Origin of the sequence: Pseudooceanicola marinus, assembly GCF_002786295.1 — a bacterium.
GTDB lineage: Bacteria > Pseudomonadota > Alphaproteobacteria > Rhodobacterales > Rhodobacteraceae > Pseudooceanicola > Pseudooceanicola marinus.
On sequence record NZ_PGTC01000009.1, the window covers coordinates 618,853 to 671,437 of the forward strand.

54 protein-coding genes, 2 tRNA genes and 1 pseudogene (1 of these 57 cut by a window edge) are annotated in these 52,585 nt (G+C 68.2%); 34 read left to right on the plus strand and 23 right to left on the minus strand.

Annotated features, from left to right (window positions below):
• Nucleotides 1-420, minus strand: partial view of a valine--tRNA ligase gene (locus CVM50_RS04010; RefSeq protein ID WP_085886002.1) — the 5' end (the start) only. 2,706 nt of this gene lie to the left of the window's left edge; the window shows 420 of its 3,126 coding nt (coding positions 1-420); the start codon lies at nt 418-420; the stop codon falls past the left edge of the window.
• Nucleotides 421-715: 295 nt separating this feature from the next.
• On the opposite strand from CVM50_RS04010, the gene CVM50_RS04015 reads away from it, so the two are divergent.
• Nucleotides 716-3,022 carry a xanthine dehydrogenase family protein molybdopterin-binding subunit gene (locus CVM50_RS04015; RefSeq protein ID WP_085886001.1) on the plus strand — a complete coding sequence of 769 codons (2,307 nt, stop codon included), beginning with the start codon at nt 716-718 and terminating at the stop codon, nt 3,020-3,022.
• Entirely contained in the window at nt 3,006-4,076 is a 1,071-nt protein-coding gene (locus tag CVM50_RS04020; protein WP_085886000.1) for a DUF2235 domain-containing protein, read from the plus strand. The genes CVM50_RS04015 and CVM50_RS04020 overlap by 17 nt, the downstream gene beginning before the upstream one ends.
• A gap of 231 nt (nt 4,077-4,307) precedes the next feature.
• On the opposite strand, the gene CVM50_RS04025 is transcribed toward CVM50_RS04020, so the two are convergent.
• Both CVM50_RS04025 and metF read right to left on the minus strand, forming a co-directional pair.
• Nucleotides 4,308-4,781: a PaaI family thioesterase gene (locus tag CVM50_RS04025; RefSeq protein WP_085885999.1), complete on the minus strand. Its 474-nt coding sequence runs from the start codon at nt 4,779-4,781 to the stop codon at nt 4,308-4,310.
• A 142-nt stretch (nt 4,782-4,923) separates the two neighbouring features.
• On the minus strand, nt 4,924-5,790 hold the full coding sequence (gene metF / locus CVM50_RS04030; protein WP_085885998.1) for a methylenetetrahydrofolate reductase [NAD(P)H]: 867 nt from the start codon (nt 5,788-5,790) through the stop codon (nt 4,924-4,926).
• Between the two features lie 93 nt (nt 5,791-5,883).
• Here metF and CVM50_RS04035 point away from each other — a divergent pair, with 93 nt between their 5' ends.
• Both CVM50_RS04035 and CVM50_RS04040 read left to right on the plus strand, forming a co-directional pair.
• Complete coding sequence (locus CVM50_RS04035; protein ID WP_085885997.1) at nt 5,884-6,840, plus strand: LysR family transcriptional regulator; 957 nt, start codon at nt 5,884-5,886, stop codon at nt 6,838-6,840.
• Between the two features lie 79 nt (nt 6,841-6,919).
• Nucleotides 6,920-7,708 (plus strand): inositol monophosphatase family protein, encoded by a 789-nt coding sequence (locus tag CVM50_RS04040; RefSeq protein WP_085885996.1) that lies wholly within the window; start codon nt 6,920-6,922, stop codon nt 7,706-7,708.
• Nucleotides 7,709-8,005: 297 nt separating this feature from the next.
• Here CVM50_RS04040 and CVM50_RS04045 read toward each other — a convergent pair whose 3' ends face one another.
• Nucleotides 8,006-8,860, minus strand: a complete 855-nt coding sequence (locus CVM50_RS04045) for a rhomboid family intramembrane serine protease (protein ID WP_085885995.1) — start codon at nt 8,858-8,860, stop codon at nt 8,006-8,008.
• Between the two features lie 157 nt (nt 8,861-9,017).
• Here CVM50_RS04045 and CVM50_RS04050 point away from each other — a divergent pair.
• Nucleotides 9,018-9,103, plus strand: a tRNA-Leu gene (locus tag CVM50_RS04050).
• Nucleotides 9,104-9,142: 39 nt separating this feature from the next.
• Here the strand turns inward: CVM50_RS04050 and CVM50_RS04055 are convergent.
• Nucleotides 9,143-9,358: a MarR family transcriptional regulator gene (locus tag CVM50_RS04055; protein WP_157792125.1), complete on the minus strand. Its 216-nt coding sequence runs from the start codon at nt 9,356-9,358 to the stop codon at nt 9,143-9,145.
• A 353-nt stretch (nt 9,359-9,711) separates the two neighbouring features.
• Here CVM50_RS04055 and CVM50_RS04060 point away from each other — a divergent pair, with 353 nt between their 5' ends.
• The 5 genes from CVM50_RS04060 to CVM50_RS04080 all read left to right on the plus strand — a co-directional run bounded on the left by CVM50_RS04060 (nt 9,712) and on the right by CVM50_RS04080 (nt 16,117).
• Nucleotides 9,712-10,641 (plus strand): L-lactate dehydrogenase, encoded by a 930-nt coding sequence (locus CVM50_RS04060; RefSeq protein ID WP_085885993.1) that lies wholly within the window; start codon nt 9,712-9,714, stop codon nt 10,639-10,641.
• Nucleotides 10,642-10,772: 131 nt separating this feature from the next.
• Nucleotides 10,773-11,246 carry an NUDIX hydrolase gene (locus CVM50_RS04065; protein ID WP_085886605.1) on the plus strand — a complete coding sequence of 158 codons (474 nt, stop codon included), beginning with the start codon at nt 10,773-10,775 and terminating at the stop codon, nt 11,244-11,246.
• The gene (locus CVM50_RS04070) at nt 11,243-12,766 is read left to right on the plus strand and encodes an inorganic phosphate transporter (RefSeq protein ID WP_232618144.1); all 1,524 of its coding nucleotides are present in this window, start codon (nt 11,243-11,245) and stop codon (nt 12,764-12,766) included. The genes CVM50_RS04065 and CVM50_RS04070 overlap by 4 nt, the downstream gene beginning before the upstream one ends.
• A 140-nt stretch (nt 12,767-12,906) precedes the next feature.
• Nucleotides 12,907-13,488 carry a hypothetical protein gene (locus CVM50_RS04075; RefSeq protein ID WP_085885992.1) on the plus strand — a complete coding sequence of 194 codons (582 nt, stop codon included), beginning with the start codon at nt 12,907-12,909 and terminating at the stop codon, nt 13,486-13,488.
• A gap of 34 nt (nt 13,489-13,522) precedes the next feature.
• The gene (locus tag CVM50_RS04080) at nt 13,523-16,117 is read left to right on the plus strand and encodes a methyl-accepting chemotaxis protein (RefSeq protein WP_085885991.1); all 2,595 of its coding nucleotides are present in this window, start codon (nt 13,523-13,525) and stop codon (nt 16,115-16,117) included.
• A gap of 466 nt (nt 16,118-16,583) precedes the next feature.
• On the opposite strand, the gene metG is transcribed toward CVM50_RS04080, so the two are convergent.
• The 3 genes from metG to CVM50_RS04095 form a co-directional block, all read right to left on the minus strand.
• On the minus strand, nt 16,584-18,296 hold the full coding sequence (gene metG / locus CVM50_RS04085; RefSeq protein ID WP_085885990.1) for a methionine--tRNA ligase: 1,713 nt from the start codon (nt 18,294-18,296) through the stop codon (nt 16,584-16,586).
• Nucleotides 18,297-18,479: 183 nt separating this feature from the next.
• Nucleotides 18,480-19,235: an SDR family NAD(P)-dependent oxidoreductase gene (locus CVM50_RS04090; protein ID WP_085885989.1), complete on the minus strand. Its 756-nt coding sequence runs from the start codon at nt 19,233-19,235 to the stop codon at nt 18,480-18,482.
• A 394-nt stretch (nt 19,236-19,629) separates the two neighbouring features.
• Nucleotides 19,630-20,850 carry an MFS transporter gene (locus CVM50_RS04095; RefSeq protein WP_085885988.1) on the minus strand — a complete coding sequence of 407 codons (1,221 nt, stop codon included), beginning with the start codon at nt 20,848-20,850 and terminating at the stop codon, nt 19,630-19,632.
• Nucleotides 20,851-21,035: 185 nt separating this feature from the next.
• Here CVM50_RS04095 and CVM50_RS04100 point away from each other — a divergent pair, with 185 nt between their 5' ends.
• Nucleotides 21,036-22,082: an aldo/keto reductase gene (locus CVM50_RS04100; RefSeq protein WP_085885987.1), complete on the plus strand. Its 1,047-nt coding sequence runs from the start codon at nt 21,036-21,038 to the stop codon at nt 22,080-22,082.
• A 113-nt stretch (nt 22,083-22,195) separates the two neighbouring features.
• Here CVM50_RS04100 and CVM50_RS04105 read toward each other — a convergent pair whose 3' ends face one another.
• Nucleotides 22,196-23,050: a helix-turn-helix domain-containing protein gene (locus CVM50_RS04105; RefSeq protein ID WP_085885986.1), complete on the minus strand. Its 855-nt coding sequence runs from the start codon at nt 23,048-23,050 to the stop codon at nt 22,196-22,198.
• A gap of 101 nt (nt 23,051-23,151) precedes the next feature.
• Here CVM50_RS04105 and CVM50_RS04110 point away from each other — a divergent pair, with 101 nt between their 5' ends.
• From CVM50_RS04110 to CVM50_RS04115, 3 genes are read left to right on the plus strand one after another with little or no spacing between them, the layout of a single operon-like run.
• A complete protein-coding gene (locus CVM50_RS04110; protein WP_085885985.1) occupies nt 23,152-23,358 on the plus strand; it encodes a DUF2061 domain-containing protein in 207 nt (68 codons plus the stop codon).
• 52 nt (nt 23,359-23,410) lie between these two features.
• Nucleotides 23,411-23,650, plus strand: coding sequence for a fatty acid desaturase family protein (locus tag CVM50_RS21265; protein WP_332835656.1), 240 nt, complete (start codon nt 23,411-23,413; stop codon nt 23,648-23,650).
• Between the two features lie 15 nt (nt 23,651-23,665).
• Complete coding sequence (locus tag CVM50_RS04115) at nt 23,666-24,550, plus strand: DMT family transporter (RefSeq protein ID WP_085885984.1); 885 nt, start codon at nt 23,666-23,668, stop codon at nt 24,548-24,550.
• On the opposite strand, the gene CVM50_RS04120 is transcribed toward CVM50_RS04115, so the two are convergent.
• Both CVM50_RS04120 and CVM50_RS04125 read right to left on the minus strand, forming a co-directional pair.
• A complete protein-coding gene (locus CVM50_RS04120) occupies nt 24,543-25,274 on the minus strand; it encodes an NUDIX hydrolase (RefSeq protein ID WP_085885983.1) in 732 nt (243 codons plus the stop codon). The genes CVM50_RS04115 and CVM50_RS04120 overlap by 8 nt on opposite strands.
• 41 nt (nt 25,275-25,315) lie before the next feature.
• Nucleotides 25,316-25,672 carry a DUF983 domain-containing protein gene (locus tag CVM50_RS04125; RefSeq protein ID WP_100148431.1) on the minus strand — a complete coding sequence of 119 codons (357 nt, stop codon included), beginning with the start codon at nt 25,670-25,672 and terminating at the stop codon, nt 25,316-25,318.
• A gap of 566 nt (nt 25,673-26,238) precedes the next feature.
• Here CVM50_RS04125 and CVM50_RS04130 point away from each other — a divergent pair.
• From CVM50_RS04130 to CVM50_RS04145, 4 genes are all read left to right on the plus strand, one after another.
• Nucleotides 26,239-26,979, plus strand: coding sequence for an EF-hand domain-containing protein (locus CVM50_RS04130; protein ID WP_085885981.1), 741 nt, complete (start codon nt 26,239-26,241; stop codon nt 26,977-26,979).
• A gap of 174 nt (nt 26,980-27,153) precedes the next feature.
• A complete protein-coding gene (locus CVM50_RS04135) occupies nt 27,154-27,744 on the plus strand; it encodes an RNA polymerase sigma factor (RefSeq protein ID WP_085885980.1) in 591 nt (196 codons plus the stop codon).
• Nucleotides 27,741-28,289 (plus strand): hypothetical protein, encoded by a 549-nt coding sequence (locus CVM50_RS04140; protein ID WP_085885979.1) that lies wholly within the window; start codon nt 27,741-27,743, stop codon nt 28,287-28,289. The genes CVM50_RS04135 and CVM50_RS04140 overlap by 4 nt, the downstream gene beginning before the upstream one ends.
• A 4-nt stretch (nt 28,290-28,293) precedes the next feature.
• On the plus strand, nt 28,294-28,881 hold the full coding sequence (locus CVM50_RS04145) for a periplasmic heavy metal sensor (RefSeq protein ID WP_085885978.1): 588 nt from the start codon (nt 28,294-28,296) through the stop codon (nt 28,879-28,881).
• Nucleotides 28,882-28,939: 58 nt separating this feature from the next.
• Here CVM50_RS04145 and CVM50_RS04150 read toward each other — a convergent pair whose 3' ends face one another.
• Entirely contained in the window at nt 28,940-30,388 is a 1,449-nt protein-coding gene (locus tag CVM50_RS04150; RefSeq protein ID WP_100148425.1) for a GGDEF domain-containing response regulator, read from the minus strand.
• A gap of 154 nt (nt 30,389-30,542) precedes the next feature.
• Between CVM50_RS04150 and CVM50_RS04155 the strand changes: the two genes are divergently transcribed.
• Nucleotides 30,543-30,827 carry a DUF3572 domain-containing protein gene (locus CVM50_RS04155; protein ID WP_085885976.1) on the plus strand — a complete coding sequence of 95 codons (285 nt, stop codon included), beginning with the start codon at nt 30,543-30,545 and terminating at the stop codon, nt 30,825-30,827.
• A gap of 124 nt (nt 30,828-30,951) precedes the next feature.
• Here CVM50_RS04155 and CVM50_RS04160 read toward each other — a convergent pair whose 3' ends face one another.
• The gene (locus CVM50_RS04160; RefSeq protein ID WP_085885975.1) at nt 30,952-31,410 is read right to left on the minus strand and encodes a MarR family winged helix-turn-helix transcriptional regulator; all 459 of its coding nucleotides are present in this window, start codon (nt 31,408-31,410) and stop codon (nt 30,952-30,954) included.
• Between the two features lie 169 nt (nt 31,411-31,579).
• Between CVM50_RS04160 and CVM50_RS04165 the strand changes: the two genes are divergently transcribed.
• Nucleotides 31,580-32,275: an HAD family hydrolase gene (locus CVM50_RS04165; RefSeq protein ID WP_085885974.1), complete on the plus strand. Its 696-nt coding sequence runs from the start codon at nt 31,580-31,582 to the stop codon at nt 32,273-32,275.
• A 113-nt stretch (nt 32,276-32,388) separates the two neighbouring features.
• A pseudogene (locus tag CVM50_RS21270) lies at nt 32,389-32,487 on the plus strand (hypothetical protein); the annotation flags it as partial.
• On the opposite strand, the gene CVM50_RS04170 reads toward CVM50_RS21270, so the two are convergent.
• Together CVM50_RS04170 and CVM50_RS04175 are read right to left on the minus strand one after the other, a co-directional pair.
• Nucleotides 32,484-32,960: a CHAP domain-containing protein gene (locus tag CVM50_RS04170; protein ID WP_085886603.1), complete on the minus strand. Its 477-nt coding sequence runs from the start codon at nt 32,958-32,960 to the stop codon at nt 32,484-32,486. The pseudogene CVM50_RS21270 and the gene CVM50_RS04170 overlap by 4 nt on opposite strands.
• A gap of 280 nt (nt 32,961-33,240) precedes the next feature.
• Nucleotides 33,241-34,029, minus strand: coding sequence for an NYN domain-containing protein (locus CVM50_RS04175; protein ID WP_085885973.1), 789 nt, complete (start codon nt 34,027-34,029; stop codon nt 33,241-33,243).
• A 150-nt stretch (nt 34,030-34,179) separates the two neighbouring features.
• Here CVM50_RS04175 and CVM50_RS04180 point away from each other — a divergent pair, with 150 nt between their 5' ends.
• From CVM50_RS04180 to ribD, 4 genes are all read left to right on the plus strand, one after another.
• Complete coding sequence (locus tag CVM50_RS04180; RefSeq protein WP_085885972.1) at nt 34,180-34,767, plus strand: heme NO-binding domain-containing protein; 588 nt, start codon at nt 34,180-34,182, stop codon at nt 34,765-34,767.
• 191 nt (nt 34,768-34,958) lie between these two features.
• Nucleotides 34,959-35,939, plus strand: a complete 981-nt coding sequence (locus CVM50_RS04185) for a GGDEF domain-containing protein (RefSeq protein WP_085886602.1) — start codon at nt 34,959-34,961, stop codon at nt 35,937-35,939.
• Between the two features lie 209 nt (nt 35,940-36,148).
• Entirely contained in the window at nt 36,149-36,616 is a 468-nt protein-coding gene (nrdR, locus tag CVM50_RS04190; RefSeq protein ID WP_085885971.1) for a transcriptional regulator NrdR, read from the plus strand.
• Nucleotides 36,616-37,722 carry a bifunctional diaminohydroxyphosphoribosylaminopyrimidine deaminase/5-amino-6-(5-phosphoribosylamino)uracil reductase RibD gene (gene ribD / locus CVM50_RS04195; RefSeq protein WP_085885970.1) on the plus strand — a complete coding sequence of 369 codons (1,107 nt, stop codon included), beginning with the start codon at nt 36,616-36,618 and terminating at the stop codon, nt 37,720-37,722. Before nrdR ends, ribD begins: the two co-directional genes overlap by 1 nt.
• Before the next feature lie 7 nt (nt 37,723-37,729).
• On the opposite strand, the gene CVM50_RS04200 is transcribed toward ribD, so the two are convergent.
• The 3 genes from CVM50_RS04200 to CVM50_RS04210 form a co-directional block, all read right to left on the minus strand.
• Nucleotides 37,730-39,757 carry a capsular polysaccharide biosynthesis protein gene (locus tag CVM50_RS04200; protein WP_085885969.1) on the minus strand — a complete coding sequence of 676 codons (2,028 nt, stop codon included), beginning with the start codon at nt 39,755-39,757 and terminating at the stop codon, nt 37,730-37,732.
• A gap of 91 nt (nt 39,758-39,848) precedes the next feature.
• Complete coding sequence (locus CVM50_RS04205) at nt 39,849-40,946, minus strand: polysaccharide biosynthesis/export family protein (protein ID WP_085885968.1); 1,098 nt, start codon at nt 40,944-40,946, stop codon at nt 39,849-39,851.
• Between the two features lie 206 nt (nt 40,947-41,152).
• Complete coding sequence (locus CVM50_RS04210) at nt 41,153-42,445, minus strand: capsule biosynthesis protein (protein ID WP_085885967.1); 1,293 nt, start codon at nt 42,443-42,445, stop codon at nt 41,153-41,155.
• A 317-nt stretch (nt 42,446-42,762) separates the two neighbouring features.
• Between CVM50_RS04210 and CVM50_RS04215 the strand changes: the two genes are divergently transcribed.
• The 7 genes from CVM50_RS04215 (at nt 42,763) to CVM50_RS04245 (ending at nt 47,230) form a co-directional block, all read left to right on the plus strand.
• On the plus strand, nt 42,763-43,353 hold the full coding sequence (locus CVM50_RS04215) for a riboflavin synthase (protein ID WP_085885966.1): 591 nt from the start codon (nt 42,763-42,765) through the stop codon (nt 43,351-43,353).
• Nucleotides 43,354-43,403: 50 nt separating this feature from the next.
• Entirely contained in the window at nt 43,404-43,925 is a 522-nt protein-coding gene (locus tag CVM50_RS04220) for a hypothetical protein (protein ID WP_085885965.1), read from the plus strand.
• Nucleotides 43,926-44,124: 199 nt separating this feature from the next.
• Nucleotides 44,125-45,255, plus strand: coding sequence for a 3,4-dihydroxy-2-butanone-4-phosphate synthase (ribB, locus tag CVM50_RS04225; RefSeq protein ID WP_085885964.1), 1,131 nt, complete (start codon nt 44,125-44,127; stop codon nt 45,253-45,255).
• Nucleotides 45,256-45,259: 4 nt separating this feature from the next.
• The gene (locus CVM50_RS04230) at nt 45,260-45,787 is read left to right on the plus strand and encodes a 6,7-dimethyl-8-ribityllumazine synthase (RefSeq protein WP_085885963.1); all 528 of its coding nucleotides are present in this window, start codon (nt 45,260-45,262) and stop codon (nt 45,785-45,787) included.
• A gap of 39 nt (nt 45,788-45,826) precedes the next feature.
• Entirely contained in the window at nt 45,827-46,321 is a 495-nt protein-coding gene (gene nusB, locus CVM50_RS04235) for a transcription antitermination factor NusB (RefSeq protein WP_085885962.1), read from the plus strand.
• 1 nt (nt 46,322) lies between these two features.
• Nucleotides 46,323-46,829: a GNAT family N-acetyltransferase gene (locus CVM50_RS04240; RefSeq protein WP_085885961.1), complete on the plus strand. Its 507-nt coding sequence runs from the start codon at nt 46,323-46,325 to the stop codon at nt 46,827-46,829.
• A 95-nt stretch (nt 46,830-46,924) separates the two neighbouring features.
• Nucleotides 46,925-47,230, plus strand: a complete 306-nt coding sequence (locus CVM50_RS04245; protein WP_085885960.1) for a hypothetical protein — start codon at nt 46,925-46,927, stop codon at nt 47,228-47,230.
• A 281-nt stretch (nt 47,231-47,511) separates the two neighbouring features.
• Here CVM50_RS04245 and CVM50_RS04250 read toward each other — a convergent pair whose 3' ends face one another.
• Both CVM50_RS04250 and CVM50_RS04255 read right to left on the minus strand, forming a co-directional pair.
• Nucleotides 47,512-48,261, minus strand: a complete 750-nt coding sequence (locus CVM50_RS04250) for a COG3904 family protein (RefSeq protein ID WP_085885959.1) — start codon at nt 48,259-48,261, stop codon at nt 47,512-47,514.
• Entirely contained in the window at nt 48,258-49,517 is a 1,260-nt protein-coding gene (locus CVM50_RS04255; protein ID WP_085885958.1) for a hypothetical protein, read from the minus strand. The genes CVM50_RS04250 and CVM50_RS04255 overlap by 4 nt, the downstream gene beginning before the upstream one ends.
• Before the next feature lie 172 nt (nt 49,518-49,689).
• Here CVM50_RS04255 and CVM50_RS04260 point away from each other — a divergent pair, with 172 nt between their 5' ends.
• Nucleotides 49,690-50,145, plus strand: coding sequence for an MmcB family DNA repair protein (locus CVM50_RS04260; RefSeq protein WP_085885957.1), 456 nt, complete (start codon nt 49,690-49,692; stop codon nt 50,143-50,145).
• A 37-nt stretch (nt 50,146-50,182) separates the two neighbouring features.
• Here CVM50_RS04260 and CVM50_RS04265 read toward each other — a convergent pair whose 3' ends face one another.
• Nucleotides 50,183-50,383, minus strand: a complete 201-nt coding sequence (locus CVM50_RS04265; RefSeq protein WP_085885956.1) for a DUF6324 family protein — start codon at nt 50,381-50,383, stop codon at nt 50,183-50,185.
• Nucleotides 50,384-50,821: 438 nt separating this feature from the next.
• On the opposite strand from CVM50_RS04265, the gene CVM50_RS04270 reads away from it, so the two are divergent.
• Nucleotides 50,822-50,898, plus strand: a tRNA-His gene (locus CVM50_RS04270).
• Nucleotides 50,899-50,961: 63 nt separating this feature from the next.
• Here the strand turns inward: CVM50_RS04270 and CVM50_RS04275 are convergent.
• Both CVM50_RS04275 and CVM50_RS04280 read right to left on the minus strand, forming a co-directional pair.
• Nucleotides 50,962-52,209: a site-specific integrase gene (locus CVM50_RS04275; RefSeq protein ID WP_143515539.1), complete on the minus strand. Its 1,248-nt coding sequence runs from the start codon at nt 52,207-52,209 to the stop codon at nt 50,962-50,964.
• Between the two features lie 34 nt (nt 52,210-52,243).
• Entirely contained in the window at nt 52,244-52,504 is a 261-nt protein-coding gene (locus CVM50_RS04280) for a hypothetical protein (RefSeq protein WP_085885954.1), read from the minus strand.
• Between the last annotated feature and the right edge of the window lie 81 nt (nt 52,505-52,585).

Genomic DNA, 52,585 nt, shown 5'->3' on the forward strand with positions numbered 1-52,585 from the left:
ACAGCTGTTGCCCAGGCGCTTCATCTGGCTGACGATGGTCGAGCCGTACTGGCCCTTCCATTCCCAGACCTTTTCCAGGAACTTCTCGCGGCCCAACTCGCGCCGGGTCTTATTGCCCTGGGCGGCCAGCATCTTCTCCACCTGCAGCTGGGTGGCGATGCCGGCGTGGTCCTGGCCGGGCTGCCACAGCACGTCGAAACCGCGCATGCGGTGCCAGCGGGTCAGGATGTCCTGCAGGGTGTTGTTGAAGGCATGGCCCACGTGCAGCGCGCCGGTCACGTTGGGCGGCGGGATCATCACGCAGAAACTGTCAGCGCCGGGTTTCGCATTGGCACCGGCCTTGAAGGCGCCGGCCTCTTCCCAGGCGGCGGCGATGCGCGGTTCCGCGGCGGCGGCGTCGAAGGTCTTTTCCATGGCCATTGGGCTGATCCCCTGTCGTGTCGGCCCCCTGCGCGGGGGCTATGCGTCTGAGGGCAGGGGATAGCGCAAGGGGGCGCGAAGGTGAAGCCTTCGCAATGCCGCGCCTGCATGCCGGCGCTGCGGACCCGGAGGCGGCGCCGGCCGCGAGGCAGCGCCGCCCTTGTCCTTTCCTCTGCCAGCCCCACGCCCAGCCCCGAAGCAAGGCCATGCCGCAGGGCAGAAATCCTGGGGGCGGGGATGGACTATGCGCGGCGAGAGGCTAGTGTCTGGGCAAGGACCACCGAGGGAGCGCAGCATGGAAAAGTTCGGTCGAAGCCAACCGGTCAAACGGGTCGAGGACGTGCGGTTCGTCACCGGCCACGGCGGCTACGTGGATGACGTGGCGCCCGAGGGATCGCTGTTCGCCCATATCTTCCGCTCGCCCGTGGCGCACGGCAGGATCACCGCGCTGGATCTCGACGCCGCGCGCGAGGTCGAGGGGGTGCGCCTCGTCGTCTCCTCCGCCGATCTGCACGCCGCCGGGCTGACCGGCGGGTTGGCCGCGTCGCAGGCCCCCAATCGCGACGGCTCCAAGGGCGCGGATGTACGTCATCCGCTCTTGGCCGAGGACAAGTTGCGTTTCGTGGGCGAGGCCGTGGCCCTGATCGTAGCGGAGACGCCCGAGGCGGCGAAGGACGCAGCCGAGCTGATCGAACTGGACTACGACGACCTGCCCGTGCAGGGCTTCCTCGCCCCGCATGTGGCTGATGTGCATGAGAACGTGCCCGGCAACCGGGCCGTGGACTATGCCACAGGCGATGCCGAGGCCGTCGAAGCCGCGCTGGCCGCCTCCGCCCACGTGGTCCGTGCCGAGGTGGCCGACAACCGCGTCATGGTCGTCTCGATGGAGCCGCGCGGCTGCTACGCCGAGTGGCAGGGCGACCGCGTGCACCTGTGCTTCGGCGGTCAGGGCGTCTGGGGCGCCAAGAAGGAACTGGCGGGGCTCTTCGGGCTGGACGAGGGTCAGGTGCGGGTGACGCACCCCGATGTCGGCGGGGGCTTCGGCATGAAGGCCAAGACCTACCCCGAATACGTCCTCTGCGCCTTCGCCGCGCGCGAGCTGGGCGCGCCGGTGCGCTGGACCGCAGATCGCACCGAGTCGATGTTGTCCGACAACGGCGCGCGGGATCTGACCCATGAGGTTGCGCTCGGCTTCGATGCCGATCACCGCATCACCGCTTACCACGTGAAGACCCGCTACAACCTGGGCGCCTACAACTCCAACTTCGGCCAGATGATCCAGACGCATCTCTTCGCCCGCGTGCTGACCGGGGTCTATGACATCAAGGCGGCGTTGCTGGAGGCCGAGGGCTTCTATTCCAACACCACGCAGACGGACGCCTATCGCGGCGCCGGCCGCCCCGAGGCGATCTACCTGCTGGAACGCGCCATGGACTACGCCGCCCGCGATCTGGGGCTGGACCCGTGGGAGTTGCGGCGCAAGAACTTCATCAAGGGGGACCAGTTCCCCTACACCACCGCCACGGGCGAAAGCTATGACGTGGGTGATTTCCCCCGGCTCCTGGATGCCGTGGCCCAGGCCGCCGACCGGGCGGGCTTTGCCGAGCGGCGCGCCGCCTCGGAAGCCGCGGGCAAGCTGCGCGGGCAAGGACTTTGTTATTACATCGAGTCCATCCTAGGGGATCCCTCGGAGGCGGCGAAGGTGGAATTCAACGACGACGACACGGTCAGCATCTATGTCGGCACCCAGTCCAACGGGCAGGGGCATGAAACGGTCTACGCCCGCTTCCTGGCCGACCAGACCGGCATCCCGATGGAGGCGATCCGCGTGATCCAGGGCGACAGTGACCGTATCGCCACGGGCGGGGGCACGGGCGGGTCGCGTTCGGTCACCACCCAGTCGAACGCGACGCTGGCCGTGACCGGCGCCATGACCGAGGCCTTCGCGGGCTTCCTGGCCGAGAAGATGGATGTCGACCCGGGCGACGTCAGCTTCGACGACGAGAGCTTCCGCATCAAGGGGTCCAACGCCGCGCCGACCATGATGGACGTGGCCGAGATGGCCCGCGAGGCCGGGCGCAGCGATCTTCTGGTGCATGAGGAAAAGGCCAAGCTGCCGGGGCGGTCCTATCCGAACGGCGCCCATGTGGCCGAGGTGGAGGTCGATCCCGAAACCGGCCAGGTGCGGCTGGAGCGATACACGGTGGTCGATGATTTCGGCAATCTGATCAACCCGATGCTGGCCGAGGGCCAGGTGCACGGCGGTGTCGTGCAGGGCGTGGGCCAGGCGCTGATGGAAAACGTCACCTACGACGAGGACGGCCAGCTGCTGACCGCCAGCTTCATGGACTACGCCATGCCGCGGGCGGGCGATGTGCCGATGATCGGTTTCTCGACCGAACCCGTGCCCTCGACCCAGAATCCCATGGGTATGAAAGGCTGCGGCGAGGCGGGCACCGTGGGATCCATGGCCGCGACCGCCAATGCTGTGATGGATGCGTTGTCGGGCGCGGGCGTGGCACGGGCCGACATGCCCTTCACCCCGCAACGGGTCTGGACCCTGCTGAGGGAGGCGGCGAAAGACCGTGAAGCCGCCGCTTGAACGCCTGGTCGCCCGGCTGTGGCCGGGCGGGTGGCTGCAACGTCGCCGGCGTGCGCCGGCGCGACTGAACCGGCAGCCTGTCACCCATGTGGTGATCCTCGACGGCACCATGTCTTCGCTTCTGCCAGGGCAGGAGACGAACGCCGGGCTGGTCTACAAGCTGGTGAACGAGATGTCGGGCACCGGCCTGTCGGTCTACTACGAGGCCGGGGTGCAGTGGGACAGCTGGCGCAGCACGATGGACGTGCTGCTGGGACGGGGCATCAACCGCAAGATCCGCGGTGCCTATGGCTATCTCGCCTCGCGCTACCGGCCTGGTGACCGGATTTTCCTCTTCGGCTACTCGCGGGGCGCCTATGCGGTGCGCTCGCTCGCGGGGGTGATCGACCGCGTCGGGCTGGTACGCGCGCCGCGCGCCACCGAACGCAACATCCGCCAAGCCTACCGGCTTTACCAGGACAGCCACGACCAGGTGGTCATCGACGCCTTCCACGAACGCGAATGCCACCCCCATGTGGAGGTGGAGATGATCGGTGCCTTCGACACGGTCAAAAGCCTCGGCTTGCGCCTGCCGTTCGTCTGGAAGCTGGCCGAGGTGAAACACGCCTTCCACAACCACGAGCTGTCCCATTGCGTGAAGTCGGGCTTCCACGCGCTGGCACTGGAGGAGACCCGGCAGGTCTACGCCCCGGTGCTGTGGGAAAGCGATCCGTCCTGGCGGGGGCGGCTGGAACAGGTCTGGTTCCCGGGCACCCACGGCGACGTGGGCGGCCAGTTGGGCGATTTTCAGGAGGCGCGACCGCTGGCGAACCTGCCGCTCGTGTGGATGCTGGGCCAGGCGGAGTTCCGGGGCCTGCCGTTGCCGCACGGCTGGCGCGACCGCTTCCCCATGGACATTCACGCACCGTCGGTCGGGCAATGGCGCGGCTTCGCCAAGCTCTTCTGGCTGCGCAAGCCGCGGGTGGTGGGCGCCGACCCGTCCGAGCGGCTGCACGACAGCGCGCTGGCCCGGGGGACCTATCCGACCAATGCGCAGCTGGCACATCCGCACTGAGGACGCGCCAGGCTGCCTGCGGCGCGCCGGTGAGTATTTTTTCCGAGGTGAAGAGGGGGAGGGGGGCGCCCGCGAGGCAAGGGCGCGCGCCGGGAGGCCACTGGGGTGCCCGCCTTTTGCAAAAGGAGGGTTCTGCCGTCCCCGCCCTCGCACCATGGCGGCAGAGCGTCATCCCCTGTCTTCACCTTGTCGCAAATACTCCCGCGCGCGGGCGGGGCCGGGCAGGTGGCTTCAGAAGGAGGCGCCCGGCGGCAGCGGCAGCACGGCGCAGGTGGTGGAGCCGGTGGCGTAGAGCTTGCCGTCCTCGATGCCCGTCAACTCTCCGACGGCAACGCCGGTCGACCGGCCCACGTGCTGGGTGCGGCCCGTGGCGCGCACGGCCATGCCATAGGGGATCGGGCGCAGCACGTTGACCTTGAACTCCAGCGTGGTACAGCCGCGCCCGGCAGGCAGGCGCGACAGCACGGCGCAGGTCATGCAGCTGTCCAGGATCGTGCCGTACCAGCCACCGTGGACGGTTCCGGCAGGGTTGGCGAAGTCGGGCAGGGGCGTGCCGTCGAAGATCACCTTGCCTTCCTCGGCCGAGGTAAGGCGGAAGTTGAGCACCTGGCCGATCGAAGGCCCGTCGCGGCGCCCGTCGATGATGGATCGCAGGGCGTCCAGCCCCGTCATGGCCGCGCGCTGCGGGACGGTCTGCTCTGTCATGGTCTCTCCTCCTGCCGGCAGCCTAGTCCCGCCTTGCGGATGTCGCAACTGCATCGCGGACATTTCGGGTGGTCGGAGGGCCAAACGCCCGGACCTTTCGATCCGGGCGTCGGAGAGGGTGTGTGCCGCTGGCGCGGCACGCTCACGCGACCTTTTCCAGCTTGGTGCGCGGCGTCACGCCGATGGCGTGGCAGACATCGCGGGTCAGCTCGGGCTTGTTCAGCGTGTAGAAGTGCAGCTTGTCCACGCCCTCGCTCATCAGCGTCTCGCACATCTCGGTGCAGAGCGCCGTGGCCAGCAGGTCCTGGCGGTCGTCGCGAATGGCCTTGCCGAAGGCGTCATCCAGCCAGGTGGGGATCGCGGTGCCGCAGGCCTCGGCGAAGCGGCGCAGGCCCTTCCAGTTCTCGATCGGCAGGATGCCGGGCACGATAGGCGCGGTGATGCCGGCGGCAGCACAGCGGTCGCGGAAACGCAGGAAGGTCTCCGGCTCGAAGAAGAACTGGGTCAGCGCCTCCGACGCGCCGGCGTCCAGCTTGCGCTTCAGCCAGTCCACGTCGGCGCCCTGGTCGGCCGCCTCGGGGTGTTTTTCCGGATAGGCGCCGACGCGCAGGGTGAACTGCCCCGTGGCCGAGAGCGCCTCGATCAGCTCGACCGAGTTGGCGAAACCGCCCGGGGTGGGGGTGAACTGCCCCTCGCCCTTGGGCGGGTCGCCGCGCAGGGCCACGATGTCGGTGACGCCGGCGGTGGCGAAACCCTCGACGATCTGCATCGTCTCCTCGCGCGTGGCGTTCACGCAGGTCAGGTGGGCGGCGACGTTCAGCCCGGTGTTCTTGTGCAGCGTGCCGACCGCGTCGCGGGTCAGCTCGCGCGTGGTGCCGCCGGCGCCATAGGTGACGGAGACGAAGCGCGGCATGAGCGGGGCCAGGACCTGCACGGTGTCCCAGAGACGGAACGAGGCCTCGAGGTTCTTCGGCGGGAAGAATTCGAAGGAAACGGCGGGCACGGACATGATTCACTCCTGATGAAAGGTTTCCCCTTGTCGCTGCGCAGGCGAAATGAGACAACTTCATAATTCTCACGATAATCATGAGGCGCACAGCATATGCACCTGGAGCTGAGACATCTGCGGACGATCCGGGCCATTCATGAGACCGGGGGGCTGCAGAAGGCCGCCGAAAGCCTGCACATCACCCAGAGCGCCCTGAGCCATCAGATCAAGGGGCTGGAGGCGCAGGCGGGGATGGAGCTCTTCGTGCGGCGCACCAAGCCGATGCGCCTGTCGGCGGCCGGCCTGCGCATGCTGCGGGTGGCCGAGCGGGTGCTGGAGGAGGTCGAGGCGCTGGAGGCGGAGTTCGACCAGCTGCGCGACGGCAGTGCAGGGCGTCTGCACATCACGCTGGAATGCCACGCCTGCTACGACTGGCTGCTGCCGGTGCTGGAGCTGTTTCGCCGGGCCTGGGCCGAGGTCGACGTCGACATCCGCCCCGGCCTTGCCTTCAACGCCATGGAGGCGCTGGAGCGCGAGCAGGTCGACGTGGTCATCACCTCCGATCCGGAGGACCTGCCGGGGATCACCTTTGCGCCGCTCTTCGACTATTCGCCGGTCTTCGTGGCCGCCGCCAGCCATCCGCTGGCCGCCAAGAGCCTGATCACCGCCGAGGACCTGGCGGGGGAGACCCTGCTGACCTACCCGGTCGAGCGGTCGCGGCTGGACGTCTACAAGATGCTGCTGGGACCGGCCGGGGTGGAGCCGGCGGCGCATCGCAAGGTCGAGCTGACCGAGGTGATCCTGCTGTTGGTGGCCTCGGGGCGCGGGGTGGCGGTGCTGCCCGACTGGGTGATGCGCGAGATCCGCTATCACCCCGATTACGTCACCCGACCCATCGGCGACGGGAAGATGAGCCGACGCATGTATGCCGCCTGCCGCAGTGAGGACGCGCAGAAACCCTACATGGCCCATTTCGCCCGGCTGGCCCGCACCGAGGCGGTGAAGCTGCAAAGCGAGAGTGGCCGGGAGACGGGTCGAGCGACAGGCCGCGGGGCCGTCCGCGCAGGCTGATCCGGCCGGGGCGCCGCAGGCCCTTGGCAAGTGGGCCTGCGACGTCTATACGCGCCACTCGAACACAGGAGCCAGCCCCATGTCCTTCAGCGCCAACCTCAACATCATGATGAAAGCCGCCCGCAAGGCGGGCCGCTCCCTCGTGAAGGATTTCCGCGAGGTGGAGAACCTGCAGGTATCGGTCAAGGGCGCGGGCGATTTCGTCAGCCGGGCCGACATTGCCGCCGAGGCGATCCTGAAGGAAGAGCTGATGGGCGCGCGCCCCAACTACGGCTGGCTGGCCGAAGAAGGCGGCGAGGAAGAGGGCGAGGACCCGACCCGACGCTGGATCGTCGATCCGCTGGACGGCACCACCAACTTCCTCCACGGGCTGCCGCACTGGGCGATTTCCATCGCGCTGGAACACAAGGGCCAGATCGTTGCCGGCGTCATCTACGATCCGGCCAAGGACGAGATGTTCATGGCCGAGAAGGGCGAGGGCGCCTGGATGAACGACATGCGGATCCGCGCCTCGGGCCGGATGCGGATGATCGAGGCGGTTTTCGCCACCGGCGTGCCCTTCGCCAACAGCCGCCACCTGCCGGCCACGCTGAAGGACCTGGCGCGGCTGATGCCCGCCTGCGCCGGCGTGCGTCGCTGGGGCGCGGCCTCGCTCGACCTGGCCTATGTGGCCGCGGGCCGCTACGACGGATTCTGGGAACGCGGGCTGAAGCCCTGGGACCTGGCCGCGGGCCTGGTGATCCTGCGCGAGGCCGGCGCCTTTGTCGAGCCGATGGACCCCGAGGGCGACATCCTGTCCGACGGCGCGATGATCACCGCCAACGAGGCGTTGTTCGAGAAATTCTCCAAGGTCATCCGCGACGCCTGAGACGCGGCGGATCGCTGGATCAGGCAAGGCGCGACCCTTTGGGTGGCGCCTTTTTTCTTGGGGCTGTTTTCCCGGAGGTTGTCTAGCGGGCAGGGGGAGGGTGCTTTGCCCCCTCTGGAGCCGTGCCGGCTCCATTCACCCCCAGAGTATTTTCAGCTTCAGGATGGGCTGGGGTGGGGCGCCTGTGGGAGGGGCGGGGCGCAGAGCGGCGTGGACCCTTTGGGTCCCGGAGCTCCACACTTTCGTTGCTGAATTTCGCCCCCGGGACGATGTCCGGGACGCGGGTCCGCGCCTGGGTCAGACCCAGGGATCGCTCGGGGGCTTGCGCCGGGACCGGCCGGCGCGGGGGATCACGCTGCGCCCCGGACGCGGGGCGGCGGGGCCCGGGGCGCTGTCGCGGCGTTTGCGCTGGCCGCGCGCCACGCGCGGGACAGAGGAGCGGGTGAAGCTGTACTGCGCCTCGGGGTTTGGCGGGCGACCGTGGTTGACGTTCCAGTAGCGCGGGCCGCCGCGCTTGAAGAAGACCGGCAGGGTCAGCACCAGCCCGATCACGAAGCCGCCCGCATGGGCCCAGTAGGCCACGCCGCCGGTGGTCGGATCGGCGCCCACGCCGTTGAACAGCTGGGTGACGAACCAGAAGCCCAGCATCAGCCAGGCCGGCACCGGGATCACCTTGAAGAAGAAGATGATGATGATCAGGATGTCGACCTTGGCGCGCGGATAGAGGAGCAGGTAGCCCCCCATCACCCCGGCGATCGCCCCCGAGGCTCCCACCGTGGGCACCACCGAATCCGGGGCCGAGATCAGATGTGCCAGGCCGGCGCCCAGCCCGGACGCCAGGTAGAAGCCGAGGAAGCCCAGGTGGCCCATCTCGTCTTCCAGGTTGTCGCCGAAGATCCACAGGAACAGCATGTTGCCCGCCAGGTGCATGAAGCCGCCATGCAGGAACATCGAGGTTAGCAGCGTCGCCGCCCCGTCGCCGGAGCTGACCCGCGCCGGGATCATCGCGTAGCTGCCGAAGAAGGCATTGATCGCCTGGGGATCGCCCATCAGGCCGACATAGCTGAAGAAGACCAGCACATTGGCCGCGATCAGCAGGTAGGTGACATAGGCCGTGCGGCCCGACGGGTTGTGATCGCGCAGGGGAAACATGGCCAATAGCTGGTCCGAGGGGCCCGGCAGGTCAAGCGCAAATCGCCGTGACCACCCCGGGACGTTGGGCCGGACGCGCGGACGGTTGCGTCGGGGGCTGTGACGGTCAGGGTTTGAACTGCGCGCGAAGCTGTGCCAAAGCTGTCGAACGTGGTCGGCGGGCGTGGCGGAATGGTAGACGCACGAGACTTAAAATCTTGCGCCTGAAAAGGCTTACGGGTTCGAGTCCCGTCGCCCGTACCACGTTCCGCGTTTTCCGCTTCCCTGCCGCGCCGTCGGCCCTCAGGCGCCCTTGCGCCGTTCCCAGATCTGCGTGCCACCGATACGTTCGGCGGCACGCACCAGCCCCTGGGCCTCCATCCGGCGCAGCAGGTGCAGGGTGCCGCTGCGGCTCATGCCGAGGCGGCGCTGTAGCTCGGTCTGGGTGCGCGGACGTGCCAGTTCGGCCAGCACGACCTTCTTGCGAAGCTCCGCCCCGGCATTGCGACGGCGCAGCATATGCGGTTGTTCTCGATCCGGCATCTCGGTCCGGCCAGGGGAAGGCCGTCCTTTTGGGGTCTTGGGGGCGCGGAATGGCGCCCGGAGGGTCTGGAAATGTCCTTCAGATGGACCACGCGGGCCGGGGGCTGTCAAGATGGGGCCCGGTGGGCCGCGCCTGGGCGCGGGGTGGGCATGCCGGATACGCCGTGACCGTGGCGCTGCCCACGAAGGGGGCGCTTCGGCGGCGGGACGCAGCGCCATGGGCGTCGGGGCGCGGATCTCCCGTGCAACCGGCGCGTGATCTGCCTAGGCTGACACCGGACGTATCCTCAGGGTGCGTTCGCTTGAAGCGGAGATCAGGGGGCGAGCGGATGAAGGTAGGCATTGTCGGTGCGGGCATGGTGGGATCCTCGGTGGGCTTCGCCCTGGTGCTGCGCGGCGTGGCCAGCGAGATCGTCCTGGTGGATCACAACCCCGACCTGGCTCAGGCCCAGGCCGAGGACATCGCCCATGCGGTGCCCTTCGCCCAGCCGACCCGGGTGCGGGCGGGCGGTTACGACGCGCTGGAGGGGGCGGAGGTCATCATCATCGCCGCCGGCGTGCCGCAGAAGCCCGGTGAGGACCGGATGAGCCTGCTGGGCCGCAACGCTGCGGTTTTCGGCGACGTTATCGCGGAAACCAACCGCGTGGCCCGCGACGCCATCCTGCTGATCGCCTCGAACCCCGTCGACATCATGACCGAGGTGGCGCTTCAGGCCTCCGGCCTTCCGGCGGCGCGGGTCTTCGGCTCGGGCACGATCCTCGATACCGCGCGGTTCCGCTACCTGCTGGGGCAGCACCTGAACGTCGCCGCGCAATCGGTCCATGCCTATGTGCTGGGCGAACATGGCGACAGCGAGGTGCTGGCCTGGTCCTCGGCCCGGTCGGGCTGCGAGACGCTGACCGATTTCGCCGATCAGGTGGGGGCGCCGATCACCGATGCGGTACGCCAGGAGGTGGACCAGAAGGTGCGCCGCGCCGCCTATCGCATCATCGAGGGCAAGGGCGCCACCTGGTACGGCATCGGCGCCGGGCTGGCGCGCATCGTCCAGGCGATCCGCGACGACCAGCGCGCGGTGATGACCGTCTCCGCCCGGGTGAGCGAGATCGAGGGCATCCACGACGTCACCCTGTCGCTGCCCCGCGTGGTCGGCCGCGCGGGCGTGGCCGAGACGCTGATCCCGCACCTGTCCTTCGCCGAGGCGACGGCGCTGCGGGCCTCTGCCGGGATGCTGCGGGAAACGGCACAAAAGCTTCTGTGATCCGCGGCGGGCCGCAGGAATGTTGCCAATCCGCGTCTGTTTCTGCTAGGAAGCGCCTTCGTCGGCCCTTCGGACATTGCGTCAACGGGCCAGGAAACTCGCGCGCGTGCTCGCGTCAATTTCGGTGAGTGATGCTCGGTCCGTTCTGGAAATCCTACGTCAGGCCCCTGCTGGGGCGGCCCGCGCGGTTTCAAGTCGCGGCGCTGTGCCATCGTGGCCAGGGCGCGGACCTGCGCATCCTGCTGATCACCTCGCGCGATACCGGTCGCTGGGTGCTGCCCAAGGGCTGGCCGAAGCGGGGCCATGACGCCGGCGGCACCGCGCTGGAGGAAGCCTGGGAAGAGGCCGGGATCAAGCCGGCCGGCCGGCCGCGCTCCGTCGGGTTCTACAGCTATGACAAGCGGTTGGATGGCGGCCTTCCGGTGCCCACGCGGGTCGAGGTTTTTGCCATCCCCGTGCCCAGTCTGCTGGAGGACTACCCAGAGAAGGGGCAGCGCCGCCGCGTCTGGATGACGCCGGAGGAGGCCGCTGCCGCCGTGGATGAGCCCGAGCTGTCGGAGCTGCTGGCCGCCTTCGCGGAACAGGCGGAGGACCTGGCCGAGTGAAGGGACCGTTGAAGCGCCTCGCCGGGCGTCGCGCGGGTCCCAACCGGCCCGAGTGGGGGACGCTCGACCGCGACCTGGACCGGCTGTCGCTGCTGGAGGCAGGCGCCATGCACCAGTCGCGTCCCTTGCTCATGGCCGGGGTGGCCCTGGCCTTCATCGTGCTGGCCATGCTGCTGGCCGCCGGTCTGACCGGGCAGGGGCCGTCGAGCATCGCCGTGGTCGCTGCCGCCGCCCTGGGCGCCTACATGGCGCTGAACATCGGCGCCAATGACGTGGCCAACAACATGGGCCCGGCCGTGGGGGCGGGGGCGCTGCCCATGGCCGGGGCCATTGCCCTGGCCGCCGTCTTTGAAAGCGCGGGCGCGCTGATCGCCGGCCATGACGTGATCGAGACGGTGTCGCGCGGCATCCTGGATCCCGGCGTGGTGTCGTCCGTCGCCAGCTTCCCCCTTGCGATGATCGCGGCGCTTCTGGGTGCCGCGCTCTGGGTCAACCTGGCGACCTGGCTGCGCGCGCCCGTGTCCACCACCCAGGCGGTGGTGGGCGGCATGCTGGGCGCCGGGGGCGCGGCGGCGGGGCTGGGGGCGGTCCAGTGGCAGACCCTGGGCCTGATTGCAGGGGGCTGGGTGCTGTCGCCGCTGATGGGCGCGCTGACGGCGGCGGGGATCCTCGGCTTCGTCCGCTGGCGCATCCTCTACGTGCCCGACAAGATCGCGGCGGCGCGCCGCTGGGTGCCGGTCCTGCTGGGGGTGATGGCGGCGGCCTTCACCGCCTACCTGTTGCAGAAGGCCCCGCCGTGGTTCCTGTCGGCGTCCCTGTCGCAGCCGGTGACGGTGGCCCTGGGGCTGGCCGTGGGCCTGGTGGCCTGGCTGGTCGCCATCCCGGTGATCGGGCGTCAGTCGCGCGGGCTGGAAAACCGCCGTTCGGCGCTGAAACCGCTGTTCCGCCTGCCGCTGATCTGCGCCGCCGCGCTTCTGTCTTTCGCCCACGGGGCCAACGATGTCGCCAACGCCGTGGCGCCGCTGGCGGCTCTGGTGGAGGCGCAGCGCGCCGGCGGGCTGGAGGCGGTCGTGCCGCTGCCGCTGTGGGTCACGCTGATCGGGGCGGGGGGCATTTCCATGGGCCTGATCCTCTTTGGTCCGCGGCTGATCCGGCTGGTCGGGCGCGAGATCACCCGCCTGAACCCGCCGCGCGCCTTCTGCATCGCGCTGGCGGCGGCGGTGACGGTGCTGCTGGCCTCCTCGCTGGGCCTGCCCGTCAGTTCGACCCATGTGACCATCGGCGGTGTCTTCGGTGTCGGGTTCTACCGCGAATGGGTGTCGCGCCTGAACGATCGCCGTGCCGACAAGGCCGCCCGGGAAAAGGCCGAGGGCCGCACCTTCCCGCTGGAGGAACGGCGCCGCCGCCGCCTGGTGCGGCGCTCGCATTTCATGACGATCATCGCCGCCTGGCTGGTCACCCTGCCGGCCGCCGGCCTCGTTTCGGCGCTGGCCTTCACAGTGCTGGACCTGCTGGGCTGATCGCGCCGCGCGCCCGGACTGAGCCGCATTTTAGCTAAACACAATGGGCAGGCTGGCGCGGGATCGCTTGGGCATTAAGGCCCCGGCAAGTCTTTTGTTCCAAGGTCCGCCGGCAATTCCAACCAGACCGGGGAAAGCCGATGAATGCCCTCCATGCCACTCTTGCGCTGGCGCTTGCCGCCACGACCGCCGTGCCTGCCGCCCAGGCCAATCCCTACGAGGCGTCCATGCGCGACTACCTCGAAAGCGAGGTCCTGCTGTGGGTCTTCGACGGGGTCGTGATCGATGCGATCCGGGCCCAGAACGCCGCGCATCCCGACATCACCCAGGCGGAGATCGACGCGCTGGATGCCCAGTGGCAGGCCGAGGTCGGAAGCGCCAATCAGCCACTGGTGGAGGCGGTGCTGAACAAACCGGCCTCGGCCTATCTCAGCGCGCAGATGGCGGAGTCGCTGGGTGCCATCACCGAGATCTTCCTGATGGATGCCCACGGGCTGAACGTCGCCGCGACAGGGCCGACGTCCGACTACTGGCAGGGGGACGAGGCGAAGTTCCAGCAGACCTACCTGGTCGGCGCCGGGGCTGTGCATGTGGGCGACGTGGAACTGGATGAATCCACCCAGTCCTACCAGGGTCAGGTGTCCATCTCGGTGATGGACCCCGACAGCAAGGAGGTGATCGGCGCCGTGACCGTCGGCCTGAACGCAGAGCTTCTGTACTGAAACGCGGCGCCGACCGCCAACGGAGCTGGACAGTATGACAGGCCGCAAACACGACCCCGCAGGTGCCGGGCCGGCGACGCCGCAGCCAATCGCCTTCCACCGGACCTCTTTCTTTCGGGCCACGGCGATCGTGGCCCTGTGCATCCTGCTGGTGGTGCTGACCTCCCAGCTGATGGGGATGCGCCACATGACCCAGAGCATTCGCGACTGGACCGGCATCCGGGCGGTCGAGGCGACGAAGGGGATGAGCACCAGTCTGGCGGGGGCGATCAAGTTCGGTCGCCCCGAGGCGGCGCAGCCTGTCCTTGACGACTTCGCCACGAACCTGGGAGAGGATGTGCTGGGCGCGCTCGCGTTGCGGGCCGATGGCACGTCTCTCGCCTCGGTCGGGGGCGACGGGTTCGACATGGTGGCGGCCACCGCGCTAGGCCGTGCCGCCATGGAGGGGGGCACGGCGCTGGCCGATGAAGCGGCGGGCCTCTGGGCCTATCCAGCGCTCTATGGCGGTCAGGGTGAGCCTGTTGGGGCCCTCGTCACCCAATGGACAGCCGACCCCCGCATTGCCCAGGCCCGGCGCGACTGGCTGAGCTCGGCCATCTTCTCCCTGGTGGTCTTCGCCATGGCCCTTCTGCTGGCGGCGGTGCTGTTCTATCGCAATCTGTCGCGTCCGTTGCAGCTTGTGGCGGATCAGATGAACCAGGTCGCCTTGGGGGATCTGGAGGTCAAGGTGTCCGGTGGCAACCGCGGCGACGAGATCGGGCGCATCGCCCGCCGGCTGGAGCGGTTCCGCGACAACCTGCGCGCGGCCCGCGCCACCCAGACGGAGAATGCCTTCAAGAGCGCGGGGGTCAGCAACTCCGGCTCGGCACTGGTCCTGCTGGACAATGATCAGGCCATCGCCTTTGCCAACCCGGCTTGCGAACGCCTGCTGATGTCTTGTGCCCCCGCGATCCGCAACAGCTGGCCCGGCTTCGATCCGGCCAAGCTGGCCGAACATCCCGCCGGTCGCCTGCCGGGCCTGGGGGCACCGCTGACGGATATCCGCAACGGGCAAAAGGCCGTGCCCTGCACGCTCGATCTTCGGTGGGGCGAGGCGCTGATCTCGGTCTACATCGACCGGGTCGACGATGATGAGGGGACGCCGATCGGCTACGTTCTCGAACTGAAAGATATCTCCAGCGAGAAGCTGAACGAGGCGGTGCTGAAGGCCATCGACCGGCATCAGCTTCGGGTGGATTTCGACAGCGCCCAGAGGCTGACCACCTGCAATGCCCGGTTCCTTGATCTTTGCGGCCTGGCCTTGGCGGATCTGCAGGGTGTCCTCGGACCGGACCTTCTGCACCGGATCGACGTGTCCGAGGCGGAACGCGCCGAGTCCCGTGAAAAACTGCATAAGGGCGAGGCGCTGAGCGGGAAATTCAAGCTGGGACGCGGTCAGGGCGAGGTCTACGTGGAGGGCAGCGTCAGCCCGCTGATCGACCGCAACGGAGAGATCGAGCGGATGGTGTTCATCGGTTCTGACATCACGCAAAGCCACGTGTCCATGCGCGAGGCCGAACGGGAGCGGCGCGAGACCTCGGAACAGCAGCAACTGGTGGTGGATGCGCTGAAGGTGGGGCTGCGGAAACTGGCCGATGGGGATCTGACCTCCTCCATCCGACAGCCCTTCCGCCCCGAGTACGAACAGCTGCGCAGCAATTTCAATCAGGCGGTGGAAGCCCTGCATGAGGCCATGGGCGCAGTGGTGCAGAACGCCAATTCGATCAGCGGCGAGGCGGGCGAGATCAGCAATGCCGCCGATGACCTGGCCCAGCGGACCGAGAAACAGGCCGCCACGCTGGAACAGACCGCGGCCGCGCTGGACGAGTTGACCGCCTCGGTCAAATCCGCTGCGGCGGGCGCCGACCAGGCCAGCCAGATCGCCGCGACTGCGCAGGGCAAGGCCGAGACCGGCGGCGCGGTTGCGCGCCAGGCGGTCGAGGCAATGGATGCCATCAAGTCTTCGTCGAAGGAGATTTCCAAGATCACCAGCGTGATCGATGACATTGCCTTCCAGACCAACCTGCTGGCCTTGAATGCGGGCGTTGAGGCGGCGCGCGCGGGCGACGCCGGGCGAGGGTTCGCCGTCGTGGCCACCGAGGTGCGCGCCCTGGCGCAACGCTCTTCCGAGGCGGCCCGGGAGATCAACCAGTTGATCTCGGCTTCTGGGGGACACGTGAAATCCGGCGTCGATCTGGTGGACCGCACCGGTGACGCCCTTGGGGAAATCGTGACCTCGGTTGTCGACATTTCGAAACGGGTCGCCTCCATCGCGGCCTCGGCCCGCGAACAGGCCACCGGGCTGAACGAGATCAACGCGGCGGTCAACGACCTGGACCAGGTCACCCAGCAAAACGCGGCGATGTTCGAGGAAACCACGGCAGCCAGCCATGCCCTGACCTCCGAGGCCAATGCGCTGGTCGAAGCTTCTGCACGGTTTCGCGTCGATATGCCGGCGCCGGCCGGCCCGCGCCGGCGCAGCCGCGACGGGGGCGGCCTCGCAGCCAAGCCGGCCGCCCAGGCCGCAGCAGGGGGCGAGACGCCCACCCGTCGGTCCTCCGACCGGGATGTGAGCTGGAAGGAGTTCTGAACCCGACGGCACGGGGCCCAAAAGCGGGAGGGGGAGACCCATCCGCTTTTGGGCCCCGGCTGCAGAGCGGGCTGGTGATTGGGCGAAGACGAGGGTGTCTTGTATGAGTGCAGCGCGGGGCCACCTATCTCCCCGGCCGGAGGTCAGCGCTGTCCCGAGCGCATACGTCTTGACCCGAGACGCGGATCTGACCCGGGCGGGGCTGGGCGACGGGCGACCTGCGAGGGCAGGCGCACGACAGGACAAGGGGCGGGGCGGGTGACAATCCGGAGCATATGGAGGGCCAGGGCATCCGAGTCGACCGGGGGGCGCCATATACCGGGGCTGGGCTATGTCAGGAAAAGCGCAGGCGCAGGGCGGATAGATTGAAACGCCGTGCATTCCCGGGGCGGCACGAGACGGGTCAACCAAGGAAAAAGGGGCAGCCATGGCCGCCCCTTTTCTCGAGCGTCGAACGGTGCTGCGGTCAGCCGCGTGTGCCGCTGAACCGGGCCTGCCAGTCCTCGCGTTCCTCGTCCGCGATCTTGCGGAAGAGGTTCTCTGGCACGGTGAAGGTGGCCCCCGGCGCCAGGGCGTTCAGCGCCTCGGGCAGATCCTCCGGCCAGTCCAGGCTGTCCAGCTTCAGCGCCTCTTTCAGCACATCCGAGGTGTCGGGGATGAAGGGCGCGGACAGCACGGCGTAAAGGCGGATCAGGTTCAGTGACAGCCGTACGATGGCCGCCGCGCGATCCGGATCTTCCTTGAAGGCGGCCCAGGGGGCGGCCGATTGCAGGTACTCGTTGCCCGCGGCCCAGATCGCGCGCAGCTCAGCCGCCGCCTTGCGCACCTCGATGGCATCCATGTGGCCCTGATAGGCCGTCAGACGCTCGGTCAGCTCGGCGATGAGCGCCTCCTCCGCCGGGCCATAGCTGCCGCCGGCGGGCACTTCTTCGCCGAACTTCGAGCGGCAGAACTTGGTCACGCGGCTGACGAAGTTGCCCAGCACGTCGGACAGGTCCTTGTTCACCGAGGCCTGGAAGTTCTCCCAGGTGAATTCCGCGTCAGACGATTCCGGTGCGTGGCTCAGCAACCACCAGCGCCAGTAATCGCTGGGCAGCACCTCCAGCGCCTGATCCATGAAGACCCCGCGCCCGCGCGAGGTGGAGAATTGGCCGCCCTCGTAGTTCAGGTAGTTGAAGGACTTGATGTAATCGACCAGCTTCCACGGCTCGCCCGAGCCCAGGATCGTCGCGGGGAAGCTGAGGGTGTGGAAGGGCACGTTATCCTTGCCCATGAACTGGGTGTAGGTCACGTCCTCGGCGCCCGCATCGGTGCGCCACCAGCGGGACCAGTCGTCCCCCTTGCCGGCATCGACCCATTCCTGGGCGCAGGCAATATACTCGATCGGCGCGTCGAACCAGACGTAGAAGACCTTGCCTTCCATCCCCGGCCAGTCTGCGTCGCCTTTCTTCACAGGCACGCCCCAGTCGAGGTCGCGGGTGATGCCCCGGTCCTGCAGCCCGTCGCCGTCGTTCAGCCATTTCTTGGCGATCGAGGTGGTCAGCACCGGCCAGCCTTCGCGCGTGTCGATCCACTTCTCCAGCTCGTCCTTCATAGTCGACTGGCGCAGATACAGGTGCTTGGTCTCGCGCATCTCCAGGTCGGTGGCGCCCGAGATGGTGGAATGCGGGTTGATCAGGTCGACCGGATCCAGCTGCTTGGTGCAGTTGTCGCACTGGTCGCCGCGGGCACTTTCGAAGCCGCAGTTCGGACAGGTGCCCTCGATGTAGCGGTCGGGCAGGTAGCGGCCATCGGTGGGCGAATACATCTGCGTTTCCGACACTTCGCGGATCAGGCCACGGTCGGCCAGGACGCCGGCGAAATGCTGGGTCAGCTTCTGGTTCTGGGGCGAAGACGACCGGCCGAAGTGGTCGAAGCTGAGGCGGAAGCCTTGCGCGATCTTCGCCTGCACGTCGTGCATCTCGGCGCAGTACTCGGCCACCGGCTGGCCGGCCTTGGCGGCGGCCAGTTCGGCCGGGGTGCCGTGTTCGTCGGTGGCACAGAGGAACAGCACCTCGTGGCCGCGCCCCCGCTGGTAGCGGGCGAAGAGGTCGGCGGGCAGCTGGCTGCCGACGAGGTTGCCCAGGTGCTTGATCCCGTTGATGTAGGGGATGGCCGAGGTGATGAGATGCCGCGCCATGGACGCCTCCTTGCGTAACTGGTCCCGTTCAGGTCTGACCTGCCTCATAGCCCGCACGGCCCCGAATAAAAAGAGCCGCCGAGGCCCCGGCAGCTCTTCTTCTTGCTTAAAATATCCGGGGGGAGGCCGCAGGCCGGGGGGCAGAGCTCCCCCACGCGCCTCGACCGCCGTCCCCCGCTCAGGTCATTGCGCGGTATAGGCGCCGTCGACCAGGTGGTAGGACCCGGTGACGAAGCTGGCCTGTTCCGACAGCAGGTAGAGGACCAGCGAGGCGACCTCTTCCGGTTTGCCCAGCCGGCCCACCGGGTGCATGCCCGCCAGCATCTCCATGGTTTCGGCGTCGAGGTTGTTGTCCAGCAACGGCGTCTTGATATAGCCCGGTCCGACCGCGTTGACGCGCACGCCGTCCTGGGCATGGGCGATGGCGGCGGCCTTGGTCATGCCGACGACGCCGTGCTTCGCCGCGACGTAGGCCGGCGACAGCGGCGTGCCGACCGAGCCGAGGATCGAGGCCATGTTGACGATGGACCCGCCGCCCGAGGCCTTGATCGCCGGAATGGCATAGCGCATCCCGTAGAAAACCCCGTTCAGGTTGATGCCGATCACCTGCTGCCACCCGTCGATCGGATACTCGCCCGTGGGGGCCTGCGGCCCACCGATACCGGCGTTGTTGACGATTCCGTAAAGGCTGCCGGTCTGTTCGACGGCGAAATCCACCATGGCCTTCACCTGGTCGGGATCGGCCACGTCCAGCGCGAAGGCGTAGGCCTTGCCGCCCGCAGCCTTGATCTTGTCCGCCAGTGCCTGGGCCGGCGCTTCGTGCAGGTCGGCGACGACGACGGTGCCGCCCGAGGCCGCCAGCTCCTCGCAGACCGAGGCGCCGATGCCGGAGGCGCCGCCGGTGACGATGATGGTCTTGTCGGTGAATGTCAGGTCCATGAGAGACCTCCCTTGGTCCGAATGGGGCGTGCAAAAGCACGTATGCCCAAGGGATAGGGCTGAACTGCGCGGCACGGAATGATTCACGTCAAGACGGCAGGGTATGGCATGATTCCGCCATTGGCAGGTGCAGGCACCGGGGTCTTTCGGCCCCGACCCGCGTCGATCATTGGTCGGTAAGGGCCCCGTCGACCAGGTGGAAAGAGCCGGTAGCGAGGCATGTCTCGTCGTTGAAACGAATGTCCTTTGGGAGATGCCCTTTCCTCAGAGGTACATCTTTATTCAAATAGAGGTCATTGCCTGCCGGTTGAATGCACCCGTCGAGGGGCTTCGACGGTGCACAGCCCGCCCGCAGGGCCGCTGACGGAGGAGACGGCGGGGCGGAGGACCGCTGTCAGTTACGTTCCCGGAGCCCGCGCAGCAGCCGGCCCACGACGAAGGTGGTGCGCGGGGCGTAGATATAGGCGGTGCGCTGATCCGGGGCCGGGCGGGCCTGCATCCGCAGGAGGCCGAAGCCGATCAGCGCCGCATGGCCAAGCGCGACCATGGCGTAGATCGCCGCCGGACCGAAGCCCTCGATCAGCTGGGCCGCGATCCAGGGCGCGCCGATGGCGCCGATGGCATAGTAGAACAGCAGCGCCGCCGACAGTTCCGCCCGTTCATCGCTGGCGGCGAAGTCGTGGGCGTGGGCCAGGGCCACGGAATAGACCGGGTAGGTGGTCACGCCGAAGAGGAAGCCGTTGATCATCGCCGCCCGTGGCCCGTCGATGGTCAGGCCCGACGCCACGCAGGAACAGATGGCCGCCAGCGAGATCCCGATCAGCACCCGGCGCCGGTCGAACTTGTCCGCCAGCCAGCCGACGGGATACTGCACCAGGGCCCCGCCCAGGATGAACAGGGCCAGGAACCAGGCGATCTGTGGCGTGCTGAGGCCGATTTCCTGCCCGTAGACCGGCCCGATCATCCGGAAGGTCGCCGCCGACAGGGCCGAAACGATCACCGCGACGGCGGCCAGGGGCGACCGGCGCCAGGCCAGCAGCGGGCGCAGGCGCGGGGCCGAGGTCAGCGCGGGCTGCGGCGCCTTGCTCAGCGCGAGGGGCAGCAGGGCCGCGCAGCACAGGATGGCCAGCAGGTTGTAGGAGACATAGGCGGCGGGTGCGAGGATCCCGATCATCAGCTGCGCGACCAGCGAGGCCGACATGTCCGCAATGCGGTAAAGGCTGGTGATGCGTCCCCGGTCGGCGTTCTCCAGCCGGGCCATCAGCCAGCCTTCGACCACAGTGTAGCAGCCGGCGACGCAGATGCCGCTGGCCACGCGCATCCCCGCCCAGGCCCAGGGATCGACCACCATCATGTGGCCCATCAACCCGATGGCACCCAGGGCGGTGAAGGCGGCGAAGCTGCGCGCGTGGCCCACCCGGCCCAGCAGGCGCGGCGCGCCCCAGCATCCGACGAAGAAGCCCAGAAAATGGGCCGAGCCCAACAGGCCGATCTGCCCCCGGGTGAAGCCCAGCTCGATCCCCGACAGCGCATCCAGCGGGCCCACGCCGCCGGCGGAAAGTTGCAGAAGGATGACGGAGAGAAAGAGGGCGGAGAGGCCGAGGACGAGTCGCATGCCCCTTCCTGCGCCCCGGCGTCCCGCGCCACCCGCCCGTTCGCGACATCGGCGCGGCGATTTTGTGCCGCGCTGCGCGCCCGGCGGCGGGGAAGGAAAAATTGCGGCTACTCCCCTTGCACCCCGAAGCAAAATGGTAACCCTCTGGCCGTACTGAATTTCAAACGGCGAAGACGGGACCAGATATGCGCAGGAACAAGCTTGGCCGCACCGGGATCGAGGTGTCGGAATATTGCCTGGGGTCGATGACCTGGGGCAACCAGACCCCCAGCCGGGAGGCGCACAAGCAGATCGACGCGGCGCTGGCCCGCGGCATCGATTTCATCGACACTGCCGAGATGTACCCGGTGAACCCCGTGCGCGAGGAAACCGTCGGCCGGACCGAGCGGATCATTGGCCTCTGGCTGGAGAAAAGCCGGGGCCATCGTGGCGACGTGGTGATCGCCACCAAGGCGATCGGCGAGGGCAGCAAGATGGCGCGCGACGGCGCGCCCCTGACGCCCGACACGATCACCGAGGCGATCGAGGGCTCCCTGCGCCGACTGAAGACCGATTATATCGACCTCTACCAGTTCCACTGGCCCAATCGCGGCTCCTACCACTTCCGCAAGAACTGGTCCTTTGATCCCACCGGCATGGACCGGACGGAGGTGGTGGACAACATGCAGGACTGCCTGTACGCCCTTGAAAAAGAACAGAAACGCGGCACGATCCGTGCCTTCGGGCTGAGCAATGAAACCGCCTGGGGCATGGCCCAGTGGCTGCGCCTGGCCGAAGAAGGGCACGGGCCGCGTGCGGCGACGATCCAGAACGAATATTCGCTGCTCTGCAGGTTGTTCGACACCGACCTGGCCGAGCTTTGCATGCTGGAAGACGTCGGCCTCATGGCCTATTCACCCTTGGGCGCTGGCCTTCTGACGGGCAAGTACCAGGGCCGGGCGAAGCCGCCCGGATCGCGCATGTCGCTGAACGGCGACCTGGGCGGGCGGGCGACCAAGCGGGTCTTCCCGGCGGTGGACGATTACCTCGACGTGGCCTTCAAGCATGACCTCGACATGGTGTCGATGTGCCTGGCCTGGGCCGCACAGCGCCCGTTCAACGCCTCCGTCATCTTCGGCGCCACGACGATGGAACAGCTGGAACGTATCCTCGACGGCCTCGACCTGCAGCTGTCGGAGGAGGTCATCGCGGATCTCGATGCGGTGCATCGCGCGCATCCGATGCCCTACTGATCCGACAGACCGAGACCTGCCGGACCTGATGTTTGGATGAGGTTCGCCCGTCAGTCGTTTGATATTGAAGGGTTATCCCATGGGTTCTGCGCGTTTTTCAGGGGCGCTGCTGGCTAGACCCAGTCCTTAAGCTCCCGTAGGTAGCCGGGCAGATCGCGTGACGACACGCAGGCTTCGCGCAGCAGGTGGTCGAAGTGATCGGTGATGGCCTGCACCCGTTCGCGGTCGCGGAAGGCGATGTAGTTCTGACCGAGGTAAAGCACGGCCAGCAGCGGGCCGAAGATCGTCACCGGGGCCGAGAACAGCTGCCGCGCGTCGAAGAGGTAGAGGCGCATCCGGGGATAGAACCCCTCCAGCAGATCCGCGAAACGGTCCAGCTGGTCGGCACGGATGTCGGCCGGCAGATCGGCGTAGTAGCCGGTGGCGGTGGCGAAGGCGAGCATCTCATGCCGGGGCAGCGCGATCTCGTAATCCGAGGTGGAATTGCGCATCCAGGCCAGCCGGTCTTCTGACGCGCCGATGGCCTGTTGCGTGGTGCGCCCCAGGTGCGGGGAATATTCCCATTCCAGCAGGGCGGTCGTCTTCAGCATGTCGGGCAGGGCGGCGGGCACGTGGCGGATCTTGTAACCCGCAGCCTCCTGATGCCAGGTGAAGATCTGTTCGTCGATCAGGGCGCGGGCGGCTTCCGACATGCGGGCGGAACTGGCCAGAAGGTCGGCTGCCGTTTCGGGCCGCTCCGTCAGAGCCAGAAGCCAGTCGGCGGACACCCCGAGCGCCGCGGCGCATTCCGCCACCACCTGCGCGTTGGGCAGGCGCGGGCTGTCCCCTGACAGAAGCTGCGAGATCGTCGACCGATCCACGCCGACACGGCGGGCCAGCGCGCTCTGGCTCGTGCCACGGCGCGCCATCGTCTCTTTCAGACGCTGGCGAAACTGTTCGGCGCGATCACGTTTGTCGACTTTATCCATCGGTCCGTGAATTAAATCACACATTGGGAAATCTGTTAACAGGATACGGAGTTTCGCCCCGGACTGGCTGCCCCTACCTTCGTCGCGAAAGCGAGGGACAGATGGACACACCGCAACGCAGCCTGGTCAAAGCCCTGCTCTGGACACTTCTTGGCCTCCTGATGATGAGCCTCGTGGGGCTGCTGTTCACCGGCTCGGTGCAGCTCGGCGGGGCCATGGCTCTGGTGAATGCCGCACTCGGCCTGCTGTGCTACATGGGCTATGAGCGGATATGGGATCGCATCGGCTGGGGGCGGCTGGATGGCTGAGCCGCACCGCGCTGCCGAGTAGCCCAAACGCTCGCGTGCCCGTACCGTCATCATCGAGGATCGCGCCCCGCTGGCTTGGCTGTTCCTGAACAACACCCTGCATTTGGTCCACCCCAGGCACCCCAGTCGTCCCTGGTACGATCTGCCCGCCCTCTATGCCGTGCGGCGTGATCACTACCTGCGCCGGAATGAGGCCTACCGCCATGGCAGCGACGCCGAGGTCTTCTGCTGCCCCTTCCGCCGCGCCAGGGGCCCGCTGCCGCATCCGCTCTGGCATCCCCCCGCGGAATAGGCCAAAGCGAGGCACATGAGCCTCTGGATCCCCGTCACCCTGGCCGCCGTCGTCTTCCAGACCGCGCGCTTCATGTTGCAGAAACACCTGGCGGGTGCCGGCCTCAGTGCCGGCGGCGCGACCTTTGCGCGCTTCCTTTGGGCCGCGCCGCTGGTCTGGCTGGCCTGGGGGGTGAGCGGAATCGCCCTGCCGCCCCTGCCGCCGCTGTTCTGGCTCTGGGCCATGCTGGGGGGCGTGACGCAGATCCTGGCCACGGTGCTGGTCGTGGTGCTGTTCAAGGGGCGCAACTTCGCCGTCGGCGTGACCCTGAAGAAGACCGAGGTCCTTCTGACCGCGCTTCTGGGTTTCGTCCTGCTGGGCGAGGGCGTGTCCGGGCCCGCCCTGATTGCGATCCTGGCGGGCATGGCGGGGGTCCTGGTGCTGACCAACCTGCCCGAGGGCAGGACCCTGCTGGCCCGCTTCGCCACCCGTGAGGCGGGCATTGGCCTGGCCTCGGGCCTGTTCTTCGCCCTGTCGGGGGTGTCCTACAGGGCTGCCTCGCTGGCGGTGCCGGGCACGCCCGGGGAACGTGCGTTGCTGACCCTGATGGTTGTGGTCACGATGCAGCTGGTGGTGATGGCCGCCTGGCTGCGCCTGCGCGAACGGGGCGAGATCCGCCGCGTGGTGGCCGCCTGGCGTGGCACGATCTGGGTCGGCGTCGCCTCGGTCGCCGGATCCTTCTGCTGGTTCACCGCCTTCACCTTGCAGACCGCCGCGCTGGTCTATGCCGTGGGGCAGTTCGAGGTGGTGCTGTCGCTGCTGGCCTCGGTGCTGTTCTTCCGCGAAACCATGTCCCGGCGGGAGCTGTGGGGCATCGGCCTGGTCACGGCCTCGGTCGTGGCGTTGATCTGGCTCAGTTGACCCCGTCGAGCGGGGAACGCCCCTTCAGCCGCCGGAACAGCTGGGCTTCTTCCCCTTGTGCGAAATAGGGCACGCTGGCGGGGGCCTCGTCGCTGTCGCGCGCGGCGACCTCGGCCAGGACCACCTCGGTGATGAAGGGCAGGTCGAAGGCGCGGGCCTCGGGCAGGGGGATCCACTGCAGGAAGCTCAGCTCATCCGAGGCGGCGGTGAAATCGTCGAGGTCGCCGGCGATGGCACGATCCGCGTCCAGGGTGAAGAACCGCGCGTCGAAGCGACGCGGGCGGCCGGGTGGGGTGACGGCGCGAAAGACGAAGCGCAGGGGGGAGGGATCGGGCCGGTGGCCGGTGGCGGCAAAGTCGCGCCAGTCCGCCGGCGCGTCGGGCCAGGCGTCGGGGCGACCCAGCACCAGGCCGGTTTCTTCCCACAGCTCGCGAATGGCGGCGGCGGCCAGCGCCGGGGCCAGGCCCGGGGTGCAATCCTCGCCCAGACGTTCGGCGCAAAGGGGGTGTAGGGGGGCGGCCAGGGGAACATGGGCATCGCCCGGGTCGACCGCGCCACCGGGGAAGACGAACTTGCCGGGCATGAAGGCGGCCTTGCTGCCGCGCTGGCCCATCAGGACCTCGCGCAGGCCGTCGCGGCGGCGCAGGGCGATCACCGTGGCGGCATCGCGCAGCGCGCTCTTGTCCTGCGGCGGCTGGCCGGTGGCTGTCGTCTGGTCCTGCATCTCGATACCTCCCCGATCGGCCCCGGCCCCGGCGGGCGCGGTCAGGCGCCGCCGGCGCCGAAGCCGTGCATGTAGCGGGCCCACTGGAAGGCGACCATTGCGCCCTTGAGCCGTGGCAGAAGGTAGAGAGAGAGGGCCACCGTGCCAATAGCGAAGACGGTGAACAGCACCAGCGGCTCGGGCTGCCAGGCCATCCAGACCGATCCCATCAGCGGCGCCGACAGGTGGCCGACGATAAGGATGGTCAGGTAGGCGGGGCCGTCATCGGCGCGGTGGTGGCTGAAGGTTTCGCGGCAGACGGGGCAGTGATCGCGCACCTTCAGGAACCCCTTCATCAGCGGTCCCGACCCGCAATTGGGGCAGCGCCGGCGCCATCCCCGGCGCAGGGCCGGTTTCAGCGGGCGCTCGGGGCGCGGCTCCGGCCGGTCGCTGCGGCGGGGGGCGTTGCCGTCGCCCTGCTGCTGCGCCTGCGGGTCCGCCGCGTCGGTCTGCGCGGGCGGGGCGGGCTGTGCCGGTCCGGCGGCTGTGGGGGCCGTCTGCTGCGGCTGGTCTGGATGGTTGTGCATCTGATGGTCCTGTGGCGCAGGGGCGCCGATCCTTGGTCGCGGGGGCGTTTGACCGAAACATGGGGCCTTGACCGCGCCCTGGGAAGGCTCTGCGGCCGCTTGCGGCTCCATGTCGCAAATGATCTGTCGACGAGTCATCTCTTGCGGTCTGCACGCCAGGTGCCCGCGTCCTCCTCCTTTTGCCAGCACCACGTCCAGGGGCGGGTGCCGATTTCTCACTCCGATCCGCAGCTTAGCGTCTTTGGCGCCCGTAAACAGGGGGGCGGTGGCAATCGGGGCGAAAAAAGTTGTCGGCCGGGCGACGGAAACCCGGGCGGGACCCGTTTGACTTGTCAGAAGGCGGACGGCAAGGCGCCCCGCCCGAACGATCCCGCAAGGGACCTTGAGGAGTAGACGAGATGAAACGCATTGCCCTGTTTGGAACCGCCACCGCAATCGCCCTGACGGCCCTGGCCTCCGGCGCGACCGCACAGCCCGGTGGCCAGTACGGTGGCCAATTCAGCGGCCAGCCCGGCGGCATGGGCCGTGGCCCGATCTTCGATTTCGCCCAGACCGACGCCGATGGCGACGGCAAGGTGACCCAGGAAGAGATCATGGCCGCCGGCCAGGCTCGCCTGGACGCCGCCTTCGATCAGGCCGACGCCAACGCGGACGGCGAGATCACCAAGGAGGAGATCACCGCCTTTATGGAAGCCCGCGCCGAGGCGCAGCGCGCCGCGCGCCGCGATCAGGTGGCCCAGCGGATGATGGAGTTCGCCGATGCCGACGAGGACGGTGTGCTGACCAAAGATGAGGTCTTCCCGCAACCGCGCGGCGACGGCTCCTTCTTCAGCCGCTTCGACACCGACGAGGACGGGGCGATCAGCGAGGAAGAATTCGCGGCCGCCCAGGACCGGTTCCAGAAACGCATGAGCGATGGTCCGCGTGGGTCCTTCGGAGACCAGCGCGGCGGCAAACGCAGCATGGGCTGGCACGATCACGGCGACCGTGGTGACCGCAGCTGGGGGGGCCGGGGCCACGGCCCGCGCGACCAGGCTGATCGCGGCATGGGCGGGGGCGCTATGGGCGGGGGCGTCATGAATGAAGGTGGCCTGATGCGCCTCTTCCTCGACATGCCTGCCGAGACCCCGGCGGAGTAAGGCCGCGGGGACAAGGGTTCCGTGACCTCCCCCGGGGTCACGGGGCGTCTCGGCCCGGGGCCTGCTGCGTCCCTCAGTCGCCCCGGGCCGGGGTGCGATGTGCCGCAGGACGGGGCCGCCGGTCGGGCGGTCACGCGATAGACAGACTTCCGGGAAGGCGATAGCCCGACAGGTATGACAGAGATGGCCTTCGACGATCCAGACGCCATACCCGACGACGCGCTGCTGGTGCTTTATGCCAACGGTGACGGCACGGCGGCGCGGCTGCTGACCGACCGGCTGGCGCCCCGGGTGCTGGCCCAGGCGGCGCGCATGCTGGGCGACAGGGCGGAGGCCGAGGATGTCACACAGGAGGCGATGCTGCGCCTGTGGCGCATCGCGCCCGACTGGCGGCAGGGCGAGGCCAAGGTGTCGACTTGGCTCTACCGGGTGACGGCCAACCTCTGTACCGACCGGCTGCGCCGACGGCGGGGCGGCACGACGGATCTCGACGCGATCCCGGAACCCGCCGACCCGGGTCTGCCCGCCGACGAGGCGCTGCAATCGCGGGCGCGGATGGATGCGCTGCAGGAGGCACTGGACCAACTGCCGGACCGGCAGCGGCAGGCGGTGGTCTTGCGTCACCTGGAGGGTCTGGGCAATCCTGAGATTGCCGCGATCCTCGACATCAGCACCGAGGCCGTGGAAAGCCTGACGGCGCGGGGCAAACGGGCGCTGGCCCGCCTTCTGGCGGCGCGGCGCGAGGACTTGGGGTACGACGGATGACCGATCGCGACGACAGACAGAACAGGCCGGACAGCCTGGCCGATGCGGCGCTCGATGCCCTCTTCGCAGAGGCGCGGGCCGAACGGAATACCCGTGACACGGGCGACCTGCCGGACCTGCCTCCGGGCGGGGCGGAGGGCCTGCCGCCCGGGTTGTCGGCTCGCATCCTGGCGGATGCCGACACCCTGATGGATCAACGCGCCAGCGCAGCCGCGGCCGAAAGGGCCGCCGCCCGGGCCCATGTGCCTGCGCGCGGCTTTGCCCCCGGCCTGGTGCCCGCCGGCGCCGGTGGCATGGGCGGTGCGATGATGCCCGGCGCAGGCTTTGGCCCGGTCGGGTTCTGGGCGCAGGTCGCCCGCGCCATCGGCGGGGGGCCGGCTCTGGCAGGACTGGGGGCGATCACCCTGATGGGCCTCTGGCTGGGGCTGATGCCCCCGACGGCCCTGCAATCGGGCCTCGAAAGCGCCTTCGGCACCGGCCTCAGCGCCAATCCCTACCTGGTGGACAGCACCAGTGCCTTCGAATTCCTGGACAGCGAGGGATGACGTGATGCGCGACCCGAAAGACCAAGCCCCCGAACCCCGTGACCCGGGTCGCGAGACCCCGGACGGCGGCCCGACGGCGCGCGCGCCGCGTGCCCGCATGGGCCGGGGGGTGCGGGTGCTGCTCTTTGCCTCGCTGGCGCTGAACCTGGCGGTGGTGGGGCTGGTGCTGGGGGTCGTCCTGCGGACGCCCTTCGACGGGCCCCCGCCGCGTCCCGACCGCGTTGGCGGGGCGCTGACCTTCGCACTGTCGGACGAGGACCGGCACGAGATCGGACGCCGTGTCTTTCGTGAATTGCGGGCCGATGGACGTGACCGCCGGTCGCGCCGGGCCGATTACGACCGGATCCTGACCGCCCTGCGGGCCGATCCCTACGATGCCCGGGCCGTGCAGGACCTCCTTGAGGCCCAGAGGCAGGACGCTGCACGCTTCCAGGCCGCCGGTCAGAGCGCGCTTCTGGCGCATATCGACGGGATGTCCCCCGAGGCCCGGCGCGCCTTTGCCGATCGGCTGGAAGAAGGGCTGAAACGGTTCGACGCCCGCCATCGTGACGGCCCCCCGCGCGCCGCCGACGGGCCGCGCGACCAGGACTAGGCCGCCGGGCGCGCCGGTGTCCCGGCCCCAGCACATCGGTCGCCGGGTGAAGAGCTGATCAGGCCTGGCGTTCCGCGCGCCCCTCCGGGGCGAGGGGCAGCGGGCAGGACGCCTCGCCACCTGGCACATGGCGCATGACCCGGTCCCGTCCGGCATGTTTGGCGGCGTAGAGCGCACGGTCGGCATCGGCCAGCAGGGCCTCCGGGCTGCGCCGCCCTTCGTGCCCCAAGGTCACGCCCACCGAGATCGTCAGCGGAATGGCCGGGCCACCATTCTCCGGTCGGACGGGACAATCGCGGACGCGGGCCCGCAAACGTTCGGCGCTGGCCAGGGCCGCCTCGGGATCGGTGGCCGGCAGGATGGCCAGGAATTCCTCCCCCCCGATCCGCGCCAGCACATCTTCCTTGCGCAGATTGGCCCGCATCACCTCGGCCACGGTCTGCAGGGCCAGGTCACCGGCGGCATGGCCGAAGCGGTCATTGACCGTCTTGAAATGATCCAGGTCGGCGACCATCACCGCGAAGGGTTCCCCCAGCATCGCCCCGCGCCGGGCCACCTGGGCCAGCAGGGGTAGGGCATAGCGCCGGTTGTAGAGCCCGGTCAGCGGATCGGTGATCGAGGCGCGCATGCCCTCGTTCAGGGCGAGGCGCAGGGACTGGCGGCGCATCAGCCTGGCGCGTAGCAGCCGCAGGCGCGCCACGATCTCGGCAGCATCGAAGGGGCCGGTCATCACGGTGCTGGCGCCGATCTCGAACCCCTGGATCTGGGTGCGCGCGGACGCACCGGGGGCCAGCAGCAGGATCTCCTGGTCCGGCTGATCGGCGCGGGCCTTCAACCGGGCCAGCAGGCGCAGGCCCAGGGCCTCGCTCCCTGGGGTCAGGCCCAGCACCAGCAGCCCGGCCCGATCCGGCAGGATCTCGGCCGACAGGCTGCTGCCGGTTTCGCGCAGGCTCGACAGATCGCGAAACTCGATCCGGAAGCCCGGCGCCCCTGTCAGCTCCGTCTGCCAGGCGCGGGCGCTGTCGGGCTCGGGGGCCAGCACCGTGACCCGCGTGGGGGTGCGGAAGCGGGCGCGATCCTCGGCCAGGCCCGGCAGGGATAGGGCGGCGCCGCGCGGCTTCAGCGTCTGCAGCAGTTCACGCGCACGATCATGGCTGCGCAGGCGCGCCTTGAAGACCTCCTGCGGTTCGCTGCGCGCGATGACGTCGTCGGCGCCGGCGACCAGCAGGTCCGACCGCCCCATGTGGGCCCCGGGCGCGGTGACCACCAGCAGCGCGGCTTCCGCCAGCCGTGGCGTGGCGCGCAGCCGTCGCAGCACACCGGCCGCAGGCGCCCGTGCCAGGTCATCCGCCACCAGCAGCATTGCGGGTTGCCATTCCGCGACCTGGGTCAGCGCCTCCTCCAGCGTATCGGCCAGGCGGATCTCGTAGAAGGCACCGGACAGCCGCGCCGCCAGGGTGATCCGGCGGGTGACATCGTCGTCGAGGATGAGGATACGTCCGGGCATGCGGTTGGGGATCCATTGGGGCAGGGCGACGGGGTGCAGCGGCGCTGCGGGCGGGGCGGGGGCAGTGGGCCGCCAGAGCGGTCTTGCTTGGGCCATGAATTGGTGAAATTGGTTAAGAAACTCTTGCACGTAATTTACCGGTTTTGTGTCAGCCATGCCCCTGTCCCGCGCCCGCGCCGAAGAGATCGCCACCGCCTGCCTGGTCTGGCTGGCGAACGACGAAGAGCTGCTGCCGGTCTTCATGGGGGCCAGCGGCCTGGCGGCCGAAGACCTGCGAAGCGCCGCGCAAGACCCTCATTTCCTTGGGTCTGTTCTGGATTTCGTGCTGATGGACGATGCCTGGGTGATGGCCTTCTGCCAGGCCGAGGGGCTGGACTACGAGCTGCCGGGCCAGGCGCGTCAGATGCTTCCGGGCGGCGAACAGGTGCATTGGACCTGAAACCGCTACGATCCCGGAGTAGCTGTTAACGAACACGTGATGGCAAGATCGCGCCGAGTGCGCCCCGCGCTATCGGCAAGGGGCCGCGTACCCGGGGCGTGGCGGACGCGGGTCGCCTGGGGTCTTACAGGTGGCTCAACTGCGCCTCTTCGCCCTCGGCCAGCTTGCGCAGCAGGCGGCGCAGTTCGACGGTTTCGGCCTCGCCCAGGCGTGCGGCCATGACATCGCCGTTGGCGCGGGCGAAGGGCGTGCCGATGCGCACCGCCTCGTAGCCCTCATCGGTGAGGTGGATCTGTCGGGTGCGCCGGTCCCCGGTGCCCGAGCTGCGCGACAGCAGGCCGGCCTGTTCCAGCTGCCGCAACGCGCGCGAGGTGGCGGTGCGGTCGATGCCGACGAACTCGGCCAGCTCCGAGGGCTGCGTCAGCCCTTCGTTGGCCACCCCCAGCAGAAGGCACCAGGTGATCCGGGTCAGGCCGATCTCGCGCAGCTTCTCGTCCAGGCGACGTTCCTGCAGCCGGGCCGTCACCGACAGCCAGTAGCCCAGGGAGTCATGCAGCCGGTAAGGGGGGGTCTCACTCTCCATGGGGTCATGAGACTGAGCAGCGGAGGAAAGTCAAGCATTGCCCCGGGACGTTCCGGCCGCCCGCCTCCTCGAAACCTGTGCCTTGGGGGCTGCCGGCCCTTGTGCCCGCTTGCGCGATCGCGCAGCTTGCGCGCCATGGCCAGCGGCGGCGAGACAGAGAAAGGACAGCATGCTCAGGGGATTGATCTTCGACAAGGACGGAACGCTCTTCGACTTCGGCGGGACCTGGAACAGCTGGGCCCGGGACGTGATCGCGGATCTGTCCGGTGGGGATGCCACCCGCGCCCGGGCGCTGGCCGACGCGCTGCGTTTCGACCTGGATCGGGGGGAATTCCACCGCGACAGCCCGGTCATCGCGGGCACCAACCGCGAGGCGGCGGAGCTGCTGCTGACGCAATTGCCGGGGCGTGACCTGGCCGGGGTCGAACGCTGCCTGGCTGAGACCGCCGCCCAGGCGCCCTTGGTGCCGGCCGCGCCACTGGCGCCACTGCTGCGGGAGCTGAGCGAGGCGCGCGGGCTGCACCTGGGCGTGATGACCAACGATGCCGAGTTTTCCGCCCGTCGCCAGCTGCGCGCGGCCGGGATCGACGGCTTCTTCCCCTTCCTGGCCGGGTTTGATTCCGGGCACGGGGCGAAACCCGACGCGGCACCGCTGCTGGCCTTCGCCCGCCAGACCGGGTTGGCGCCCGATCAGATCGGCATGGTGGGGGACAGCACCCACGACATGCTCGCTGGCCGCGCAGCGGGCATGACCTGCATCGCCGTGCTGACCGGCCTGGCACCGCGGGAAGAGCTGGCGCCCCATGCGGATGTCGTCCTGCCCGACATTGGTCATCTGCCCGACTGGCTGGCCCGCGCGGGCTGACCGCGCGGTACCGGCGCATGTGACAAAAAGGACGGGTGGTGTCGTTTCCCCGCGCGTAAGCCGCTGTTTGTGCGCGCTTCTCTGGGGCAGAGCCAAGGGAGGGTGCCATGACCGCAGCCCCCCAACCCTATACCAACATCAACTCCACCTCGCCGCTGAAGCACGACTATCCGATTCTGGACGGCTGGAGGCGTATGGCGCGGCGCGATCAGGCGCCGGGCAGGATGAACCCTTCGACCGGGTAGACGGAGCCGAAGGCGCCGGGGTTGGTTTCCACGCGCACGCGGGACCAGTCGTTGGCCTCAGAGACATCGATGACGGCCATGCCCAGCGACACCTCGTTGCGGTGCCAGTTGGCGTGGTCGATCAGCAGGCGGCGGTCGCCCTGCTTGGCGGAGACGACGGCGACGTGGCCCAGGGGCATCGAGTTCGTCGCGCTGAAGGCCATGACGGCGCCGACTTCGGGGGCCTTGCTGACGGGGTAGGCCTCCTGGGCCTGGGGCCACCAGGTGCGGGCATTGCCGCGGATCTCCACGCCCGAGAGGTTGCGCGCGAATGGCACGCACCAGACGCGGGCGCCCCGGCTTTTCAGCGCATCGACCTCTTCCATGGCGAAGGACAGGCGTTGCGGGTGGATCCCCGGTGTTTCCTCCTGCGGCATCTGGGTGCAGGCGGTGGTGGCCATCAGGCCAAGCAGCGCCACAAGGCGTCGCGGTGTCGTGAAGCGCACGGTTTGTCCCCGAGTTGATCTCTGGTGTAGCTGGCTCGTGCCGGTCCGGTGGCCGGCGGGTCAGTCGCTTTTGCGTGAAGATCAGGTGAAGGCCAAGAGGGGGCGACCGCGACAGGCGAGAACCTGCGCATCAGCGGGAACCGATCGGCGGAGAGGCGCGTTACGCGCGCGAGCTGGGCAGCGAGGCATCGCGCCGCAGGGCGGGCGGGGCGCATCGGGCCCGCCCGCCGGACGCTCAGTCCAGGCGGCGCACTTCGACCTGGTTGCCCTCGCCGCGGCGCGTCTCGAACAGCGGCAGGGACTTCACCAGATCGCTCAGCTTGCGCTTGCCGTAGCTGCGGGTGTCGAAATCGGGTTTGGCGGCGGTGATGTACTGGCCGATCTGGCCCAGCAGGTACCAATCGTCATCCTGATTGATCGCATCCATGGCGCGGATGATAAGCTTCGTCGGATCCTCGGTCTCCGCCGGCGCCTCGGACACGCTGGCGGGCGTCTGTGCCTCCTTCGTGTCCTCCTTGGCCGCCGTGCCGGAACGGCCGCTGCGTTCCTTCTTCGCCGTGTCGGCCTTGCCGGTGTCGGGCAGCAGGTTCTCGACGTAGATGAACCGCTTGCAGGCCTTCACGAAGGCCGCCGGCGTCTTGCGCATGCCCATGCCGAAGACATCCAGACCCTGTTCGCGGATCCGGCTGGCCAGGCGGGTGAAATCGCTGTCCGAGGAGATCAGGACGAAGCCGTCGAAACGGCCCGAATGCAGGATGTCCATCGCGTCGATCACCAGGGAGATGTCGCTGGCGTTCTTGCCGGTGGTGTTGGCGAACTGCTGGAAGGGCACGATGGCCAGGTTGGCCAGCTTGTCCTTGCTCCAGCCCTGGGGGCCACCGCCGGAGAAATCGCCGTAGATCCGTCGGATGCTGGCCTCGCCCAGCGTGGTGATCTCCTCGAACATCGCCTCGGCGTACTTGGCCGAGATATTGTCTGCGTCGATCAGCACCGCCAGGAGGGGCGGCTTGGTGTCGGTCGGCATGAAAACCCCTTTGCTCATTTGGGCCGACCCTATGGCGTTCGGCGGCCGAGGGCCAGCGGTTCCGGCCCGCGGGCCGCGCTTGGGCGGGCCGCCGTTGACCCGTTCTTAAACCTCCCGCGCGATGCTGCGGCAAAGGACGACGGGCCGGTGATGCACGGATTGATCAACAGATCGCTGCAATGTTTCCTGCGCGACACCTATGGGGCCGCGCTGTGGGGGGATGTCGTGGCCGCCGCCGATCTGCCTGTGGCGGAGTTCGAGGCGATGCTGACATATGAGGACGCGCTGACCTTCCGGGTACTGGACGCGGCAGAGGCGCGGCTGGCCAAGTCTCGCGCGACCCTGCTGGAGGATCTGGGAACCTACCTGGTGTCCCATCCCCATAACGAGGGGCTGCGTCGCCTGCTGCGCTTTGCCGGCGTGGGGTACGAGGATTTCCTGCATTCGCTGGACGAGCTGCCGGATCGCACGCGGCTGGCCGTCTCTGATCTGGATCTGCCGCAGATGGAGCTGCGGCAGCTGTCGGGCAACCGCTATCGCATCACCTGTTCGGCCCATCCGCCGGGCTTTGCCCATGTTCTGGTCGGTATCCTGCGGGCCATGGCCGATGACTATGGTGCGCTGGTGATGCTGGACCACGCGGGCCATCACCAGCAGGAGGAGGTGATCGAGGTGACACTGGTTGAATCCGCCTTCGCCGAGGGTCGGGCCTTTGACCTTGGGGCGCGCGCCGGATGAGCCTTTCGCGACCAGACCGTGATGCCGCGCTGTCGCCCGGCCTCTGCCAGTCGGCGGAAGGTGCGGCGGGCGCGGTGAGAGGGCGCGCAGATGCGGAGGCGGCGGACCTGCCCCGGGATGCGCCAAGCGCAGGGATCGCTGACGGGACCGGCCCCGTGCTGATCGGCCAGGCGGCGCATCCCCTGCCGCCGATGCCGCAAGGCGCGCTGGATATCCTGGCGCCGATGCACCTGGTGCTGGATGCCACCGGCCACGTGAGCCACGCCGGCCCCACGATGCAGAAGCTGCGCCCCGACGTGCCGATGGCCGGTCAGAGGTTCCTTGAACTGTTCGAGCTGTCGCGCCCGCGGGCCGTGGACAGCATGGCGGCGCTGCTGGCCTCGGCCGGGATCAAGCTGCACCTGCGGCTGCGCGATGCCCCGCGCACGGCGCTGAAGGCGGTGCTGGCGCCGCTCTTGCCGGACGAGGCCGGGCGGGCCGGGGCTGTCGTCACCTTCTCCTTCGGGATCTCGATCCTCGACGGGATCCAGACCTACACCCTGCATTCGGGCGATTTCGCCCCCACCGACCTGACGATCGAGATGCTCTACCTGATTGAGGCGAAGACCCTGGCGATGGAGGCGTCGCGCACCCTTAACCTGCGGCTTCAAGGGGCGAAGATCGCGGCGGAGGAACAGGCCTTCACCGATACGCTGACCGGGCTGAAGAACCGCCGCGCTCTGGATCACGTCCTGGCCCGGCTGATCCGCACGGGGCAGGATTTCTCGCTGATGCACCTGGATCTGGACTGGTTCAAGCAGGTCAACGACGGCCACGGCCATGCCGCCGGCGACTACGTGCTGCAACACGTGGCCCGGCTGATGCTGGATGAAACCCGCGCCGGCGACACCGTGGCGCGCATCGGCGGGGATGAGTTCGTCTTGCTGTTCCACAACCTGACGAAACGCAGCCGGATCGAGGAAATCGCGGCGCGGCTGCTGGCCCGGCTGGAACAGCCCGTCACCTTCGAGGGGGCGGTCTGCCGGATTTCCTGTTCCATGGGCACCACGCTGTCCTCCGCCTATGACGCCCCGCGGGCGGACCAGATGCTGGCGGACGCCGATGCCGCGCTCTATGCCTCGAAACATTCCGGCCGGGGGCGGCACAGCTTCCACGTTCCGCCACCAGGCTAGCACGCTCGGGCCGTGACCCGCGGGCCTAGCTGCGCCAGGCGCAGCCCGACGCGAGCTTTACCGCCTAAGCGCCGGGCAGCGTGGCAAATTCGCAGCATATCTAGCGGCGCGAAATGGCCCCTACCCAATCCTCAGTAGACCCCCTATAGTGCCTGTGGATAAGATCGAAACGCGCCCATATCTGGGCGCGCGATAGGGAGCAACGTGCGATGCGCTGTCCGTTCTGCGGCAATGTCGATACCCAGGTGAAGGATTCCCGCCCGGCGGAAGACCATGCCGCGATCCGTCGCCGGCGCTTCTGCCCGTCCTGCGGGGGCCGGTTCACCACCTACGAACGCGTGCAATTGCGCGACCTGGTGGTCATCAAGACCAATGGCCGTCGCGAGGATTTCGACCGTGACAAGCTGGAACGCTCGATCCGCATCTCGATGCAGAAGCGGCCTGTTGAGCAGGAACGCATCGACCAGATGATCTCGGGCATCGTGCGCCGGCTGGAAAGCATGGGCGAGACCGATATCCCGTCCAAGGTCATCGGCGAGATCGTGATGGAAGCCCTGGCGCGCATCGACACCGTCGCCTACGTGCGCTTCGCCTCCGTCTACAAGAATTTCCAGGCCGCTGACGACTTCGACAAGTTCGTCAGCGAGCTGCGCCCGAACCTGCCCAAAGACGAGTGATGACCCGTCCCGAGGACGTCCGCTATCTGGCGCTGGCCCTGTCGCTGGGCCGGCGGGGGCAGGGCCGTACCTGGCCCAATCCGGCCGTGGGTTGTGTCATCGTGAAGGACGGTCGCATCCTTGGCCGCGGCTGGACGCAGCCGGGCGGGCGGCCCCATGCGGAGCGCGCGGCGCTGGATCAGGCCGGTGAGGACGCGCGCGGCGCCACCGCCTATGTCTCGCTCGAGCCTTGCGCCCATCATGGCCGCACGCCCCCCTGTGCCGAGGCGCTGGTCGCGGCGGGCGTGGCCCGCGTGGTGGCACCCATTGCCGACATCGACCCGAACGTCGACGGACGTGGCTTTTCCATGCTGCGCGACGCCGGCGTCGAGGTGACGACCGGTCTCTTGGCCGAGCAGGCGCTGTCCGATCACGCGGGCTTCTTCTTCAATCGTGCGCAGGGGCGGCCGCTGGTCACCCTGAAGATGGCGCTGACGCTGGACGGGCGTATCGCTACGGCCACCGGCGAAAGCCAGTGGATCACCGGCCCCGCCGCCCGGCGCGAGGTGCATGCCCTGCGCGCGCGCCACGACGCGGTGATGGTGGGGGCGGGCACGGCCCGCATCGACGACCCCACGCTGACCGTGCGCGACCTCGGTATGGATCATCAGCCGGTGCGCGTCGTGGTCTCCCGTCGCCTGGACCTTCCCCTGATGGGCAACTTGGCCCGTACCGCGAAGGAGGTGCCGGTCTGGATCTGCCATGGCCGTGATGCCGATCCGGCGCTGGTCGAGGCCTGGCAGGGCCTGGGCGCGCGGCTGTTTTCCTGTGATCTTGCGGGCCGGCAGCTGGATATTTCCTCGGTCCTGCAGGAGCTTGGTGCGGCCGGGCTGACGCGGGTCTTCTGCGAGGGCGGTGGCGCATTGGCCGCCACGCTTCTGGCGGCGGACCTGGTGGATGAGCTGATCGTGATGTCCGCCGGGATGCTTCTGGGGGCCGAGGGCCGTCCCGGAATCGGCGCCCTGGGCGTCGATCGGCTGGCTGAGGCGCCCCGGCTGACCCTGGTCGAGATGCGCGCCCTGGGCTCCGATGTGTTGACCCGCTGGGCGCGTCCGACCGCCGGCTGAGCCGCCTCTAACGCCAGAGCCATGCTTGGGAGGCCAGCGCGCCTTGCGCCTTGGCCAGAAGCCGCAGGTGCCGCGCGCGCGGCGGCACCTTGCCCTCCCGCAGGCGGGAGACCGCCACCTCTACCGTGCAGGGCTGGCCCGTCACCGGATCGAAATAACGCGGATAGTCGATCAGGGTGGCATGCACCAGGCCTTCCAGCGGGACCCGCATCCGGCGGCGCGACAGGTGATCGACGTCGCGGGTCAGGCCCCAGCCGGCGTAGAAGGGCAGGCCGGTGCAGAAGACCTCGACCCCGCGCAGCAGCGCCTCGAACCCCATCAGCGATGTCATGGTCCAGACTGCATCCACGCCCGCCAGCAGGGCGGCGGGATCGGTCTCGGTCACCACCCTATCGGCATAGCGCCGCGCCTCGGCCTCGGTCAGGGCGCCGGGGCGCAGCCCGCGTTGCACGTCGGGGTGCGGCTTGTAGAGGATCAGCGCTCCCGGTTCCACCTGGCGGGCGGCGGCCAGCAGGTCGAGGTTGCGGGTGACCGCCCCGCCGCCCAGCCGGACCGAGGCGTCATCTTCGACCTGGCCCGGCACCAGCAGGATGCGCTGACCGGGACGTCGTTTTGGCAGCTCCGGCAGGTCCGTCGGTTCACCGAGGTTATATTTCGACAGGCCGGCCGCGCGCAGCTCGGCAATCAGGCGTTCCGCCCGCAACGCCTGATCGGGGCGCAGGTTGGCGCGCGCCTCGATCAGCCGTTCCAGACGGCTTTCGCGGCATGGGTCGTAGTACATGCCCAGATCGTCGAGGCAGAGCGACAGCGGCGGCACCAGGTCCGCCCCCAGCCCGCGCGAGCGCAGGAAGCCGTCCTCGACGCCCGTCGCACCGCGGGTTGCGGGACCCCAGGTCATCCGCTTCTGCGGCCCGTTCCCGGGCGAAAACCGCATCCGTTTCTGCTGGCCGAAGAAGGCCTGGAAATGGCCGCGTTTCCACAGCCGGATATTGTCGGCACGCCAGCCCGCGCGGTCCTCGCGCCAGGCGCGCGCGCGGGCAGCCAGGGCCTCGGCGGCCTCTTCGGCCTCGCACAGGCGATCGTGGTGCGGGTCATACCAGTAGGGGTAGAGCAGTAGCGCCCCGGTCGCCAGCTGCGCGCGCGTCAGGCTGCGGCCCCGGCGGGAGGGGCCGTGGGGAAGGGGGTGGCGATCGTCGCTCAACCCCCAGCCGGCATAGAAGGGCTGACCGAAGACACGGGGACGGTGGCCCGCCAGGATCGCCTCGAACCCCAGTTGCGAACTGACGGTATAGACCGCCACCGCGCCTTCCATCAGCGCCCAGGGGCTTACCGGGGCGTCCAGCAGGGTGATCTTGCCCTCGGGCGCCGTCGCCACGTCCTGTTGGCCGTAGTACCCCGGGCGGCGGCCCTGGGCTGTCTCGGGATGGGTCTTGATGACGATGCGGGCGCCGGGGTGTTCCTCCTGCGCCCAGTAGAGCATCTCGCGGAAGGTGTTCGCGTCGGCGCCCCCGAGGCGGACCGAGGCATCGCCGCGCAGCTGGTCGACGACCAGCACGTAGCCCGGCGCGGGCAGGGGCAGGGCGGGGTCGGTGGCGGCGTATTTTGACAGATGCGCCTCGCGCATCCGCGCGATCAGTCCGCGCGACCGGGCCAGCAGGTGGCTGTCGTCCAGCGGATGGCGTTTCAGCAGCCGTTCCAGTTCCGACGGCGCGCTGCCGTCGAAATGGCTGGCCAGGCGGTCGATGGTCAGGCTGAGGGGGGGCTCGCGCCCCGTGCGCGCGGGATGCAGGGAGCGCAGGAAGCCATCCTCGATCCGCACAAGCTGCGCGCCCGTGCGCTCTGCCACGGCCTCGCCCCGGCGGGCATAGGGGGAATGGCCCCAGACCCCGACCAGACCCTCCGGCTCCGGCCGGCCCAGGGGGGCGATGCGATAGCCTGCAAGGTCGAGGATGCGGCGCAGGCGCGGCTGGCGCAGGAAGCCCGCGTTGTAGACATGCAGCTTCAGCTTGTCGGTCTCGGCCAGCGTCTCCGGCATCGGGGCTGCCGCAGCGTCATCTGCCTGGTTCCGCTCTGCCTCCGCCCCGTGTTGCTCAGACGACGAAAGGCGGCCGGTCGGCGTCATGCGGTTACTGGCCTGCCAGGGTGCTCAGGGCGTTGACCGATCCCAGCGAACCGGTGAGCGCCGCGATCGTCTTGTCCCACTGGGTGAACGGGGCCTCGGTGACATAGAGCAGATCGCCGTCGCGGATCAGGAAGTCGCGCGCCATGAACATGCCGTTGGGTTGCGTCAGGTCCAGCACATAGACCATGCGCTGCGCCCCGATCAGGTCGTTCCGACCCAGCACCTGGGCGGCCACTTCCTCCGCCTCGTTGCGGAAGACGAAGACGCCGGTGGGGTCGGCCGCATTGGCCTGAAGCCCGCCCGCCTGGGCGATGGCCTCGATCCCCGACAGGGTCTGGCTTTCGAAATCGATGACCGACTGCGCGCCGGTGGCACCCAGCACGGTGAAGGAGCGTGTGTCTTCCTCGATCAGGATGCGGTCGCCGTTGCGCAGGGCGATGTCGTAGCGCGGATCGTCGAACAGATCCTGGAACCAGATGGTCGATCGCTGGTTGCCGCGGATCACGGTGATCTGCGCGCTTTCGGGCGCCACGGCCACGCCACCGGCGGCGGCCAGCATGCCCGACAGGCGCAGGGTGGGGCGTTCGATCGGGTAGACGCCGGTGCCGGCAATCGCGCCGATCAGCGTCACGGTCGCCCCGTCGCCGGCCTCGCGGCGGACCTCGACCTGCGGGTCGGGGGTCTGGTCCTGAAGTTTCTCGGTGATGATCCGCCGGATCGCCTCGGGGCTGTTGCCGGCGGCCCGGATACGGCCCGCGTAGGGCACGAAGATGAAGCCCGCGCCGTCCACCTGCACGGAGTCGAGCGAGGTGAAATTCACGCCTTCGCTGGCCAGCAGCCCCTCGTCGACGTTTTCCCAGATGGTCAGCGACAGGGTGTCGCCGGGGCGGATCACGTCGGCGGCCACGGCGCCTGCGTTGCGGAAACTGTCGCTGAAGCCCAAGGCGGGGATGACGGCGGTGGCGCGGGTTACCCGGTCATTGACCGCGATGACGAAGGCATCGCCCTCGCGCTGGACGGACCCGGCGTAGATTTCCCGCTTGGTCGGACCGCTGCGCGGCAGCACGTCACAGGAAGAGACCGCCAGGATCGTCGCGACCATCGCGACGGACTTCGCCCATCGGGTAGCTTTGGGGTTCACTGCTCGTCTCCTCGACCTGTGTCCGGTCGTTGTTGTCGTCGCGTCTTGCGCCGCGCGTTTGTCTTGCCGCGATCTGCCCGGGCTGGCCCCGGATCCGTCGGCGGATCTGCCTCATTATTCTCAGGTTACAGGAGCTTGGGGGCAAAAGCCAGCCTCCTGCGTATGTCTCAGGGCACGGCGCGCAACTGTTGCCGCGGCGCCGCGGTCCCCTGGGCCAGGGCATCGTAGGGGTCTTCCTCGGCCAGCATCATGTCGACCACCTGGCGCATCAGCTGGCGCCGCCCGGCGGCGGAGTAGAAGCCGCCCGCGACCTGGCTCGTCTCCAGCAGGAAGCGGCGGTAGTCCTGGTAGGCACGCCGGTCGGGGCGGGTGGCGCCGGCGAAGAAGTCCGCCAGCGGCTGGGTGGAGACGAACTCGGGCTTGTCATAGACCGCCGCGCCAAAGGTCTTCAGCGGGATGCCTCGATAAAGCACCTGCTGCCCGGCGGTGGAATTCACGGTAACGGCGCTGCGGGTATCGGCCAGAAGGCGGGCCAGCTTGCCGCCGCGCACGTAGTGCACGCGGTCCGCCAGGCCGGTCTCGCGCGCCAGCCGCTCGATCTCACGCCTCAGGGGGGCGCGGCCGTCTTCCAGCGGATGCGCCTTGAATACCAGGTGGTGGTGGCGCGGCGCCCCTTCGGCGAAGCCGCGCATCACCACGCCCAGGAAATCCGTCATGCCGGTGAAGGGCGAATGCGCCTGGAAGGAGCTGTCATGCGCCAGTTGCAGCAGCACGACATGGTAGGGAAAGCCCCCGCGCCGGATGCGGCGGGAGGCAAGGGCGCGCCTTGCGGCCGTGACCGGCAGGCTCAGCAACCGTTTGAGATAGAGCTGGAATTCCCGGCTTACCCCGATCTCCCGATGGGGGCGGAACTGGCGGTAGCGGCGATTGGTGCACAGCACGAACCAGTGGTAGAGCGCGCCGTAGAACATGTGCTGGCGCATGTCGCCCCAGACTGCCGGGGGCAGGGGGGCGTCCATGTCCGACAGGGCCAGCATTCGCCGCATGTCCTCGACCCCGAGGCGCATCAGCCGCGAATTGCCGTTCGATCCGTCGCGTTCATAGGTGACCCAGTAGGGGCGCATGTAGCCTTCCTCGAAGACATGCACCCGCAGGCCCCGCACCTTGGCGGCGGCCACGGCCTGGGCGTGGATCGGGCGCACATCGCCGTAAAGCACCAGGTCGGTCACGCCCTTTTCGTCGCAGAGCGCGGCGAACCGGTCAGGCCAGGCCTCGGATCTGTCGCGGAAGGGAATGTAGCTGGCGCGGTCGGGCCAGAAGGCGGCATCGCCGGCGTTGAAGCCCACGCGCCAGCAGGTGCCGCCCGCGCGGCGCAGCGCGCCGGCCAGCTGGTGGAAGAAGGGGCCATGGGGGCCCTGCAGGAACAGGAAGACCCGCTCGTCCGGTGTCTTGTCCGTCATCTCGTTTCCCCGAAAGCGGCGCGGTGTCCCTCCGGCGCCGCCGTGCAGTCTGTGCCAGCAGGCTTGCCGCGTCAAACCGGCAGAAATGTGACCCGTCTCTGGCCGTCCGGGGGTATCTGCCCCGGCACACCGAAGGCCCTAGCATGACAATGCTGCCGGGGTCTTGTCATTTCGCGGGCAGAACGGGGGGCTGGACGGGGCGACCGGGCCTCTGCCTCTTGCGGGGGCGCACGCGGCGCGCTACGCCCGTGGCAACATGAGGCGCTCCGGTCCCCTTTCCCGGACCCCGGGCGCGACGACCAGCAGGAGGCCCGGCCATGTTCACCGGCATCATCACCGACCAGGGCGAGATCCGCGCGTTGACCCATGGCGGCGACCTGAAGGCGCGCATCGGCTGCGCCTATGACATGGGAACCGTCGACCTGGGCGCTTCGATCTCCTGCGACGGCGTCTGCCTGACCGTGGTGGAGATGGGCCCCGACTGGTTCGACGTCGACGTCTCGGCGGAAACCCTGTCGAAGACCAACCTCGATATCTGGGCCGAGGGACGGGTGGTGAACCTGGAACGCGCCCTGAAGGTGGGCGACGAGCTGGGGGGGCATATCGTGTCGGGGCATGTCGACGGGGTGGCCACGCTGGTCTCACTGACCGACGAGGGCGACAGCACCCGCGCGGTCTTCGAGGCTCCGGCCGCGCTGGCGCGCTTCATCGCGCCCAAGGGCTCGGTCGCGCTGAACGGCACCTCCTTCACGGTGAACGAGGTGGACGGCGCCCGCTTCGGCATCAACATGATCCCGCACACCAAGCAGGTGACGACCTGGGGCCGCGCCGCAGAGGGCGACCGGATCAACCTTGAGGTCGATACCATGGCCCGCTACGTCGCCCGCCTGCAGGAGTTCGAGGCCTGACCGGCGGGGGCAATCCCCGGGCCGTCATCGGCCACAATCAGGGCCCCTCGATGGAGGCGGGCCGCCGGTTCCGCGCCCATATGTGGGCCCGCGCCCAGGCCAGCCGGGCCGAGGCGAAGTTGCCGATGGCCATCCACCGGTCCCGCATCGCCCGGGCGAAGGAGCTGGGGCTCAGCTACTCCGACTACAGCGCCATCCGTGCCACCTCGGGGCGTGACATCGCGGGCTACCTGATCTCCTCCAACGCGCTTGGCGTCCAGTCCAACAGCGCGCCGCCGCCTGCTTCGGTGGCGGAGCGGCTGATGGCGATGCGCCATGTGCTGCGCGTGGGCCTGGCGCATCCGCCGCTCTCGCCGGCTGTGCTTATGGACCGGGTGGCGGGGCTCGACCTGGCCTTTGCCGCGCCGCCCCTGCTGGGCAGCTGGCCCGAGATTCGCGCGGCGCTGGCCCGGGCGCAGGGGCGCCTGCCGGCGGCGGGGCTGGTGGCGATCACCGCGCTTGGCCTGGAACGCGACTGGGTGACCGCGGGCGGCCTTGCCGGCAGCCTGCCCGCCGAGGCGCTGTTCGGCTGAGGCGCGCTGCCCGTTTCGCGGGCAAAGCCGGCGGCGTCCGCCCCGGTCCTGCCCCCGGCGCCGCAGCCCCCGCGCCAGCTTGTCGATTTCGGGCCGGAAAATGCGGGCAAGGGACGTTCCTGCGCTGCGGAACGTCGTCTGTGACTGGCCTTTCGTCCGCCCCTGCGGTAAGGCCAGCACGAGTAACAAGGAGCGTGCCATGTCCGAGAGCGCCGCATTCGAGAACAAGGGCCCCGTCGAGGAAAGCTGGTCCGATGCCATCTCCTCCATCGAGGAGATCATCGAGGACGCCCGCAACGGCCGCATGTTCATCCTCGTCGACCACGAGGACCGCGAGAACGAGGGCGATCTGGTGATCCCCGCACAGATGGCGACGCCCGAGGCGATCAACTTCATGGCGACCCACGGGCGCGGGCTGATCTGCCTGTCTCTGACCGGCGAGCGCGTCGATGATCTGGGCCTGCCGCTGATGTCGTCGCAGAACTCGTCCCGGCACGAGACCAACTTCACCGTCTCCATCGAGGCGCGCGAAGGCGTATCCACCGGCATCTCCGCCCATGACCGCGCCCGCACCGTGGCCGTGGCGATCGACGCGGGCAAGGGCCCGCAGGACATCGCGACCCCGGGCCATGTCTTCCCGCTGCGTGCCCGCGAGGGGGGTGTTCTGGTCCGCGCCGGCCATACCGAGGCCGCCGTGGACGTGTCGCGCCTGGCGGGCCTGAACCCCTCGGGCGTGATCTGCGAGATCATGAATGAGGACGGCTCGATGTCGCGCCTGCCGGAGCTGATCGGCTTCGCGCAGCGCCACGGGCTGAAGATCGGCACGATCTCCGACCTGATCGCCTACCGCCGCCGCCACGACAACCTGGTGCGCGTCTCCAAGGAGGAGAACGTGCAGTCGGAGTTCGGTGGCGAGTGGCAGCTGAAGATCTACACCGACGAGACCCAGGGCGCCGAGCATATCGTGATGATCAAGGGCGACATCTCGGGCGACGCGCCGGTGCTGGTGCGGATGCACGCGCTGGACCCGCTGCGCGACGTGGCCGGCCTGGGCGCCGCGGGGCGCTCGGACGAGTTCCGCACCGCGATGAAGCTGATCGGCGAAGAGGGGCGCGGCGTCGTCGTCCTGCTGCGCGACCTGCAGATGAAGCTGGAGGGGGGCGAGGCGGTGTCGCCGCAGACCCTGCGCCAGTATGGTCTGGGTGCGCAGATCCTGACCTCGCTCGGGCTGTCGAAACTGGTGCTGCTGACCAACCACGCGCAGCCCAATGTCGTGGGCCTGGATGCCTACGGCCTTGAAATCACCGGCACCCGCCGGATCGAGGAGTAACCCCATGGCCGGTTCCGAACAGCATTACACCCTGCCGCGCGGCGAGATGACCAAGCCTGCCAAGGTGCTGATCGTCGTGGCGCCCTACTACAAGGACATCGCGGATGAGCTGATCGCCGGCGCCCGCGCCGAGATCGAGGCCTGGGGCGCGACCCATGACCTGATCGAGGTGCCCGGCGCGCTGGAGGTGCCAACGGCCATCGCCATGGCCGGCCGCATGGCCGAGTATGACGCATTCGTCGCCCTGGGCTGTGTCATCCGCGGCGAGACCACCCATTACGAGACCGTCTGCAACGACAGCTCGCGCGGGCTGACCCTGCTGGGCCTGCAGGGGTTGTGCATCGGCAACGGCATCCTGACGGTCGAGAATCGCGACCAGGCCCTGGCCCGCGCCCGGGTGGCCGAACAGAACAAGGGCGGCGGTGCGGCCGCTGCGGCCTTGCATCTTCTGTCGCTTTCGCGCAAATGGGGCGCTCCGAAAGCCGGGGTGGGATTCCTCCCGGCTGCCGATGACCCCGCCCGCGCCGGTTGAAAACGACCGCCCGGACCCAGCAAAGAAGACGCACCCCAGATGAGTGACGACACCCCGACCCCGGCCGTGCCCCCTTCGGGCAACCAGAAGCGGAAGATGCGCTCCGCCTCGCGTCTTTATGCCGTCCAGGCGCTCTACCAGATGGAACTGGCGGGGATGTCCGTCGAGAAGGTGATCGTCGAGTTCGAGGATCACCGCTTCGGCGCGGAATACGAAGAGGCGGAGTATCTCGACGGCGACGTGGACCTGTTCCGCAAGACCCTGCGCGATGCGGTCAACTGGCAGGTGAAGATCGACCAGATGACCGACCGGGCGCTGGTCGCCAAGTGGCCCATTGCCCGTATTGACCCGACCCTGCGCGCGCTGTTCCGCGCCGCCGGGGCCGAGATGCTGGAAGGCGAGGCGCCGCCCAGGGTGGTGATCGTGGAATATGTCGATGTGGCCAAGGCCTTCTTCCCGGAAGGGAAGGAGTCGAAGTTCGTCAATGCCGTGCTGGACCACATGGCGCGCGAGGCCAAGCCGGAGGCCTTCTGAGGTGACAGGCCCGTCCCCCGAAACCGCCTCGCGGCCCGCGTGCTGGCGCCCGGCCCGGGCCGACGATCTGCCGGCCATCTCTGCCGTTCTGACCGATCCCGCCTTTTTCGACGTGCTGGGCGCCGTGACGCCCGAGGCGCTGGCGGAGGCCTGCGCGCCGGATGGCGCCCGCCGCCTTCTGGCCTTCGACATCGACGGCAGTCTGGCGGCCTTTGCCTATCTTTCGGGCTGTGACGGCGACCGTCCCAAACTTGAGGAATTCGCGGTCCTGACGCGCGGCCGGGGCACTGGTACGCGCGCGCTGTCGGCCTTGCTGGAGGTGCTGCGGGCCGAGGGGCGGGCGTCTTTCTGGCTGCATGTGGTGCCCGACAATTCCCGCGCCCTTGCCCTCTACCGGCGGTTGGGGTTCGGGCGTGAGGAGGTCCTCCCCGACTTCTGGCAGACCCGGAACGGGGACCGCGTGGACCTGCTGCGCCTGCACTACGACTTCGTCCCCGCCGGGGTGTGATCGCGCTGCGACAGCCTGTCCCGGCGGGAAACCCTGACAAGCGGGGCGTTTTGCTGTAGGATAGGTTCAGCGCAGACAGCTGCAGGAGCTCTCCCATGCCCAAGCTCATTCGTCTTTACATCACCCAGTGCCTCATCGGTTTCGGCATCTCGGCGCTGTTCACAGCCGGGCTGGTCTATTTCGACGTGATGGGCCTGCAGCGGCTGGTTCTGGGATCCTCCGACGGTCTTCTGGGCGCTTTCCTGATCTTCTTCTCCAACGGCATCGTCTTTGCCGGGGTGCAGTTCGCGATCTCGATCATGCGCATGGCGGAAAAGGACGATGGGCCGAAGGGCGGCACCCGCCTGCCGATCCTGGCGCAGCCGGTGCGCGTCGAGGCAACGGCCAAGTCGCGCCGCTGATCGGCTCAAGTCGTTCCTGTTGAAGGGAAAAGTGGCGGGCCCGCACGCAACCGTTTGAGTGACGCATTCCCGAGGACCTGATTATCAGGTGGGCGCCAGGTAACCGGACCACGGCCCGGACAGAGCCAGCTCCCTCGGAGTTGCTTAAGGCCACCGGAATGTACTCGTTCACGAGAAGGGCAGCACCCGCCGAGGCCTGAGGTAGGCCCTTCACCGGCGCGCGGCAAGGGGGCCGTCGGCATTTTGCGTAAATTCGCCTTCAGCCGCGCGGGCTGCTGTCGTCATTCTGCCGTCGTCAGCAGATTGAAATCGCGCAGTTCCTCCCGCGTCAGCAGATAGATTTCCTTGGGGGGCGTCATCAGCGCGGGCTCCATCAACCGCAGGTCGATCCCCATCTCGTCGAGGTAACGCATCACCAGGCCTTGGCCGCGCTGGATGTCCGACACGGCAGTGAAAGCGGGCAGTAGGGTGTTTTCGCCGAAATAGTGCTGGTGGACGCCGATGCGGGCGTCCTCGTCGGCGCTCCGCTCCGTGCCGGCAGCCAGGACATAGGGGCAGGCGGAGAGGCAGATGGCCCCGCTTTCCATGTCGGTGTTCAACCCGGCCTCACGGATCGCGCGGCCCAACTCCAGCGCGTCGGTCACCGACCCGCCGGGGCTGTCCAGGCGGATGACCTGTGGCGCACCGTCGCCGCGGGCCTCGATCTGCCGAATGATCCGCTCGCCATCCCCCGGGGCGATCTGCCCGCTGAGGCTCCAGGCGCCGTCACTTTCGGTCAGCACCAGCCGTTCGGGCATCGAGCCCGAGGGCGCGACGCCGGGGCCCGCGGGGCGCGTCGCGGGATCATAGCGGCGGGTCTGATCGCCCGGGGTGGTGGGCTGATCCAGGTCCGGGGCCGCGGGGCCGCGCGTCGGCAGGGAGAAGTCGCGGCCAAGGTCGCCCGCGAAGAGCAGCAGCGCCAGCAACACCTGCAGCCCGAGCGCCGCCGTCAGCGCGCGCCGAAGCGGGCGGGCGGAGGGATCGTCGCTCATGCCTCGCCTTTCCCGTCCGGGACGGTCGTCGTGTCAGGGCTGGCGCGGGCCGGGGCGTCCGGCAGCTCGGCCCGGCCATGCGCCAGAGCCACGTCCACGTCCCGCGCGGCGGCCAGGGCGGCGCGCAGTTCGGACACGGTCATGCGGTCCTCGATCGGCACCGCCTCGCGGCCTGACCGGATCGCGGTATGGGTGACCGTCAGGATCAGCACCAGAACGGCGGGCAGCAGGTCGATGGCGATGGCGCCGGCCCAGGAGGGCACGAAGTTTCCCGCGTAGCGGATCACCGCGTCGGCGGGTGACAGCGGCGTATAGGTGATCTCCTGGGGGCCGGGCAGGGAAGTGACCTCGGAGGCGGCGGTTTCCAGCGTCGCGGCGCGCTGTGCCAGCACGTCGAGCACCGATGCGATGGTGGTGCCTTGGGCACTGCGGTTGGCCTCGGTCCCGCCGTCCAGTTCGGGCAGAACGACCGAGGCGGTCAGGTCCTGCGCCGCGCGTTCCACCAGTGGCGCCACCGACAGCTGCCGCAACCGGGCGATCAGACCCGCCAGCTGCACGGCCTGCTCCGAAAACTCCACCGCGCGGGTTTCCACCGGTCCGGGTTCCACGGTCAGCGCGCGCATCCGGCTGAGGATCGCATTGCCCTCGGCGAAGGCCCCGTCGACCAGCGGTGACTGGGCCGCGATCTGCTGTTGCAGCGCCGACAGCTCTTCCGATTTCTGCCGCAGCACGCGGAAGACCGCACCGCGCCCGGCAAGGCCCGACAGCCCGCCCGAGGCCTCCTGTTCGGACAGGTCAGCAAAGCTCTGCTGGACGCGGGCTACGTCACGTTCCAGACCCTGGGCCGCCAGGGCGTTCTCGTTGGCGCGTTCCAGGGCCGCCTGGTAGTCCTGCACCGTTTCCGCCAGGTGCTGTTCGACCGCAGCGCCGCCCGCCAGCGCCGCAGCGTTCAGCCAGGACGACATGGCGACAATCGCCAGGGACCCCAGGCCGAGAGCCCCCATCAACCCGGCGCGCGACCGCGCGGTGCGCATCGCGGGGAAAAGGCGCATCAGGTAGGACCAGAAGACGAAGATGCCCGTCGAGACGGCGACGGAATAGGCGATGGCGGCAAAGGCCTGCATCGCGCCGTCCCCGTCCAGCAGGGATTGCACACCGAGGTAGGTGTAGATGCCTGAGGCGACGGCCAGCACACCCAGCGCGGCGCCGGTGAAGGTATCGAGAAAGCCCAGGTGGCCTTCCAGTTCATGCACCATGCGGGCGCGGGGATCGGGCCGTGTGGCCCGGGTGTCCTTCGTCGGTTCGGTCAAGCGGATCTCCGAGGGTTCGCCAGCACCCCCTGCGGGCACCGTCCCGTTCCAGATAGGGCGCGGGGCGGCGCAAACCAAAGGGGCTTGCGCATGTTCATGGAATGTTCAGAATGTCGGCATGCCCGTGACGTCCCTTTCCCCCGATCCTGCCGCCCCGCAACCCGGTCAGCTTATCGCCCGTGGCGTCTGCCGCCTGCTGAAGGGCCATGACTTCGCCCCGCTGGAGGAGTTCGTGCCCGAACGCGGCAAGCGGGTGGACGTGATGGGCCTCGGCCCCAAGGGGGAGATCTGGGTGGTCGAATGCAAGAGCAGCCGCGCCGACTACCTGTCGGACAGCAAGTGGCAGGGCTACCTGGACTGGTGCGATCGATTCTTCTGGGCCGTCGATCAGGATTTCCCGGTAGAGCTACTGCCGGAAGAGAGCGGGCTGATCATCGCCGATGCCTACGGCGGAGAGATCCTGCGGATGCCCGATGAGCAGAAGCTGGCGGCGGCCCGGCGCAAGGTGATCTCGCGCAAGTTTGCGCGCGACGCGGCCCGGCGCCTGCAGGCACTGCGCGACCCGCGCGTCTAGGCCCCGGCGGAGCCGGGGCAGCGCGGGTCTGGATCGGTCAGCGGCGCTTCTTGCCGCCGGCCTGCTGCGCGGCCTGGGCGGCGGCGCGGATTTCCTCTGCGATCTCGATGGCCTCTTCGGGTTCGAAATCCATCGGAATTTCCAGGCTGCCGGCGTCGATGAACAGGCGCACCATGCCCTGGTCGGTCGGACCGATCTGCAGATTCGCTTCGATGTCGCGTTCGGTGTCGATACCCATGAAATCCAAGCTCCGGAAAAGAACCCAAGGTCGTTACCGCGGCGCAGGCGCTTTGGCAAGGGGGGCGCGGGAGCGGCTTTAGGGCGGATACGGTGCCGTAGCGTGTCTTTTTCGCGGCGTCGAACACATTTTTGACACATTTAGATGTGATACAAAATTCAACTTCGGCCACATTGGCCACCCTCCAGACAAAGCCACCTCTTCCTCGGGGTGTCAGTCACAACACAGGCATGACGTCCGGCCCTCCGGATCTTGTCCAGCGCCACCTTCGGATGCTCTCCCGAAGGTGGCGTTTCTGTTTTCGACGGCTGAAACGCCGGGATCCATGCCAAGGCCCAGCGAGTCTCCGGTCACGGCGGTGGGGCGGACGACGGGGTGAATTTTTGCGCCAAAGCCCTCTTGCATTCGCGGGCGGGGCTGGGTAAACGCCCCTCACGTGCCGCCTTAGCTCAGTTGGTTAGAGCGCTGGATTGTGGATCCAGAGGTCCCCCGTTCAAACCGGGGAGGCGGTACCATAAAATCAGGTGCTTAAACCGATCTTTTGTTGTGACCTGAAAGTGGGTTGTCTCATGGTTGTGTCAGACTGACCTAGGTGCGTTCCGCATCTGTACTACCTTGGCAATATTCTGCTCTCGATTCCTGACATATCGATCCGTCGTGGTTACGTTCTGATGGCCCGCTGCATCGCGCAGGATCATAGGGTCTAGGCCTAGGGTCCCAGCCTCGCTTATACCGCCGGCGCGGGTGTCCATCATCTTGACGCTTTCTGGAACTCCAGAGGCCCTACGGCAGCGAATGAAAGCCTGTGTCCAGCCGTCGCGGGTGTAGGGCATGTTGGTCCGTTCACCGATGATGACGGGTCCTACGCGGCCTCTCGTGGAGAGGATGCGCAGGCGGCTTCTCAACTCCTCCGCGTGGGTTAGATCAAACCATAGAGGTTCAGGCATGGAACGGCTTGTTTTTGATACGGTTTTCCTAAATCCGGTCAGTCCGTCATCGAACATGTCCCACGTCAGTCCATCCTGCCAACGCTCGTGGCGTTGCGGCAAGTGGCGTGTCCTTCGGTTTCTCTCGACCTCACGTACTATGCCTTCGGCATTGGCGTTGCAGTCGAGCCAATGTCCCCTGACATCGACGGCCCGTAGGCAAAACACCCACTGGAAGAGCAGGCCGGTCGCGAAGGCAAAAAGCCCCTGGGCGTCCGCATAGTCGACTACAGCCCTGATCTGTTCACGGGTTGGCGCTGTGGTCTTCCTTGGTGGCGACTGGATTCTCATATGTGCTAATATGCTAGCTACCTTGATCGCTGGGTTGTGCTCGATCAAGGCGCCGTAATTCACTACGATTCGCAGGTGTGTAAAAATTTTTTTAATGTAGGCGGTGCTACGACCCTTTTCGGCCATGCCGTCGCGGAGATTGCAGAGTAGTTCGTAGTTGGTATTTGCAATCTGGATTTTTCCGATCGCGCGGTCCAGTTTGTCCGCGTAGATCAGATAGCTTTCACGTGTGTTGGCCTTCACGTTTTGAAACGGGCTATGTTTATCCGTCTTATAGCGATCGATGAGCCAACTCCAAGACCCAATGTCGTGCTTTTCCGTATCTACCCCGAAATAGGCCAGCATCTCGCGAGTGAGTTTTCGTGCTTCTCGCGCGCGATCCAGCTCTAGTCCATCCCCCTCCACGCCGGACAGTCGAACCGAGGTTTTGGGATATCCCATTTTTCGGAACTTTGTGCTAGGTTTCCAATACCACCATTTCTGAGATTTTACGGCGCCCGGAGCATAAGTCGGATCTGTTCCGTCCCAAAGAGCATCTTTGTAGGTCACTTGGGAACTCCTCCATTCAGTGTAAAAAGTTGGCCTAAAGTGCGCCGAAGTTTATGTTTTTCTTTTTGGCGCTGGAAACGACCAGATTTTCTGGGGCGATGCTGCGTCGATTTTCGATCCAGGCCTTCACATCGGCTTTGATGTAAAGTTTCAAGATGGGGTCGGGTCGGGGGAAGCCTTCCGACTCGAGGTTTTTACGTCGATTTCGGAAGGCTTCGGGTGACATGCCAAGGAAACTTGATACCCACCGAGTGCTGCCGACGGCGGCCTCCGTTGTTAGGGTGCGATCTTTCATCTATCTTTCTCCCTCTCCATCAACTGCCCACAATTCGCCCTCACTACAGCCGCGGCCACGGGCGGGCAGACGGAGTTTCCG

What these genes read in the sequence shown, in the direction of transcription:
- CVM50_RS04220 (WP_085885965.1), top strand. Translation starts at nt 43,404, where the DNA reads ATGGAGGCGGGCCGCCGGTTCCGCGCCCATATGTGGGCCCGCGCCCAG.
- CVM50_RS04265 (WP_085885956.1), bottom strand. Translation starts at nt 50,383, where the DNA reads ATGGGTATCGACACCGAACGCGACATCGAAGCGAATCTGCAGATCGGT.
- CVM50_RS04065 (WP_085886605.1), top strand. Translation starts at nt 10,773, where the DNA reads ATGCTCGGTCCGTTCTGGAAATCCTACGTCAGGCCCCTGCTGGGGCGG.
- CVM50_RS04115 (WP_085885984.1), top strand. Translation starts at nt 23,666, where the DNA reads ATGAGCCTCTGGATCCCCGTCACCCTGGCCGCCGTCGTCTTCCAGACC.
- CVM50_RS04135 (WP_085885980.1), top strand. Translation starts at nt 27,154, where the DNA reads ATGACAGAGATGGCCTTCGACGATCCAGACGCCATACCCGACGACGCG.
- CVM50_RS04170 (WP_085886603.1), bottom strand. Translation starts at nt 32,960, where the DNA reads ATGGCCACCACCGCCTGCACCCAGATGCCGCAGGAGGAAACACCGGGG.
- CVM50_RS04215 (WP_085885966.1), top strand. Translation starts at nt 42,763, where the DNA reads ATGTTCACCGGCATCATCACCGACCAGGGCGAGATCCGCGCGTTGACC.
- CVM50_RS04140 (WP_085885979.1), top strand. Translation starts at nt 27,741, where the DNA reads ATGACCGATCGCGACGACAGACAGAACAGGCCGGACAGCCTGGCCGAT.
- CVM50_RS04230 (WP_085885963.1), top strand. Translation starts at nt 45,260, where the DNA reads ATGGCCGGTTCCGAACAGCATTACACCCTGCCGCGCGGCGAGATGACC.
- CVM50_RS04255 (WP_085885958.1), bottom strand. Translation starts at nt 49,517, where the DNA reads ATGGTGCATGAACTGGAAGGCCACCTGGGCTTTCTCGATACCTTCACC.
- CVM50_RS04145 (WP_085885978.1), top strand. Translation starts at nt 28,294, where the DNA reads ATGCGCGACCCGAAAGACCAAGCCCCCGAACCCCGTGACCCGGGTCGC.
- CVM50_RS04095 (WP_085885988.1), bottom strand. Translation starts at nt 20,850, where the DNA reads ATGCGACTCGTCCTCGGCCTCTCCGCCCTCTTTCTCTCCGTCATCCTT.
- CVM50_RS04250 (WP_085885959.1), bottom strand. Translation starts at nt 48,261, where the DNA reads ATGAGCGACGATCCCTCCGCCCGCCCGCTTCGGCGCGCGCTGACGGCG.
- CVM50_RS04100 (WP_085885987.1), top strand. Translation starts at nt 21,036, where the DNA reads ATGCGCAGGAACAAGCTTGGCCGCACCGGGATCGAGGTGTCGGAATAT.
- CVM50_RS04015 (WP_085886001.1), top strand. Translation starts at nt 716, where the DNA reads ATGGAAAAGTTCGGTCGAAGCCAACCGGTCAAACGGGTCGAGGACGTG.
- CVM50_RS04040 (WP_085885996.1), top strand. Translation starts at nt 6,920, where the DNA reads ATGTCCTTCAGCGCCAACCTCAACATCATGATGAAAGCCGCCCGCAAG.
- CVM50_RS04150 (WP_100148425.1), bottom strand. Translation starts at nt 30,388, where the DNA reads ATGCCCGGACGTATCCTCATCCTCGACGACGATGTCACCCGCCGGATC.
- CVM50_RS04045 (WP_085885995.1), bottom strand. Translation starts at nt 8,860, where the DNA reads ATGTTTCCCCTGCGCGATCACAACCCGTCGGGCCGCACGGCCTATGTC.
- CVM50_RS04280 (WP_085885954.1), bottom strand. Translation starts at nt 52,504, where the DNA reads ATGAAAGATCGCACCCTAACAACGGAGGCCGCCGTCGGCAGCACTCGG.
- nrdR (WP_085885971.1), top strand. Translation starts at nt 36,149, where the DNA reads ATGCGCTGTCCGTTCTGCGGCAATGTCGATACCCAGGTGAAGGATTCC.
- CVM50_RS04165 (WP_085885974.1), top strand. Translation starts at nt 31,580, where the DNA reads ATGCTCAGGGGATTGATCTTCGACAAGGACGGAACGCTCTTCGACTTC.
- CVM50_RS04200 (WP_085885969.1), bottom strand. Translation starts at nt 39,757, where the DNA reads ATGCCGGAGACGCTGGCCGAGACCGACAAGCTGAAGCTGCATGTCTAC.
- CVM50_RS04035 (WP_085885997.1), top strand. Translation starts at nt 5,884, where the DNA reads ATGCACCTGGAGCTGAGACATCTGCGGACGATCCGGGCCATTCATGAG.
- CVM50_RS04120 (WP_085885983.1), bottom strand. Translation starts at nt 25,274, where the DNA reads ATGCAGGACCAGACGACAGCCACCGGCCAGCCGCCGCAGGACAAGAGC.
- CVM50_RS04185 (WP_085886602.1), top strand. Translation starts at nt 34,959, where the DNA reads ATGCCGCAAGGCGCGCTGGATATCCTGGCGCCGATGCACCTGGTGCTG.
- nusB (WP_085885962.1), top strand. Translation starts at nt 45,827, where the DNA reads ATGAGTGACGACACCCCGACCCCGGCCGTGCCCCCTTCGGGCAACCAG.
- metF (WP_085885998.1), bottom strand. Translation starts at nt 5,790, where the DNA reads ATGTCCGTGCCCGCCGTTTCCTTCGAATTCTTCCCGCCGAAGAACCTC.
- metG (WP_085885990.1), bottom strand. Translation starts at nt 18,296, where the DNA reads ATGGCGCGGCATCTCATCACCTCGGCCATCCCCTACATCAACGGGATC.
- CVM50_RS04105 (WP_085885986.1), bottom strand. Translation starts at nt 23,050, where the DNA reads ATGGATAAAGTCGACAAACGTGATCGCGCCGAACAGTTTCGCCAGCGT.
- CVM50_RS04175 (WP_085885973.1), bottom strand. Translation starts at nt 34,029, where the DNA reads ATGCCGACCGACACCAAGCCGCCCCTCCTGGCGGTGCTGATCGACGCA.
- CVM50_RS04060 (WP_085885993.1), top strand. Translation starts at nt 9,712, where the DNA reads ATGAAGGTAGGCATTGTCGGTGCGGGCATGGTGGGATCCTCGGTGGGC.
- ribD (WP_085885970.1), top strand. Translation starts at nt 36,616, where the DNA reads ATGACCCGTCCCGAGGACGTCCGCTATCTGGCGCTGGCCCTGTCGCTG.
- CVM50_RS04090 (WP_085885989.1), bottom strand. Translation starts at nt 19,235, where the DNA reads ATGGACCTGACATTCACCGACAAGACCATCATCGTCACCGGCGGCGCC.
- CVM50_RS04210 (WP_085885967.1), bottom strand. Translation starts at nt 42,445, where the DNA reads ATGACGGACAAGACACCGGACGAGCGGGTCTTCCTGTTCCTGCAGGGC.
- ribB (WP_085885964.1), top strand. Translation starts at nt 44,125, where the DNA reads ATGTCCGAGAGCGCCGCATTCGAGAACAAGGGCCCCGTCGAGGAAAGC.
- CVM50_RS04260 (WP_085885957.1), top strand. Translation starts at nt 49,690, where the DNA reads ATGCCCGTGACGTCCCTTTCCCCCGATCCTGCCGCCCCGCAACCCGGT.
- CVM50_RS04075 (WP_085885992.1), top strand. Translation starts at nt 12,907, where the DNA reads ATGAATGCCCTCCATGCCACTCTTGCGCTGGCGCTTGCCGCCACGACC.
- CVM50_RS04080 (WP_085885991.1), top strand. Translation starts at nt 13,523, where the DNA reads ATGACAGGCCGCAAACACGACCCCGCAGGTGCCGGGCCGGCGACGCCG.
- CVM50_RS04205 (WP_085885968.1), bottom strand. Translation starts at nt 40,946, where the DNA reads ATGGTCGCGACGATCCTGGCGGTCTCTTCCTGTGACGTGCTGCCGCGC.
- CVM50_RS04245 (WP_085885960.1), top strand. Translation starts at nt 46,925, where the DNA reads ATGCCCAAGCTCATTCGTCTTTACATCACCCAGTGCCTCATCGGTTTC.
- CVM50_RS04025 (WP_085885999.1), bottom strand. Translation starts at nt 4,781, where the DNA reads ATGACAGAGCAGACCGTCCCGCAGCGCGCGGCCATGACGGGGCTGGAC.
- CVM50_RS04160 (WP_085885975.1), bottom strand. Translation starts at nt 31,410, where the DNA reads ATGGAGAGTGAGACCCCCCCTTACCGGCTGCATGACTCCCTGGGCTAC.
- CVM50_RS04130 (WP_085885981.1), top strand. Translation starts at nt 26,239, where the DNA reads ATGAAACGCATTGCCCTGTTTGGAACCGCCACCGCAATCGCCCTGACG.
- CVM50_RS04180 (WP_085885972.1), top strand. Translation starts at nt 34,180, where the DNA reads ATGCACGGATTGATCAACAGATCGCTGCAATGTTTCCTGCGCGACACC.
- CVM50_RS04110 (WP_085885985.1), top strand. Translation starts at nt 23,152, where the DNA reads ATGGACACACCGCAACGCAGCCTGGTCAAAGCCCTGCTCTGGACACTT.
- CVM50_RS04055 (WP_157792125.1), bottom strand. Translation starts at nt 9,358, where the DNA reads ATGCTGCGCCGTCGCAATGCCGGGGCGGAGCTTCGCAAGAAGGTCGTG.
- CVM50_RS04155 (WP_085885976.1), top strand. Translation starts at nt 30,543, where the DNA reads ATGCCCCTGTCCCGCGCCCGCGCCGAAGAGATCGCCACCGCCTGCCTG.